Annotated in this window: 46 protein-coding genes, 1 tRNA gene and 2 pseudogenes (1 of these 49 only partly in view); 24 read left to right on the forward strand and 25 right to left on the reverse strand. The window is 72.0% G+C overall.

From position 1 onward, the window contains the following. Positions 1–7: 7 nt before the first annotated feature. Positions 8–84, forward strand: a tRNA-Met gene (locus AC6CKD_RS06085). An 82-nt stretch (positions 85–166) separates the two neighbouring features. Here AC6CKD_RS06085 and AC6CKD_RS06090 read toward each other — a convergent pair. The 4 genes from AC6CKD_RS06090 to AC6CKD_RS06105 form a co-directional block, all read right to left on the reverse strand. Continuing rightward, positions 167–931, reverse strand: coding sequence for an SDR family NAD(P)-dependent oxidoreductase (locus AC6CKD_RS06090; protein WP_498325684.1), 765 nt, complete (start codon positions 929–931; stop codon positions 167–169). A gap of 126 nt (positions 932–1,057) precedes the next feature. Next, a complete protein-coding gene (locus AC6CKD_RS06095; protein ID WP_498325685.1) occupies positions 1,058–2,437 on the reverse strand; it encodes an MFS transporter in 1,380 nt (459 codons plus the stop codon). 118 nt (positions 2,438–2,555) lie between these two features. After that, positions 2,556–3,140: a TetR/AcrR family transcriptional regulator gene (locus AC6CKD_RS06100; RefSeq protein WP_498325686.1), complete on the reverse strand. Its 585-nt coding sequence runs from the start codon at positions 3,138–3,140 to the stop codon at positions 2,556–2,558. A 55-nt stretch (positions 3,141–3,195) separates the two neighbouring features. Next, complete coding sequence (locus tag AC6CKD_RS06105; protein WP_498325687.1) at positions 3,196–3,495, reverse strand: hypothetical protein; 300 nt, start codon at positions 3,493–3,495, stop codon at positions 3,196–3,198. Between the two features lie 364 nt (positions 3,496–3,859). On the opposite strand from AC6CKD_RS06105, the gene AC6CKD_RS06110 reads away from it, so the two are divergent. Then, positions 3,860–5,425 carry an oleate hydratase gene (locus AC6CKD_RS06110; RefSeq protein ID WP_498325688.1) on the forward strand — a complete coding sequence of 522 codons (1,566 nt, stop codon included), beginning with the start codon at positions 3,860–3,862 and terminating at the stop codon, positions 5,423–5,425. Between the two features lie 120 nt (positions 5,426–5,545). Then, positions 5,546–6,031 (forward strand): peroxiredoxin, encoded by a 486-nt coding sequence (locus tag AC6CKD_RS06115; protein WP_498325689.1) that lies wholly within the window; start codon positions 5,546–5,548, stop codon positions 6,029–6,031. A 60-nt stretch (positions 6,032–6,091) separates the two neighbouring features. Here the strand turns inward: AC6CKD_RS06115 and AC6CKD_RS06120 are convergent, their stop codons facing one another. The 7 genes and pseudogenes from AC6CKD_RS06120 to AC6CKD_RS06150 all read right to left on the reverse strand — a co-directional run bounded on the left by AC6CKD_RS06120 (position 6,092) and on the right by AC6CKD_RS06150 (position 17,139). Next, complete coding sequence (locus tag AC6CKD_RS06120) at positions 6,092–6,283, reverse strand: hypothetical protein (RefSeq protein WP_498325690.1); 192 nt, start codon at positions 6,281–6,283, stop codon at positions 6,092–6,094. Between the two features lie 445 nt (positions 6,284–6,728). Then, a complete protein-coding gene (locus AC6CKD_RS06125) occupies positions 6,729–7,646 on the reverse strand; it encodes a MurR/RpiR family transcriptional regulator (protein WP_498325691.1) in 918 nt (305 codons plus the stop codon). Between the two features lie 154 nt (positions 7,647–7,800). Next, complete coding sequence (locus AC6CKD_RS06130) at positions 7,801–9,111, reverse strand: M14 family metallopeptidase (protein ID WP_498326264.1); 1,311 nt, start codon at positions 9,109–9,111, stop codon at positions 7,801–7,803. A gap of 174 nt (positions 9,112–9,285) precedes the next feature. Next, entirely contained in the window at positions 9,286–11,562 is a 2,277-nt protein-coding gene (locus AC6CKD_RS06135) for a HelD family protein (protein ID WP_498325693.1), read from the reverse strand. Between the two features lie 151 nt (positions 11,563–11,713). Then, positions 11,714–12,344, reverse strand: a pseudogene (locus AC6CKD_RS06140) (carbonic anhydrase). Positions 12,345–12,502: 158 nt separating this feature from the next. Next, complete coding sequence (locus AC6CKD_RS06145) at positions 12,503–13,579, reverse strand: DNA polymerase Y family protein (protein ID WP_498325694.1); 1,077 nt, start codon at positions 13,577–13,579, stop codon at positions 12,503–12,505. Continuing rightward, the gene (locus AC6CKD_RS06150; protein WP_498325695.1) at positions 13,576–17,139 is read right to left on the reverse strand and encodes a DNA polymerase III subunit alpha; all 3,564 of its coding nucleotides are present in this window, start codon (positions 17,137–17,139) and stop codon (positions 13,576–13,578) included. The genes AC6CKD_RS06145 and AC6CKD_RS06150 overlap by 4 nt, the downstream gene beginning before the upstream one ends. A 276-nt stretch (positions 17,140–17,415) precedes the next feature. On the opposite strand from AC6CKD_RS06150, the gene AC6CKD_RS06155 reads away from it, so the two are divergent. The 5 genes from AC6CKD_RS06155 (at position 17,416) to AC6CKD_RS06175 (ending at position 24,092) form a co-directional block, all read left to right on the forward strand. After that, positions 17,416–18,819, forward strand: a complete 1,404-nt coding sequence (locus tag AC6CKD_RS06155) for an SMI1/KNR4 family protein (RefSeq protein WP_498325696.1) — start codon at positions 17,416–17,418, stop codon at positions 18,817–18,819. A 247-nt stretch (positions 18,820–19,066) separates the two neighbouring features. Then, complete coding sequence (locus AC6CKD_RS06160; RefSeq protein WP_498325698.1) at positions 19,067–19,510, forward strand: hypothetical protein; 444 nt, start codon at positions 19,067–19,069, stop codon at positions 19,508–19,510. Positions 19,511–20,177: 667 nt separating this feature from the next. Then, complete coding sequence (locus tag AC6CKD_RS06165) at positions 20,178–20,876, forward strand: hypothetical protein (protein WP_498325699.1); 699 nt, start codon at positions 20,178–20,180, stop codon at positions 20,874–20,876. 260 nt (positions 20,877–21,136) lie between these two features. Continuing rightward, the gene (locus tag AC6CKD_RS06170) at positions 21,137–22,150 is read left to right on the forward strand and encodes a hypothetical protein (protein WP_498325701.1); all 1,014 of its coding nucleotides are present in this window, start codon (positions 21,137–21,139) and stop codon (positions 22,148–22,150) included. 427 nt (positions 22,151–22,577) lie between these two features. Then, positions 22,578–24,092, forward strand: a complete 1,515-nt coding sequence (locus AC6CKD_RS06175; RefSeq protein ID WP_498325703.1) for a non-reducing end alpha-L-arabinofuranosidase family hydrolase — start codon at positions 22,578–22,580, stop codon at positions 24,090–24,092. Between the two features lie 394 nt (positions 24,093–24,486). On the opposite strand, the pseudogene AC6CKD_RS06180 reads toward AC6CKD_RS06175, so the two are convergent. Together AC6CKD_RS06180 and rox are read right to left on the reverse strand one after the other, a co-directional pair. Further along, positions 24,487–24,843 (reverse strand): annotated as a pseudogene (locus AC6CKD_RS06180) (pyridoxamine 5'-phosphate oxidase family protein); the annotation flags it as partial. Positions 24,844–25,050: 207 nt separating this feature from the next. Then, complete coding sequence (gene rox, locus AC6CKD_RS06185; protein WP_498326265.1) at positions 25,051–26,478, reverse strand: rifampin monooxygenase; 1,428 nt, start codon at positions 26,476–26,478, stop codon at positions 25,051–25,053. Positions 26,479–26,814: 336 nt separating this feature from the next. Between rox and AC6CKD_RS06190 the strand changes: the two genes are divergently transcribed. From AC6CKD_RS06190 to AC6CKD_RS06210, 5 genes are all read left to right on the forward strand, one after another. Further along, a complete protein-coding gene (locus tag AC6CKD_RS06190) occupies positions 26,815–27,384 on the forward strand; it encodes a DinB family protein (protein WP_498325704.1) in 570 nt (189 codons plus the stop codon). Between the two features lie 119 nt (positions 27,385–27,503). Then, the gene (locus AC6CKD_RS06195) at positions 27,504–28,232 is read left to right on the forward strand and encodes a hypothetical protein (protein ID WP_498325705.1); all 729 of its coding nucleotides are present in this window, start codon (positions 27,504–27,506) and stop codon (positions 28,230–28,232) included. Between the two features lie 230 nt (positions 28,233–28,462). Next, positions 28,463–29,809, forward strand: coding sequence for a discoidin domain-containing protein (locus AC6CKD_RS06200; RefSeq protein ID WP_498325707.1), 1,347 nt, complete (start codon positions 28,463–28,465; stop codon positions 29,807–29,809). After that, entirely contained in the window at positions 29,809–31,134 is a 1,326-nt protein-coding gene (locus tag AC6CKD_RS06205; protein WP_498325708.1) for an MFS transporter, read from the forward strand. Before AC6CKD_RS06200 ends, AC6CKD_RS06205 begins: the two co-directional genes overlap by 1 nt. Positions 31,135–31,146: 12 nt before the next feature. Continuing rightward, positions 31,147–32,229, forward strand: coding sequence for a TolB family protein (locus AC6CKD_RS06210; protein ID WP_498325709.1), 1,083 nt, complete (start codon positions 31,147–31,149; stop codon positions 32,227–32,229). Here AC6CKD_RS06210 and AC6CKD_RS06215 read toward each other — a convergent pair. The 7 genes from AC6CKD_RS06215 to AC6CKD_RS06245 all read right to left on the reverse strand — a co-directional run bounded on the left by AC6CKD_RS06215 (position 32,222) and on the right by AC6CKD_RS06245 (position 40,034). Further along, positions 32,222–33,424 carry an alpha-L-fucosidase gene (locus AC6CKD_RS06215; protein WP_498325710.1) on the reverse strand — a complete coding sequence of 401 codons (1,203 nt, stop codon included), beginning with the start codon at positions 33,422–33,424 and terminating at the stop codon, positions 32,222–32,224. The two genes, AC6CKD_RS06210 and AC6CKD_RS06215, sit on opposite strands and share 8 nt — an antisense overlap. Positions 33,425–33,524: 100 nt before the next feature. Then, entirely contained in the window at positions 33,525–34,502 is a 978-nt protein-coding gene (locus AC6CKD_RS06220) for a hydroxyacid dehydrogenase (RefSeq protein ID WP_498326267.1), read from the reverse strand. A gap of 59 nt (positions 34,503–34,561) precedes the next feature. Continuing rightward, complete coding sequence (locus AC6CKD_RS06225) at positions 34,562–35,332, reverse strand: carbohydrate ABC transporter permease (RefSeq protein WP_498326268.1); 771 nt, start codon at positions 35,330–35,332, stop codon at positions 34,562–34,564. A 221-nt stretch (positions 35,333–35,553) separates the two neighbouring features. After that, positions 35,554–36,414 carry a carbohydrate ABC transporter permease gene (locus AC6CKD_RS06230; protein ID WP_498326269.1) on the reverse strand — a complete coding sequence of 287 codons (861 nt, stop codon included), beginning with the start codon at positions 36,412–36,414 and terminating at the stop codon, positions 35,554–35,556. A 227-nt stretch (positions 36,415–36,641) separates the two neighbouring features. Continuing rightward, positions 36,642–37,949 carry an ABC transporter substrate-binding protein gene (locus tag AC6CKD_RS06235; RefSeq protein WP_498325711.1) on the reverse strand — a complete coding sequence of 436 codons (1,308 nt, stop codon included), beginning with the start codon at positions 37,947–37,949 and terminating at the stop codon, positions 36,642–36,644. A gap of 109 nt (positions 37,950–38,058) precedes the next feature. Next, the gene (locus tag AC6CKD_RS06240) at positions 38,059–39,198 is read right to left on the reverse strand and encodes a substrate-binding domain-containing protein (RefSeq protein ID WP_498325712.1); all 1,140 of its coding nucleotides are present in this window, start codon (positions 39,196–39,198) and stop codon (positions 38,059–38,061) included. 110 nt (positions 39,199–39,308) lie between these two features. After that, positions 39,309–40,034, reverse strand: coding sequence for a ribonuclease H family protein (locus tag AC6CKD_RS06245; RefSeq protein WP_498325713.1), 726 nt, complete (start codon positions 40,032–40,034; stop codon positions 39,309–39,311). Between the two features lie 192 nt (positions 40,035–40,226). Between AC6CKD_RS06245 and AC6CKD_RS06250 the strand changes: the two genes are divergently transcribed. The 9 genes from AC6CKD_RS06250 to AC6CKD_RS06290 all read left to right on the forward strand — a co-directional run bounded on the left by AC6CKD_RS06250 (position 40,227) and on the right by AC6CKD_RS06290 (position 47,271). Beyond that, positions 40,227–40,931, forward strand: a complete 705-nt coding sequence (locus AC6CKD_RS06250) for a TetR/AcrR family transcriptional regulator (protein WP_498325714.1) — start codon at positions 40,227–40,229, stop codon at positions 40,929–40,931. Beyond that, a complete protein-coding gene (locus tag AC6CKD_RS06255; protein WP_498325716.1) occupies positions 40,928–41,668 on the forward strand; it encodes an LmeA family phospholipid-binding protein in 741 nt (246 codons plus the stop codon). Before AC6CKD_RS06250 ends, AC6CKD_RS06255 begins: the two co-directional genes overlap by 4 nt. 113 nt (positions 41,669–41,781) lie before the next feature. Beyond that, the gene (locus AC6CKD_RS06260) at positions 41,782–42,219 is read left to right on the forward strand and encodes a hypothetical protein (RefSeq protein ID WP_498325717.1); all 438 of its coding nucleotides are present in this window, start codon (positions 41,782–41,784) and stop codon (positions 42,217–42,219) included. Between the two features lie 76 nt (positions 42,220–42,295). Continuing rightward, positions 42,296–42,706 carry an SgcJ/EcaC family oxidoreductase gene (locus AC6CKD_RS06265; protein WP_498325718.1) on the forward strand — a complete coding sequence of 137 codons (411 nt, stop codon included), beginning with the start codon at positions 42,296–42,298 and terminating at the stop codon, positions 42,704–42,706. A gap of 68 nt (positions 42,707–42,774) precedes the next feature. Then, entirely contained in the window at positions 42,775–43,734 is a 960-nt protein-coding gene (locus tag AC6CKD_RS06270; RefSeq protein WP_498325719.1) for an ADP-ribosylglycohydrolase family protein, read from the forward strand. A 16-nt stretch (positions 43,735–43,750) separates the two neighbouring features. After that, positions 43,751–44,557, forward strand: a complete 807-nt coding sequence (locus tag AC6CKD_RS06275) for a class I SAM-dependent methyltransferase (protein WP_498325720.1) — start codon at positions 43,751–43,753, stop codon at positions 44,555–44,557. A 77-nt stretch (positions 44,558–44,634) separates the two neighbouring features. Continuing rightward, positions 44,635–45,348 carry a VanZ family protein gene (locus AC6CKD_RS06280; RefSeq protein WP_498325721.1) on the forward strand — a complete coding sequence of 238 codons (714 nt, stop codon included), beginning with the start codon at positions 44,635–44,637 and terminating at the stop codon, positions 45,346–45,348. Between the two features lie 95 nt (positions 45,349–45,443). Beyond that, entirely contained in the window at positions 45,444–46,151 is a 708-nt protein-coding gene (locus AC6CKD_RS06285; RefSeq protein WP_498325722.1) for a response regulator transcription factor, read from the forward strand. Further along, a complete protein-coding gene (locus tag AC6CKD_RS06290) occupies positions 46,144–47,271 on the forward strand; it encodes a sensor histidine kinase (RefSeq protein WP_498325723.1) in 1,128 nt (375 codons plus the stop codon). The genes AC6CKD_RS06285 and AC6CKD_RS06290 overlap by 8 nt, the downstream gene beginning before the upstream one ends. On the opposite strand, the gene AC6CKD_RS06295 is transcribed toward AC6CKD_RS06290, so the two are convergent. Next, positions 47,268–48,785, reverse strand: coding sequence for a D-alanyl-D-alanine carboxypeptidase family protein (locus AC6CKD_RS06295; protein WP_498325725.1), 1,518 nt, complete (start codon positions 48,783–48,785; stop codon positions 47,268–47,270). The genes AC6CKD_RS06290 and AC6CKD_RS06295 overlap by 4 nt on opposite strands. 1,142 nt (positions 48,786–49,927) lie before the next feature. Next, entirely contained in the window at positions 49,928–51,652 is a 1,725-nt protein-coding gene (locus tag AC6CKD_RS06300; RefSeq protein ID WP_498325726.1) for a chloride channel protein, read from the reverse strand. Positions 51,653–51,931: 279 nt separating this feature from the next. On the opposite strand from AC6CKD_RS06300, the gene AC6CKD_RS06305 reads away from it, so the two are divergent. Then, positions 51,932–53,278 (forward strand): cytochrome P450, encoded by a 1,347-nt coding sequence (locus AC6CKD_RS06305; protein WP_498325727.1) that lies wholly within the window; start codon positions 51,932–51,934, stop codon positions 53,276–53,278. A gap of 103 nt (positions 53,279–53,381) precedes the next feature. Here AC6CKD_RS06305 and AC6CKD_RS06310 read toward each other — a convergent pair whose 3' ends face one another. Continuing rightward, complete coding sequence (locus tag AC6CKD_RS06310; protein WP_498325728.1) at positions 53,382–55,847, reverse strand: YfhO family protein; 2,466 nt, start codon at positions 55,845–55,847, stop codon at positions 53,382–53,384. Positions 55,848–56,212: 365 nt separating this feature from the next. On the opposite strand from AC6CKD_RS06310, the gene AC6CKD_RS06315 reads away from it, so the two are divergent. Next, positions 56,213–56,833 carry an L-threonylcarbamoyladenylate synthase gene (locus AC6CKD_RS06315; protein ID WP_498325729.1) on the forward strand — a complete coding sequence of 207 codons (621 nt, stop codon included), beginning with the start codon at positions 56,213–56,215 and terminating at the stop codon, positions 56,831–56,833. Positions 56,834–56,948: 115 nt separating this feature from the next. On the opposite strand, the gene AC6CKD_RS06320 is transcribed toward AC6CKD_RS06315, so the two are convergent. Continuing rightward, a complete protein-coding gene (locus AC6CKD_RS06320) occupies positions 56,949–57,200 on the reverse strand; it encodes a hypothetical protein (RefSeq protein WP_498325730.1) in 252 nt (83 codons plus the stop codon). 72 nt (positions 57,201–57,272) lie between these two features. Further along, positions 57,273–57,671: the 3' portion of a hypothetical protein gene (locus AC6CKD_RS06325; RefSeq protein ID WP_498325731.1), read on the reverse strand. 489 nt of this gene lie beyond the right edge of the window; 399 of the gene's 888 nt are visible here — the last part of the coding sequence; its start codon lies off the right edge, out of view; its stop codon occupies positions 57,273–57,275.

Below are 57,671 nucleotides of genomic sequence, written 5' to 3' on the forward strand. Positions count from 1 at the left end.
ACAACGACGCGGGGTGGAGCAGCTCGGTAGCTCGCTGGGCTCATAACCCAGAGGTCGCAGGTTCAAATCCTGTCCCCGCTACCACAGGTTCGGCCCCCTTGACGCCCAGGCGTCAAGGGGGCCGAAGTCGTTTCCGGCCCGTGCCGGAGCAGGTTCCGGCGGCGGGTCAGGCGGAGACGCCGCCGTCGATCACCAGGTCGGTGCCGACCACGGAACCGGCGTCCGGCGAGGCCAGGTAGAGCACGGCCGCAGCGACCTCGGCGGTGGAGGACACCCGGCCCAGCGGAGATTCGCCCTTCATCCTGGCCGCTCGCTCGGCGTCCCCCTCCCCCGGCCACAGCGACATCGCGGTGGCGGTCGGGCCGGGGCTGACCGCGTTGATGCGGACCCCGTCGGCGATGTGGTCCAGGGCGGCGGCCCGGGTCAGGGCGGAGACGGCCGCCTTGGTGGTGAGGTAGCCGGCGAGCCCCGGGAAGCGGGCGTGCGCGCCGAGGTTCGAGGAGATGTTGACGATCGTCCCGCCGGCGGGCTGGTCGCGCATGGCGGCGACCTCGGCCTGGAGGCTGAGCAGGACCCCGGTGACATTGATGTCCAGCATGCCGCGCCAGTCCTCCTCCGGGAGGTCCGAGACGGGACCGACGCCCCGGAGGACGCCCGCGTTGTTGACCGCGACGTCGAGCCTGCCGAAGTGGTCGACGGTGCTGCGCACCATGGCCCGTACGTCCTCGGAGCGGCTCACGTCCGCCGTCACCGCGACGGCCCTGCCGCCCTCCTTCTCGATCAGCTCGACCGTCGCGTCGAGCGGCGCCGCGGTGCGGCCGGCCACGGCCACCGCGGCCCCTTCGGCGGCGAAGGCGAGGGCGATGGCCCGGCCGATGCCGGAACCGGCACCTGTGACGAGGACGTTCTTGCCGGTGAAACGTGCGGACATGATGGTGATTCCTCTGCTCGGTCGTCTGGTGCCGGGCTGTGGGCTGCCCGGTCGTCGGTCGGGTGGTCGCCGATTGGGTGGTCGTAAGTTGGGCGGTTGCCGGTCGGCCGGTAGCCGGTCGGGCGGCTACTTGACGCGGGTGTTGAGGAAGGCCGCCGCGGCGAAGGCCACCGCCGTGGCGGCGAGTGAGACCGTGTCGGAGCCCAGGGAGAGCACTGCGGCGAAGACGACCGTCGGGCCGAGCTCCATCGCGGTGTTCATGACCCCGCCGGCGAGTCCCGCCTGGTGCGGCGCCACCCCGTCGGTGGCGAGGACCGCGGCCCCGGCGAAGGCGGCCGCCGCACCCGCCGGCAGCAGGAGCAGGCCGGGCAGGAGGCCGTAGGCGTACGGGATCTGCGCGGCCAGGCCGGTGAGGGCGAGGAGCGCGAGTCCGGCCGCCGCGACCACGAGGCCGGCACTGGTGACGCGGGGCGCCCCGTACCGGGCCACGAGGGGGCCCGCCACCCGGCCGGCGACGAGCAGCGCCACCGCGAAGGGAAGGAACGCGGCGGAGGTCCGCAGCGCCGACCAGCCGAGTCCCTGCTGGAGGTGGAGGGAGAGGAGGATGAAGGTCAGGGCCGTGCCGGCGGCGGTGAGGCCGATGGCCGCGAGGGCCAGGGCGCGGCGCCGGTCCCGGAGGAACCCGAGCGGGAGCAGGGGGTCGCGGACCCGGCGTTCGACGAGCGGGAAGGCCACCAGGAGCGCGGCCGCGGTGAGCAGGGGGACCAGGACGCTCGTCGATCCCCAGGACTGGACGTCGGTGAGGACGAAGCCGTAGCTGGCGAGGCTGATTCCGACGGTGGCCAGCAGGGCGCCCGGCAGGTCCAGGGAGCGGCCCTCGCCCGCCGGGGTGGCGGGCAGCAGCCGGGGGGCCAGGAGCAGTGCGGCGCCGGCCACCGCGACCGGGACGGCGAAGGTCAGCCGCCAGGTGGCCAGGGCCGAGATGACCCCCGAGAGCAGGTTCCCGGCGGTCGCGCCGAGCACCGACAGTCCGCCCCAGGTGGCCATCGCCCGTCCGAACGCGGCGGGTTCGGGGAAGACCTCCCGCAGGACTCCCATGGCGGCGGGTGCGGTGAGCGCGGCCCCCACCCCTTGGGCGAAGCGGGCGGCGAGCAGGGTCCCGGATCCCTGGGCGAACGGTGCCGCGAGGGAGGCCGCGGCGAGGAGGAGGAGTCCGGCGGTGAGCACCCGGCGCCCACCGAACCGGTCGGTGAGTCGGCCCCCGAAGAGCAGCAGACCGGCGAAGCTCAGCCCGTAGGCGGCGCTGAGGAGCATCAAGTCATCGCGGCCCAGGGTGAATTCGCGGCCGATCGCGGGCAGCGGCACGACGAGCGAGATGAGCGCGAAGATCAGCGTCATCTGCACGGTGCCGAGCAGTGCGAAGGCCGGTCCGGGCGCCGGACGGGCCGCCCTGGTTCCGGACGCGGTGCGCGCCTTCGTGGTGTGTGCGGTCTGCGTGACGGTCATTTCTCCCCCTTGAACTGGATCGTACATTCCAGAATGAACCCTGAAAAGAACCTCCCCGAAGGGAGGCGCCGTTCACCATGCAGTCGTGCGGTCCTCAGTCATGCCGCCCCCGGACCGCTCAGTCGAGCAGGGTCAGGGCCTGCTCCGCCGCGTCCCGCACCCGGGCCGGGTCCTGCGAGGCCTTGCCCACGACGCGCATGCCCTGCATCAGGACCAGCAGCATCCTGGCGAGCGTGCGCGGATCGCGGTCCGCGGGCAGTTCGCCCTGGGCCTGGGCCCTGGTCAGCGCCGAGTAGAGCAGGGTCTCGATGCGGCTCCAGCTCACCTCGACCTTGTGGGCCGCTGCCGGGTCGTGCGCACCGAGTTCCGCGGCCGTGTTGGTCACGAAGCAGCCGTTCAGCCGCAGGTCACCGTCGCCCGACTCGGCGGCGAAGCGGCGTACCACCGTCCGCACGGCCGGCAGTGCGGGCCCCGGCTGGGACAGCTCGCACAGGAGGCCCGGGTCGCGGTACTCGCCGTAGCGGTCCAGCGCCTTCAGGTAGAGCTCGCGCTTGTTCCCGAAGGTGGCGTACAGGCTGGCCCGCCCGATGCCGAGGTGCTCGACGAGGTCCGCCATCGAGGTCGCCTCGTAGCCGCGCCGCCAGAACAGCTCCAGAGCCGACTGCAGCGCGGCGTCCGGATCGAATTCCTTGGTCCTGGCCACATCCCGCACTCTACGAGATATTGGAACGGTCAGTCAAGTAAGCCGGACGGGGCGTTCAGATCGCGCGGGTCTCCCCCGCAGGGTGGGCGCTCAGCTCGACCACCTCGACGCAGCGCCGGAGCTTGGCCTGGGCGCGGGGCGAGTCGGTGACGGAGACCACGATCGCGCACACCGCGAGCCCGCCGTCGGTGGCGGCCCTGAAGGACAGCGTCCTGACGGACAGGTTGTTGAGGACCGCGGAAATGCGGGTGAGGGCGTGGCCGCCGTCCCGGACGGTGACGGTCAGGGTGTGGCATGCGGTGTCGCCGGTGCGCACGGCGTCGTCGACGGCGGGGAGAACATCGCTGCGGGTCATGAGGGGTGGGCTCCTGTCCTGGGGCGGAGTGCGTGGTCCCGGAAAACAAGAAGACCTCTCGCGGATGCGAGAGGTCTGCGTGCGGGCGGTGGGCTGCTGGGGTGGTCTCAGTTCAGCTCCGGGCCGGCACGCCGGCGCTAATCTTCTGCTGGCGCATGCGGCAGAGTCTGGCATGCCGCCGCCGACATGTGACATCACATCTCACGATGCGGATGCCCCCGCCGCGACCCGCCTTCACCATCCCCCCGGCCCGCCACCCGCCCAATGGCGCACCCGGGTCGCGACCCGCCGTGGGGGGTGGTGGCCTGGGTGGGTGACCGTACGGCCGACCGGGGCCGTGCGGGCCCGGGCGAGGAGAGACATCGTGGCCAAGGCCTATCTGGTGGGTGCCGGCATCGCTTCCCTGTCGGCGGCGGCGCTGCTGATCAGGGAGGGCGGGTTCACGGGCTCGGACATCACGATCCTGGAGGCCCAGAGCCGCACCGGCGGAAGCCTGGACGCGGCCGGTGACCCCGAGAACGGGTACACCATGCGCGGCGGCCGGATGTTCGAGCTGCACTTCGAGTGCACCTACGACCTGCTGCGCTCCATCCCCTCCCTGGACGCGCCGGGCACCTCGGCCACCGAGGACACCTTCGCCTTCCACGAGGACTTCGCCTGGAACGACAAGGCCCGCCTGGTCGACTCCTCCGGCCTGCGGGTCGACACCCGCTCGATGGGGTTCTCCGAGCGCGACCGCCTGGACCTCGTCGCGTGCGTAGCCTCGCCCGAGTCCCGGCTCGACGGCAAGCGCATCTCCGACTGCTTCACCCCGGAGTTCTTCACCACCAACTTCTGGTACATGTGGTGCACGACCTTCGCCTTCGAGCCCTGGCACTCGGCGATCGAGTTCCGGCGCTACCTCAACCGGTTCGTGCACCTCTTCAAGACCTTCGACACCATGTCGGGCATCTACCGCACCCGCTTCAACCAGTACGACTCGATCGTGCGCCCGCTCCAGAGCTGGCTGCGGAGCAACGGCGTCGCGTTCTCGATGAACACCACCGTGACCGACGTCGAGCTGGCCGACGGCGAGGGCACCACCGTCACCGCCCTCGCCGGTACGCGGGAGGGCTCGGCCCTGCGGATCCCGGTCGCCGCCGAGGACCTGGTGTTCGTCACCAACGGATCGATGACCGCGAACTCGACCCTGGGATCCACCGACACCCCCGCCGTCCTGGACACCTCCGCGCCGGACGCCTCGTGGCGGCTGTGGCAGACCCTGGCGGCCAAGCGCCCCCATCTGGGCGACCCTTCGGTGTTCGACTCCTCCGTCTCGGACTCCACCTGGGGCTCCTTCACCGTCACCACTCAGGACCCCACCTTCTTCAAGGCCATGGAGGAGTTCTCCGGCAGCGAGGCCGGCAAGGGCGGCCTGATCACCTTCAAGGACTCGGGCTGGCTGCTGACCATCGTCCTCAACCACCAGCCGCACTTCCACGAGCAGCCCGAGGGCACCTACGTCTGGTGGGGGTACGCCCTGTTCCCGGACAAGGCCGGCGACCACGTGGGCAAGACCATGGCCGAGTGCACGGGCCGCGAGATCCTCACCGAGGTGCTCGGACACCTGCGCCTCGCGCAGAGCGAGCAGATCCTCGAGTCCTCGGTCGTCGTTCCGGCCCTGATGCCCTACATCACCAGCCAGTTCCTGGTGCGCAAGGTCGGCGACCGGCCCGAGGTCGTCCCGGAGGGCTCCACCAACCTGGCCTTCATCGGCCAGTACGCCGAGGTCCCCGACGACGTGGTGTTCACCGTCGAGTACTCGGTGCGCACCGCGTGGACCGCCGTGGCCCGGCTGCTGCGTCTGGACCGGCAGCCGCCGCCGGTCTACAAGGGCGGCCACGACCCCAGGGTGCTGCTCGAAGCCCTGCACACGATGCACCGCCGCTGAGGCTGCGCGGTCGCGCCCGTCCCACCGCCCGGCCCCCGCCCCGGCCCGGCGGCCGGGCGGCGACACGGCGGGCGCGACCGGGTACCGTACGCCCCTCGACGACAGAGAGGTGCGGCCATCGTGACCCGAATCCCGGACGTGGGCGATGTGGTGGGCGATTTCTCGCTCCCCGGCGGCCTGCTCAGCGAGGACGTGTTCGTACACGGGGAGTACGCGCTCGGCGAGCAGCGCGGGAACCCGGTCGTTCTCGCCTTCTACCCCGGCGACAACACCCCGGTCTGCACGACGCAGTTGTGCTCCTACTCCGACGGGCTGGAGGCACTCTCCGCGTGCGGCGCCCAGGTGTGGGGCATCAGTCCGCAGGGCGTCGACAGCCACGAGGCCTTCGCCCGGGCCCGCGGCCTGCGGATGCCGTTGCTCGCCGACACCGACCGCGCCGTGGCCCGCGCCTTCGGCATCGCCGCTCCCGTGATCGGCCTGCGGCGGTCCGTCTTCGTCATCGCGCCGGACGGCACCCTGCACTGGAAGCACGTCGGGGCCCTGGGCCTGAGGTTCCCCTCCGCGGACATCATCGCGGAGCAGCTCGTCGGCGTCGCCACCGGCTGACGCTCCGGGTCCCCCGCCCGTCCGGCGGGGCCGGGCGGGCGGGTACCGCGGAGCACGTGCTCAGTTGTTGGAACCCACCGTGTTGTTGAGGCCCGCGTTGAACACGTCGTCGGCGGCGAACTGGAGCCAGTCGCCGAAGACGATGGTGTACGACTTCTCGGCCGGGGCGTTGACGGTCACATCGGCGGCGGCGGCGGAGGCGCAGCCGAGGACGATGACACCGGCGGCGACCACGGAGCGGACGGAACGCATGGATCCACCTTTCGAAGGGGCTGTGGGCGCCCTCGAACCTAAGGAGGAGCCGTCCTCCTGTCCCGTCACACCGCCGGGCAGGGCCGAGAGCCAGCCGATCGGCCGAACCGGCCGAACGTGGACGGGGAAGGTGCTGGGCGGCCTCGGCCCAGGGGTTGGCCGAGGCCGCAGAGGCGCTGCGGGATCCGAAAGCCGGACGGGACACCTGGCGTCACGTGAGGAGGAGAAACGTCACGCCGGTGTCTGTTCTAGGACGGTGTGGGGACACCTTCCTTGGCATCTTGACGGATGACCGCGCCGCCATCAGTAAACATATATACCGTTGAGTAAGCAAGGGTATGAAAATATTCATGTTTCGGGGTGGCGTGAATATGACGCCTCACGCCACTTCGTCACCCCTCCGGTCGACCCCTCGCGGGACGCGTCGCGAACCCCTGGCCGAGCCCTAGAGGAAGAAGCCGTGCTGGTCCGCGGCCTGCTCGTAGCTTTCGAGCCGTGCCTGCGTCCGCTCGGGGTCCGCGTCGGCCATCGCCTGGAGCACCGCCGCCGACAGGACGCCCGGCGCCGCGTAGGAGTCGAAAACCAGCCGCGAACCGGTGCCGGCCGTGAGAGCCACATCGGCCTCGTCCACCAGCGGCCCCAGCGTTCGGTCCGTGATCAGTGCGATCCGCAGCCCCGCACCGCGGGCCACCCGCAGCGCCGCCAGCGTCTCCTTGGCGTGCCGGGGCATCGCGAAGGCCAGGACCCAGCTGCCGCCCGCGGCCCGTGCCTGCAGCAGCGCGTCGGAGGCGACACTGCCGCCGCCGGTCACCAGGCGCACGTCGGGGTGGATCCGGCGGGCCGCGTACGCGAAGTACTCCGCCAGCGAGACGGAGATCCGCAGCCCCAGGACCGTCAGGGGCACCGACCGGGCCAGCTCCCGTCCGATGTCGAGCACCTGGTCGGTGTCGGCGAGGAGCTGCCGGACGGTGCGCAGGTTCTCGATCTCGGCGTCGACGGCCGCCTGCAGTTCGTTGCGCCGGGTCTGTTCGGGACTTTCCGGGGCGCCGGCCACCGCGCTGAGCGCGATCGGCTGGAGCACGTCGCGCAGGGCCGGGTAGCCGCTGAAGCCGAGGGCGGAGGCGAAGCGGGTCACGGAGGGCTGGCTCACGCCCGCCCGTTCCGCGAGCTCGGTGATCGAGAGGAACGCCGCCTCGGTGAGGTGGTCGACGAGGTACTGGGCGATCCGGCGCTGGCCCGGCGAGAGCGGGTGCCCGTCGAACAGCGCCCGGACCCGGTCGGCCGGAGCCCGCTCGTGGTCGACCGCCTGCCCGCTCGGCGTGATCGCTGCCGCCTGTGCGCGCGCCTGCTGCCCCGATGACACCGGCGGTCCTCCCTCTCGTGCCACTCCGTGATCCCAACATAGCTCACGGCATCCGGCTGACCAGCGCGCTTCCCCCTGCAGCCGGCCGCAGCGAGGGGCTCGACGGGCATGGGTGCGCGCCTGTTCCGTCCCACCCACGCCAGGTGACGGTACGTCAGCAGTGCTGTACGGGCTCCCCCGTTGCGATCCGGTGCGGGGCCCGGCCGTCGAGGAGGAGCGCCGCGAGGGCCCGCAAGGGCTGGCTCAGCGGAACGAACGCGCCGCCGCCGACGGGTACCGCCCGTACGCCGTGCAGGGCGAGACGGCTGCCGGTCGCGGCATACTGGGCCGGGGTCAGCCGGTAGCCGCAGGGCGGGTCGGTGAGGATCGCGTCCCCGGGCGCGGGGGCGTTGTCCGCGCCGCCCAGCGGGATGGGGCCCACCGCGCTCCCCGCCGCCCGGCGAGCCGTCTCCGAGGCGGCCGCCAGGGGGCTCGTACGCGTGGAGACGTAGGCGAACAGACCACGCAGGGCCGCTAGTTGAGAGGCAACTCGGCGGCGGTGGTTGAGGGAGGGGTCGGCCCGCTCAGCCTCCCCGGCCGCGCCCGCCGGTGCTTCGATACGGCTTTCGATCAGGAGCGCGACCGCGTGCTTGACGCCCGCCGTGTTGCGCAGGATCCGCTCCTGGCCGTCACCCGCGGACTGGCCGACGGGCGCACCGGTCACCGGGTCGGTGCGGATGCCGTAGGTCCCGGTGGAGTGGCCGGCCGCGTGCGCCGCCCCGCGTACGTACGCGGCGGACAGGACGCGGGACTGGGCGTACACCGCCGGGTCGGTGTTGAGGTTGCGCGGCCAGAGGTCGAAGAGGTCCTTGTCGTACGTCCCCGGCGTCGCCCGGTACTCGTGCAGGTCGTACACGAGGTGCGGCCGACGGTCGCGCAGCACGGCGGCCACGGCCCGCGCCTCGGCCGAGGTCAGGGCCATGTGGTCGCGGTTGATGTCGGTGCCCTCGGCGTTGGAGCGGGTCCCGGCCGCCCGCCCGTCCGGGTTGGCGGTCGGGAGCACGAGCAGGGTGACGGACTCCAGGAGGTGCAGGGCCGCCGGGTCCCGGGCGTGGGCGAGGTCCCGCACGGTGCTCAGGCACGCCTCGCGCCCCGCCGGTTCGTCGCCGTGCTGGCCGCACACCAGCAGCACGGTGGCGGGGCCCCGGCCCAGGCTCACCAGGCGCAGCGGGCGGCCCCGCACGGTCGTGCCGATCGTCTGGACGGTGGCGCGCTCGCGGCCGACCTCGTGGAGGAGGTCCCGCTCCTGGGACTCACTGGTCCAGTGCGCTCCGTACGCGGCCTCGAAGCCGGTACGGGGGACCCCGTCGGCCGCGCGCGCCGGAGCGGCGGCCAGGGATACGCAGGACAGGAAGGCGGCGAGCAGGGGGGCGGCGAGCAGCGCCGGCACGGTCGTGGCGAGGGCGGACGGACGGCGCGCCGTCATCTTCTTGGTCACGCCCCCGGTTGTAGCGGGCGCCGGCCGGGGGCGGCAGCGCTCCGCCCCGGAACTCACCCGGGTGGCCCGGAGGGTTCCTCCGGTACGGGGCCGGCCGCCGGTCGCGGCCCGGGCCGCTCCGGTCGCCGCGGGCCCGGCCTGATCCGGCAGAGACGACCGGCCCTACCCCTGTTCGTCCAGGCCCTCCGGCAGGCGGCCGGTGTGGAGCACCCCCAGGGTCTGGGTCGCGCGGGTCAGGGCTACGTAGAGGTCGCTGGGTTCGTGGTCCGCCGGTTCCACGACGATCACCGTGTCGAACTCCAGACCCTTGGCCTGCCGCGGCGCGAGCAGGACCACCGGCCGGGTGAGGTCGGGCTCCTCCCCCGCCCGTACGCCGGGCAGCGCGGCGGCCAGCGCCTCGTGCAGCGGGCGCGGGGCGATCACCGCGAGGCGGCCCCCGGCCGGCGCGCCCTCCCGTACCGCGTCGGCCACCGCCGCGGCCAGGTCGTCGGTCCGCGCCACCCAGGGCCGCCGCCCCGTGGAGCGGACCGAGCTCGGCGGTTCGAAGCCCGGGTGGCGGGCCCGGAGCACGGCTGCCGCCAGGTCCATGATCTCGGCGGGCGTCCGGTAGTTGACGACGAGGCGCACGAGCTCCCAGCGGTCTTCCACGTAGGGGGCCAGGATCTGCCGCCAGGAACCGCAGCCGGCCTCGTCGCCGGTCTGGGCGGGATCGCCCACCAGTGTCATGGAACGGGTCGGGCAGCGCCTCATGAGCAGGCGCCAGGCCATGGCGGACAGCTCCTGCGCCTCGTCCACGATGACGTGCCCGAAGGCCCAGGTCCGGTCGGCGGCGGCCCGTTCGGCCGCGCTGCGGTGGTCGGCCTCCTCCTGGCGCTCCGCCATCCGCTCGGCGTCGATGATGTCGTGGGCCGCGAGGAACTCGTTCTCCGTGTCCTCGAACTCGTACGACTCCGACCCGGCGGACAGGTCCAGGACGCCCTGCGCGTACGCGACGCGTTCGAGGCGCTCACGCTCCTCGGCGGCGCGCCGCGCGGTGTCGTCGACTCCGAGCAGTTCGGCGGCCTCGTCGAGCAGCGGGACGTCGGCCGGGGTCCAGTCCGCGTCGCCCGTCGTCGCACGCCGGATCAGCCCGGCCTCCCGCTCGGGGAGGTACGTGGGCTCCGCGAGGTAGTCGGAGATCAGCTGCCGCGGGGTGAGCGGGGGCCACAGCGCGTCGATGGCGGCGTGCACTTCGGCACTGGTCGCGATCTCCTTGCCCAACTGGGCGATGTCGTCGGGCCCGAGCAAGTTGGGGCCGCCGTAGGGATCGGCGCCGAGCCGGTCCGTGAGCTGCTCGGTGAGCGCGTCGATGATCCGGAAGGCGAAGTAGGGGCGCGCCAGGTTGTGCGGCAGTCCGGTGGCGCGGGCCCGGTCCCGGGCCTCGTGGGCCATGGTCCGGTCGAGCAGCAGCGTCCCGTAGTCGTCGTGGTCGATCTCCAGGGCCGGTTCGGGGACCACGTCGGCGTCCTCGCCGCTGCCCGCGGGCACGGTCTCCGGCAGGGCCTGCCGGTCGCTCACGACGCGGGCGAGGATCCCGGCCATCTCAGCGCGTCCCTTGACGGCGGCGGCGCCGGGGCGGTCGGCGGCGCTCGCGCGCACGCCGGGGAACAGCTCGCCCGGGGTGGCGAGCAGCACCCCGGTCTCGCCGAGGGCCGGGAGGACCTCGCCGATGTAGCCGAGGAAGGCCGGGTTCGGCCCGACGATCAGTACGCCGCGCTTGGCGAGCAGTTCGCGGTGCGCGTAGAGCAGGTAGGCCGCCCGGTGCAGGGCCACCGCGGTCTTGCCGGTGCCCGGGCCGCCCTCCACGACCAAGATCCCCCGGTGGGTGGAGCGGATGATGCGGTCCTGCTCGGCCTGGATGGTCTGCACGATGTCGTGCATCCGGCCGGTCCGGGCGGCGTCGAGCGCGGAGAGCAGCACCGCGTCCGCGTCGGCCCCCTCGTGACCGGTGCGCTCGGTGTCGGCGAGGTCGAGGATCTCGTCGTGCAGGGCCGTGACCTCGCGGCCGCGGGTGGTGATGTGACGGCGTCGGCGCAGCCCCATGGGGGAATATCCGGTCGCGAGGTAGAACGGCCGTGCGACATCGGCCCGCCAATCGAGTACGAGAGGGGTGCGCTCCCCGTCGTCCTGCCTGATTCCAATGCGGCCGATGTGGTGGTCCGAGCCGTCGGAGAACTCCAGCCGGCCGAAACACAGGCCGCTTTCGCCCGAGTTCAGAGCGGAAAGCAGACCGGACTGTTCAGCGACCACGACATCCCGCTCCAGCCGGGCCTGGAACCCGCTGCCGGCCTCGCCGAGCGCGCCCTGGACGGCGCGTTCGGCCTGCTCCCGCAGGTCGTCGAGGCGCGCATAGAGATCCGTGATGAATTGCTGCTCATTCCGGAATTCTTCGGTTGACAATTCCACTCCTGACGCGGTACGGTGTCCCCATAAGCTTTTTCACGTCTTAGCTCTACCTCGATGTGAAACATCAAATATACGCAGACAAACACCCCGGCCGTCAATCGGTCCGGGGTGTTTTTGCGTGGCGGCGATGATAGGCGAACGGTATTCACTCGGAGCGCAGCATGCGGACCTTCTGGTCGGTCAGGTCGTAGCGTGCGACCGCCACGGCCAGCCGGCCGGTGGCTATCCTGCGGGCCAGGTCCGGTTCCGCCGCCAGCAGGTCCCGGGTCCGGCGCGCGTGGGCGTCGATGGTGGCCGCACGACTGGTGGGCGAGGACCAGGACCAGGGGGACGTCCAGCTCGAGGACCCCGTACGCGATGCTGCCGAGCACCGCCTCGTCCAGCACCTCCCCCGCCGCGCGGACGGTCAGCAGATCGCCGAGCCCCTGGTCGAAGACGAGCTCCGGCGGCACCCGGGAGTCGACGCAGCCCAGCACGATCGCGAAGGGGTGCTGCTCCCGCGCCACCTGGAGGCGTACGGACCGCGACTCGTGCGGGTGTTGCCGGCGGTACGCCGCCCAGCGCCGGTTGCCGGCCGCCAGGCGGCGCAGCGCCTCCTCCGGGGTACGGGGACGGGCCCCCTCCACGGCTTCGGCGGAGGCATCGGAGGCGGAGGCCGGGAAGACGGAACCGAGGCCGAGGACGGACCCGGCCGCCGCGGTGCCGGCCAGGGCGGTGCGCAGGAGGACGCGACGGCTGGGTGAACTGGCGGAAGGCGCCTGTGTGTTCGAGGACATTCGGGGACGTTAACCGCGCACCGGCCGGCCGGGGCCGCCCCCGGACGGAAATGGCGGGTTCCTCCCGGAGCCCGGCTCGATCGGGGCGACGGAGTTGTAGGGAACGCCGGCCGGCCGCCGTGCCGAGCGGCGCTTGCTCCAAGCCGACGGGCGCGGGGCTACGGCTCGCGGGCGGCGAGGGTCGCCGGTTTGACCGCATCGGGTCCGTAGCGGGCTCGGGCGCGGTCGGCGGCCGCCTCGACGGCCAGGGCGCGGTCGTCGGCCGGATCGAGGCTGAGCTGGCGCAGGGCCTCGGAGGCGGGGCGCAGGGCTTCGGCACGGAGGTCGAGGGAGCGTACGCGGGCCCGTTGGAGGCCGAGGAGACCGTAGAGCTCGTAGGCGGCGCCGGTGAGGGGGCCGGTGTGGTGGGTGGGTTCGGCCAGGGTGCGGGTGCGGGTGGTCGTGGTGCGGTCGGCGTAGCGGACGGTGAGGGTGAGGCCGGCGGCCACCTGTTCCTCGTCGCGGAGCCGGGCACCGAGCCGGTGGGCCAGGCCGAGGAGGGCCCCGCGGTGCCGGTCCGTGTCCAGGCAGTCGGCCTCGAAGGAGTGGTGGGTGGCCAGGGACTTGGGGACGGGACGGGCCTCGACCGGACGGAGGTCCTCGCCCTGGGCGTGGGCGTGCAGCGCCCGGCCCATGGCCGAGCCGAAGATCCTGGTCAGGGTGGGCAGGGGCGCGTCGGCGAGGTCCCCGATCGTGTGCAGCCCGTACGCGGCCAGGGTGGCGGCGGTGGCGGGGCCGACTCCGTAGAGCGCGGCGACGGGCCGGGGGCGCAGCCAGGCGGTGACCTCCCCCTCGGTGAGCACGGTGGTGGCGCCGAGGGGGGTGAGGGCGGCCGTCATGGTGGCGAGCATGCGGTTGGGCGCGATGGCGCAGGTCGTCCGCACACCGTGGAGTCCGACGGTCCGCATCCGCAGGACGGCCGCCACGGCCTCGGCGTCGCGCTGCCAGTAGCGCAGGGCTCCGGTGATGTCGAGGTGGGCGGCGTCGGGCGGGACCGGCTGGACCCGGGGGGTGATGTCGGCGGCCATGTCGAGGAGTTGGGCGTAGAGGCTGGTGGCGGTGGCGGTCGCGGAGTCCGGGCCGGCGCCGGGACCCGTACCGGGGCCCGCGCTGGTGTCCGTACCCGGTACCGTGCCGGGGCCGTCCCCGTGGGGGAAGTGGAACTGGGCGTGGAGGATCTGCTGCGTGGTGATCACCCCGCCGAGCCGGGGCTGATGTAGCCGAGGGACTTGAGGTCGGCGGCGCGGGTGCCCGCGGGCTGGAGGTCCGCGTACGGGTGGAGGCGCGCTCCGCTGGTGCCGTTGGCGAGGGTTCGCGCCGGGGTGGCGCCCTGGGCCGGCGTGGGGGCCGGATCGGCGCGGCCGAGCAGGGCGAGGGCGGCTTCGGGGCCTTGGTCGCGGCGGGCGGCCGCGATCTCCTCGAGGTTCCAGACCATCTGGCCGACCACGGTGCGGCGCGGCCCGCGGGCCTCGACGGTGCCGCGGACTAGGAGCAGCCCGGAGTGGAAGACCGTGTGGGCGCAGGCGTCGTGGCTGTCCTCGAAGAACGCGATGTCCACGAATCCCCGGCCGTCTTCCAGGGTCACGAAGATGACCCTCTTGCCCGACGGGATCGGCGGTGTCTGCGTCGAGGCGCGGACTCCGGCGACCAGGACCCGCTGCCCGGGGCGCATCGCGCCCAGGTGCGCGGAGTCGACGGCGCCGATCTCGCGGAGCAGCCGGTGGTGGTGCTCCATCAGGTGCTGGGAGACGTCGATGGACAGGATCTGGATCTCCGCGTCGAGCGCTTCGCGGCTGGTCATCTCCGGCAGCCCCGACGCTGCGGCGGTGACGAGTGCGCCGCCGAGGGCGAGCTGCCCGTCGACCGCGCGCCCCCGGGTGTGGCGGTGGAGCTCGGAGACCTGGAGGAGGAGGTCGCGGCGGGTGAGGCGGCCGCGCAGGGAGTCGAGGGCGCCGATCCGGATCAGGCGCTCGGCGGTCGGGAGCGCGGGGCGGGCCCGCTCCCAGAACTCCTGCAGCGAGGCGTAGGGCCGGCCGGCGTCGATGCGGGCCACTTCCTCGGCGCCGATTCCCTTCACCGTCGACAGCGAGAGCCGTACCGCCCAGGCCCCGTCCGCCGTCCGCTCGACGCGGTGGTCGGGCGCGGAGCGGTTGATGTCCACGGGAAGCACGGGCACGCCGTGGCGGCGGGCGTCGGAGACGATCACCCGGGCGGGCCACATCCCGGGATCGTGCTCCAGCAGCCCGGCGTAGAGGGCAGCGGGGTGATGGGCCTTGAGCCAGGCCGACTGGAGGGCGGGCACGGCGAAGGCGACGGCGTGCGCGCGGCAGAATCCGTACGCCCCGAACGCGGCGACGATCTCCCACACCTCGTCGAGCACCTCCCGGCCGTAGCCGCGGGCGCCCGCCCGCTGCCTGAACCACGCCTCCACCCGGGGCAGCCGGTCGCGGTCGGCGAGGGCGCGGCGCGCGATCTCGCCCAGCGCCCGGTCGCAGCCGGTCATCACGGCGAAGATGTCGATGATCTGCTCGTGCCAGATCGTCACGCCGTAGGTGTCGGCGAGGACGGGTTCGAGGTCGGGGTGGGGGTAGTGGGGGGCGGCCCCGTGGCGGGCGGCGATGTAGAGGGCGGGCATGCCGCCCTTGACCGGGCCCGGGCGGAACAGGCTGATGTCGGCGATGACGTCCTGGACCCCGCGCGGCTGGAGGCGGCCGACGAGGTCCTGCTGGCCCGGCGACTCCAGCTGGAACATCCCCACGGTGGCAGAGTTCCGGATCAGCTCGAACGCGTCCGGGTCGCCGAGGGGAACGTGGTCGGGGTTGTCGAGGTCGAGCTGCCGGCCGGTGGTGCGGCGGATCTCCGCGACGGCGTGCGCCATCGCCGACTGCATCCGCACCCCCAGCACGTCGAGCTTCACGAGCCCGAGGTCTTCCACGTCTTCCTTGTCGGCCTGGACCATCGGGTACCGCCCGCCCGGGGTGGGCTGCACCGGCAGCCGGTCCAGGAGGGCGGCGTCGGAGAGGATCACTCCGCACGGGTGCATGGCGTACCCGCGCGGCAGGGCGTCCAGCCCCTCGGCGAGTTCCCACAGCGGGCCGTACGAGGCGGCCTCGGCGGCGAGTTCCTTGAGCTCGGGGAGCTCGGCGAGGGCGTCGCGGATGTCGCAGGCCCGGATGTGCGGGAAGGACTTCGCGATCCGGTCCACGGTCTGCGGGGGCAGGCCGAGGGCGAGGCCCGTGTCGCGCAGGGCATGGCGGGCCCGGTAGGTCTCCGGCATCGCGGCGACGGCCACGCGCTCCGTGCCGAACCGGTCGATGATCCGGTCGTAGACCTCCAGACGGCGGGCCGACTCCACGTCGAGGTCGATGTCGGGGAGCGAGCGGCGGCGGACGCTGAGGAAGCGCTCGAAGAGCAGGTGGTGTTCGAGGGGGTTGGCGGTGGCGATGAAGAGGGCGTGGTTGACCATGCTGCCCGCGCCGGAGCCGCGGGCGGCGACCCGGATGCCCATGGCCCGGATGTCCGTGACGACCTGGGCGACCGCCAGGAAGTAGGACTCGAACCCCATCTTCCCGATCACGCCGAGCTCGTACTCCAGCCGCCGGACCGCCTGCGGGTCACGGTCCAGGCCGCGCGCGAACATCCCCTCCGCGCAGCGCCGGCGCAGCAGGGCCGTGGCCTCGTCCGGTCCGGGTCCGGCGCCCACCGATTCCGGCTCGGGGAAACTGGGCCGCGCGGGGGTGGAGCCGATGCCGATGCCGAGGTCGGCCACCGGGTCGACGGCGCACAGCTCCGCCGTACGCATGGTCTCCGCGAGCAGCTCCGCCGCCCGGGCGGGGTCCGAGGCGACGCCCGAGCCGGCGCCCGGGCCGGTGGCCGCGGCGATCCGCCCGGCGGCGTACGCCATCTCCTCCGGCCCCTTCAGCCAGCGCTCGCCGCAGTCCAGGCGGCGGCGGTCGATGGGGCGCAGCAGCCGGGCGGAGTCCAGTACGTCGGCGATGCGGTGCTGGGCGGGGTCGGCGTAGCGGACGGCGTTGGTGAGGACCGCGGGGATGCCGAGCCGGTCGGCCAGCCCCAGGGTGCGGGCGGCCAGGCGCAGCGAGCCCGGCCCGGTGCCGGGGAGCCCGTACCAGAGCACTTCCAGCCGCAGGCCCGGGCCTACGATCTCCCGCCACGGGGCGAGGAGCCGCTCGGCCAGATCGGGCCGGCCGGCCGCGAGGGCCCGCACGGGCTCGGACACCGGGCCGAGCATGACCACCAGTCCCTGGTCCGCGTAGCGCTCCAGGACGGGCCAGGACACTACGGGCGGGGCGGGTGCGGGTGCGGCGTGGGCTGCGGCCGCTTCGGCTGCGGCCGCCGCACCCCCCTCGGCGCCACCCGCATGCGCGGCGGAGACCAGGCGGCACAGCCGGGCCCATCCGTCCGCGTCCCGCGCGAGGAGGGTGACCCGCAGGGCCGGCTCGGAGACGTACGCACCACCCCGCACGGGCGTCCGCGGCCGGACCCCGGCGGGGGCGACGCGGCCGCCGCCGGGTCCGGGGGCGGGGGCGACGGCGACGTCGACCCCGAAGACCGGACGGACCCCCGCCCCGGCAGCCGCCTTCGCGAAGCGGACCACTCCCGCGACAGTGTCGCGGTCAGTGAGCGCGAGCGTCCCGACACCCCGCTCCGCAGCCCGTTTCACCAGGTCAGAGGGGTCCGAGGCGCCGTACCGGGCCGAGTAGCCACTCGCGGCATGGAGGTGCGCACCGACGCCCATGGGCCACCTCCGATCGACCGACCACCCCTTTCCAGCCACCCTGACCAGATACAGCCAGCGTATCGAACGTAATTCGAACAACGCGACTCCCCCGAACACCCCGGCCGTGACGAGGCTCCTGTGACCGAGCGCTCTGGTTGGCCTTTGAGAGCCATAGTTGGCCCGACGTGTGCACGCTGGTTGGCACGGACTGCTCGGTGACGTTCAGTGGCCTGCCTGTCCCGGCATGTGGGGCCGGTGCCTTCTGATGTCAGCGGTCCCGCATACGGTCTGCGCATGGTTGATCAGAGGCTCTCCACGGCATCGATAGGCGACTTTGCGACCTGGGAGCCGGTGCTGCGGCTCCTTCTGGCCGAACAGGCGCGGGGGCACGTTGCCAGGTCCGTTCGAGTGGCAGGGCGTATAGGGCGAGGGGGCTGGAGTCCGGCTCTCACGCGACGGATGCCGCCGCCCGGCCGGGCCGCTCAAGTGGAGGACATGCGGGAGGAGCTCGACGCGGTGGAGCGGGTGCAGAGCGCGCTTGCGGCCGCTGGGGTCGACGACGTCTCGTTCACGGCGGAGATACATCCGACCGGGAAGACCGTGCTCCGCCTGCTGGGTCCCAGCCCCGCCGTCGAACCCGGCATAGGTACCCCGCACCCTGGGGCGCTCATCCTGGTCGAGGGCTCTCTCCCCGAGCCCTGGCGCCGTCTCCCTGAACCGGCTCCCAGGGCAGCGCCGGCCCCTTCGGCGGACCTGGAGTTGCTGGAGCGGACGCTGCGTGAACGTTTGCCGCACGCCATCGGTGCGACGGAGGAAGAGATCTCCGCCGCCGAATCGCGCCTGGGTGTCGTGCTGCCCGACGAGCTCAAGGTCCTCTACCGGGTAACACGGGCACGGTGGGAGGACCTGGGTGACGACTACGAGGCAGCGATAAGCGAGTGCGCAGCGGTCGGGTGCGAGCTGTTCGATCTCGAAAGCTTGTACGTCGCCGACGCGGCATCGCGTCACTGTCGCTGGGAGTTCGCGGCGATGGAGGCGGTAGTCACCCGGCCCGACTCCATGGTGCAGGGCCTCGTCGGCTCGCCCGGCTGGATCGCCTTCGGCGACAACGGCGGCGGAGACCGGTTGGCCGTCGATCTGACACCCGGCCCCCGCGGACACACGGGCCAAGTCATCATGCTTTCCCACGAGGAGAGTGTCGGCGCCGCGCTCGTTGCCGACTCCCTCACCGACCTGGTGCTTGGCCGGCTCGGCGCGGAGCCCAGCGAACCCCGAGAGCAGCGGCCACCTGCCGTGGCCAGGGTCAACATCGCAAGCCTGCCCAGCATCCAGGCCGCCGCGCACCCTGGCCTGGAGGCCCTGTCCATCGGCGTGTGGGACGATGCGCCACTCAGCCTCGCCCCCGTCACCGGGCTGCCCCGCCTGCGCACCCTCGCCGCTTACCCCGGCACCCTGGCCGACCCGTTGGAGATCACCAAGCTCACCGGGTTGGAGTTTCTGGAGCTTGGCCCAGAAGAGTGGAGGGTCCTCCTGGACGCCGGCGCTGTACCGCGCAGCCTGTCGGCCGCAGCAATCGAGGTGCATGGCAATCAGGACCCCCTGCCGATCGTGGCCATCGCGAACGAGATCCTGGCCCTTTGGGACCGGCCTCAGATCATCCAGACGGTCCTCGACGGAGATCTCGGACCGTTGGCGTAGTCGGCGAGGGCAAGCGACTCGTCGCAAGGACGTACCTCGGCCGCCGGCCATCCGACCAGGGGACCGCTGTCAGCCCCGAACGGGGTCTTCCCGCTGTGCACCGTAGTTGGCCGGAGGGGCCGGAGGCAGCTGTTGGGGCCAACGCCAGGACGGGCCTGGTCGAGGCCTGGGTGTGGCGGAAAATGGATCGACGTCCTTGCGTTCCACGGGCGAGCATGTGGGGCTACGTCACACTGCCGGAGGTTCCGTGGGATCCAGAGACGCCGACATCGACTTCACGTTCTCTCGTCCGACCACCGTCCGCGCGGTTCTGGATGCTTTGACCGGGGTGGGCTGGTCCGTGGAGGTTCCCGTCGGAAGCGTCACCTACATGATCAACGACGCGGATGACGTGTACGAGTGGTCCGCCAGCTCCCCCGAAGACATCGACGAGGTGCTGGCGCGTCTGGACGCGCCCGGCAACCTGCCGTACACCGTGGCAGTCGACGTCTACCATCCGGAGGCCGGGACGGGCGGGATGCTCATGCTCATGCCCGGTCGCGTTGAGGTCTCCTTCGTGCCCACGATCGACCGTCGACGCATCCCGGCGGCACCGGAGTTCACCGACCTCGCCTGGTACCTGCACGCCCTCGTACCCGCCCTCGTCACGACGGGGCTTGAAGGGTACGAAGCCAAAGAGATCAAGTACTGAGGATCCTGCACCGCCGCGGCCGAGCATCGGTCACACCGCCTGCAACTGAGCGTCGCACCGGCGGCCGCCAGGGCGCACGCCTCTGCGCAAAGTTGCGGCTCTCCGGCCGGCGGACATCCATCCTGGGAGAGTTGACCGCTCCGCCCGTACCAGGCATTTGCCCAGGCCATCAGATAGGCCGCCCCGGAGGCGCTGGAGGTGGCAGATCGCCGGCACCTCCTCCAGAACCTCTCCACGGCGGTGGAGAAGACCTGCCACCGGCACCGCGTCTGCCTCCGACGGCCAGTTGAAACTGATGCGAGCCCACCGTTGGCCACACCGGAGACTCCGCTCCTTGACCGGATCCGACAGCGCCACGCGGAGGTCAATGAGCTTGCCACCACCAGCCTGCCGCTCAACGCCATCGTCCGCCGACTGCGGCTGGACCGCCAGACGGTCCGGCGCTACCGCAACAAGGAACTGGCAGGACTTCTCGCCTCGGCGCAGGATCGAGGCCACGGTGTCCTGGACCCATTCATGGAGCACGTGCAGCGCGGCTTCCATACGGGCTGCACCAGCTCGATGCAGCTCTACCGCGAGGTGCTCGCCTCGGCTACACCCCTCATTCGCTCTGCTCAGAGCCCTCATCTTCCTCGGTCGCCTCCGAGCATCGAGGATCATGGGGGCTATGGAACAGTTTTCGCCGGTGAGTGTGCTCGCCCTTCGTCCTGCCCTTCCGCATCCGAAGGCGATCAAGAAGGGGGCGGGCATACGCCCGTTCATCGACGGCCGCGACGTGCTGGAGGAGATCCACCCGGACGGCGATTCGAGCTGCTACCAGGAGAAGTGGCTCGGCGCACCAGCAACGTGGCCACTGTGGGCCGCCGACGACCCTCACCGGGTCGAGTTGTCGAACAACGACTGCGACACCGGTTGCTGCGGTGGAGTATTCGTCACCATCCAACGCCGCGGTGGCCTTGTCGAGTGGACGAACTGGGAGAACACCAACGACAACCGGGTCCCGGTCCCACCCGAGATCCACTTCGACACCGCGCAGTACGACGCCGAACTGGCCCGGCTCGTGGCGGACCACAGCTGGGAGGAGCCCGTGGACACCGCCGCCCGCCTGCTGGCCCAGCGGATCGCCGACGCCGACTGGTACGAGCGGTGGGACTGCCAGCCGCTTCCACACGGCATCGGAGTTCGACAGCGGGATCCGTTTGCGCAAGTGGTCATGCACTTCATGACCGACCGGTCTGGGAAGGGCACGGCGTTCCGCTGGCACAATATGCAGGTATCCGCGCAGGAACCCGTCGAGGACCAAGTGGGGCGCTTCGTCGAGCAGATCTCGGCCAGCGACCCCCGCAAGGATGCAAAGGGCCTTTGACAAGGCGTCCGGGATTCGCTCGCGGGAAACTTCAGACACGTCCCAGCACCTACTACTGGTGCGCGACTGGGGGATTAGCGCGCACGGTCGATGTTGCTCCTGGTGTAGCCATCACGGAAGAGCCGTCGGGACCTTCTGCTTGGCCCTTCAGCGTCGTAGGTGGCACCTGAGCGTTGCAGCTAGCCGGCCCGCGCGCACCCTGCTCTGGCGCACACCGCCCCGGATCTTGAGCGGCCTCACCTGGGCGTTAGCCTCGGCGGATGATTCCTGAGCCGCCACCGAAGGTCATCACGCGTCTCCGCGACGGGCGGATCCACGCCTACGTCGTGGACGTCGGCGTCTACGGGACGCTGGAGCCCGCAGCGGTGTTCCAGCCGCGGGATGACGACGAGGTCGTAGTGTCGGTGGTCCGGCATGATCTGGAGCGGGTCGTGTACACGACGCTGAACAGCGTCGTCTGCCTCACGCGTGCCGGTGACCTCATCTGGACCTCGGCCTTCGAGCCGCATTCCGACGTACGCCATGGCCACCGACCTGACTGTGCGCTGTCTCTGGACGGCCGCACGGTCTGGGTCTACCGGCCGGATGCGATGGCGGGACGCGGGGGCGGGGACCAGTGGGTCGTGCACGACGCCGACAGCGGTGTGGTTCTCGCCCGCCGGGAGCTGGAGACGGTCGGGCACGGCGCCTTCCACCACGTGCATCCCGTGGACGGCAGCATCTACCTCAACATCGGTGAGGGCCAGGACGGCTCCGTCATTCTCCGGGGTATCGCCGGGGCGGACAGCGAGCCGGAGTTCGTGACGTACCCGTGGCCGGACCGCTGCCTGATCGACCTCGCTCCGTCCGGGCAGCAGTTCATGACCGTAGACCACGGACAGGCGGACGTCGCCTTCCACGACCACCCCCACGGGGACGTGCTCTTCACCCTCCCCGTCGAAGCCTTCGGGTACGACCCCGAGGAGTCCTTCGTGGAATGGAGCGGCGGCTACCTGACCGAGGACACGGCCATCGTCACCCTGGGCGGTGAGAGCCAGGACGAGGAGGAGTGGTTCCGCCACCACTTGGTCGACGTTCGCACGGGCACGCTCAGCGGCGAACTCGCCGTCGAGGTGGGCAACCCGTACGAGCTGGTGCTCCTGGGCGACGGTTCCTGGCTCACCGGCGGCCCCGACGGCGACCCCGTCCGTTGGTCCCGCGCTCCGCAGCCGTCCACACCAACGCGCCCCGCCGTACCGACCCCTCCCCACGAGAGGCGGCAACCGTGCCGCTGATCCCTCGGACACCTGAAGGCCTGAGCCCACGCTGACCAAGCCTCAGGCTTTGGCAGCTCGCCTTCATCGACAAGTCGATCCGGGTCTCGGCCGGCTCGTCCACCACCGCCGCCCGCTCCAAAGCGATGTGAGCGCTCACATCAGAATCTTGTCAACAACTCGGACAGGACGGGATTCTGATGATGTCTCAGTAACAGACGGGTTACGGCACGACACTTGACGACCTCTCGTGTCCCGTGGTCTTCTCCCTGCGACACATCGGATGTTCGACTTTCAAGTTGTTAGCGCTAACAACATGTCGGAAGCCCGGTACCCCCACACCGCAGGGGTCGCGTCTTGCCGCCGCCTCGGACGTGCCGTGCCGTGCCCGGTCCGCACGCACCGAGAAGGACCGGCCCCCACCCAAGTCGCCCCCAGGAGGGTGCAGATGAACGTTCTCGGTACAGCTCCACGAACCTCGACACGGCGGGGATGGCGGTCACGGGTGGCCGCCCTGCTCTCGATGGTCTTCGTGGCCGGCTTCCTGACGATGGTGAACCCGTCGGTGGCCTCGGCCGCCTCGGTCGACACCGGCAAGTGGTACGTGCTGGTGAACCGCAACAGCGGCAAGGCGCTGGACGACTACAACTTCGCCACGGCCGACGGCTCGCCCGTCGTCCAGTGGGCCCGGTCCGGCAACGAAGCCCAGCAGTGGCGCTTCCTGGACTCCGGCAGCGGCTACTACCGGCTGCAGAACCGCAACTCCGGCAAGGTCCTGGACGACTACGGCTGGTCCTCGGCCGACGGCGCCGACGTCGTCCAGTGGAGCGACCTCAACGCGACCAACCAGCAGTTCCGTCTCGCCGACTCCGCCGACGGCTACGTCCGCCTCCTGAACCGCCACAGCGGCAAGGCCCTTGAGGTCCAGGGCGCCTCCACCGCCGACGGCGGCAAGATCGTCCAGTACGCCGACTGGGGCGGCAGCAACCAGCAGTGGCAACTCGTTCCCGTCGCCGACGTCGGCGGCGGCACGTGCGCTCTTCCGTCGACGTACCGCTGGACATCGACCGGCCCGCTGGCGAACCCGAAGCCGGGGTGGGTCGCGCTCAAGGACTTCACCGCCGTGAAGCACAACGGCCAGCACCTCGTCTACGCCACGACGCACAACACCCTCGCCGGTAAGGAGGGGCGTTGGGGATTGACGAGCTTCAGCCCCTTCACGAACTGGTCCGACATGGCCACCGCCACCCAGAACACGCTGCCCTTCGACGGCATCGCGCCGACGCTGTTCTACTTCGCCCCGAAGAACCTCTGGGTGCTCGCCTACAACGGGGGCTGGCCGTACACCTTCTCCTACCGCACCTCGAGCGACCCCACCAACCCCAACGGCTGGTCCGCGCAGCAGGAGCTGTTCACGGGCACCCTCCCGCTCCCGGACGGAGGCCCCCTCGACGTGACCCTCGTCGGCGACGACACGAACATGTACATGTTCTTCGCCGACGACCACGGCGGCATCTACCGCGCCGGCATGCCCATCGGCAACTTCCCGAGCAGCTTCGGTTCGTCATCCACGAAGATCATGAGCGACACGGCGGCCAACCTGTTCGAGGCGCCGGAGGTCTACAAGGTCCAGGGCCAGAACCGCTACCTCATGATCGTCGAGGCACAGGGGGGCAGCAACGGCCGCTTCTTCCGTTCGTTCACCGCCACCAGCCTGGACGGCACGTGGACACCGCAGGCCGACACCGTGAGCAACCCCTTCGCCGGCATGGCCAACAGTGGCGCCACCACCTGGACCAGGGACATCAGCCACGGCGACGTGGTTCGCACCAACCCCGACCAGACCAAGACCATTGACCCTTGCAATCTGCAGTTCCTCTACCAGGGGCGCGACCCCAGCACCGACGGCATGGACTACGGCCTCCTGCCGTACCGGCCGGGGGTACTGACACTGCAGCGCTAGCCGGTGGCGCGACGCAGGCCCCGGTGTTCCTGAGGTTCGCGGGCATCGACGTACGCCGAACCGGGTGCGCGTCACAGCGAGCGGTCAGGAAGAGGTGGAGTCGGACGGGCGGGCTCGGTACAAGGCCGAGCCCGCCCGTGCACGCGGAGGACCCGGATGGTGGCGGCCTCGTGGTACGCCGGGGCCGAGCCGGCGAAGTCGCCGGTGTTGAGCGGCGACCGCACGGTCGGCCCGCCTCCGGGTCGACAGGGCGCGTGGCTGCGGTCGTGCGGCGGGCGCGGCTTGGCCGAGGCGCACCACTCCGAATCCGCGCAGCGGCGCTCGGTGAGCGCGTAGGTGGCCGTACCGGCCGACCAGGGGGTCCACGCGATCAGGCTGCCGGGCGGCCGGCGGCCTGCGGCTTCGCGGCCCCCGGCACCATCGCGAGCAGTTCTCGCCCGGTCGCGTCCCCCGGCGTGGTCGTGACCTCTGAGACCTCGGCCTCCCCCTCCACCACGGCGAACGACCACACGTCGCCGCCCGGAACGTGTACGGCCGCGCGTGGGTCCTGCCGGAGTTGCCGGACCTTGACGCGGTCGGCGGTGGTGGAGAACCGCACGATCCGCGCTTCAGCGTCCCAGCTGTACAGCATGGTGGTGAGATGGGGATGGCCACTGCTCTTGTTGGTGGCGAGAGTGCCGAACTGCTGAGTGCTCAGCAGTTCGGAGAGGGCTTCGTCGGACAGGGAGCGGGGGCCTGCATTCTGGGTCATGCCGTGGTCAACTCCCTTATGCGGCTGGGCATTCCAGAGCCTGGGCGTCGATGTGTCCGGTCTCGCCCGGCCTCCGATCCTCCGGACCGTCCTCGAGGGAGACCTCGGCCCGATCGCGTAGCCGGCCGCCGGGCGGGAGCGGCCTCGCGCGCAGCGAGGCCGTCCTCACCCGACCGGCGCCGTCACCCGCCCTCGCCCGGGTCGCGCTCAGGCCGTGGCGGCGCCGAACCACCTCGGCAGGTGGGCGTCGAGGTCGTGCTGGTCCTCGCCCGCCCAGGCCACGTGGCCGTCCGGGCGCAGCAGCACGGCGGGCGCTTCCAGCTCCTCGCTGACGTCGACGACGTGGTCGATCCGGTCGGCCCACCCGGAGACGGACAGCCGGCCGGTCTGGTCGATCAGGAGTCCGCGGCCGGTGTGCATCAGCGTGTAGAGGCGCCCCTGCTTCAGCTCCACGTCCCGCAGCCTGCGGCCGAGCAGTTCGTGGCCTTCTCCGAAGTCGTAGCCGACGTCGACCGCGGTGATCATCCCGGTCACGTACCGGTTCACCTCCTCGAAGTCCATCAGCTTCGCGAACAGTTCCCGCAGCGCGGTGGGACCGGCGTCGGTCCCCAACAGCGTGATCTGTGCCCGGGTGTTGTCCAGTACGGCGGCGCCCACCGGGTGGCGTTCGGCGTGGTAGGTGTCGAGGAGGTCTTCGGGCGCCCAGCCGTTGACAGCGGCGGCTAGCTTCCAGCCGAGGTTGAAGGCGTCCTGCACACCGAGGTTGAGCCCCTGTCCGCCGGTCGGCGGGTGGATGTGCGCCGCGTCGCCGGCCAGCAGCACCCGGCCGACCCGGTAGCGCTCGGCCTGCCGGGTGGCGTCGCCGAAGCGGGACAGCCAGCGCGGCGAGTGCACGCCGAAGTCGGTACCGGCGAAGGTCCGCAGCTGCTGCTTGAACTCCTCCAGGGTCGGCGCGGCCGTACGGTCCTCGGACACGCCGTCGGCGGGTACGACGATGCGGCACGACCCGTTCTCGCCCGCGCTGACGCCGAAGCGGAGCTGGGTCCTGCGCACCTCCGCGACGACGGCGGCGATCGTCGCCGGATCCTCGGTCACCTCCATGTCGCCCAGCAAGGTCTCGACCGTGGCGGGCTCGCCGGGGAAGCCGACGCCGATCAGTTTGCGCACGGCGCTGCGGCCGCCGTCGCATCCGACGAGGTAGCGCGAACGCAGGCGCGTTCCGTCCGCCAGCTCGACGGTCACCCCGTCCGCGTCCTGGCTCAGGCCGACCGCTTCGCAGCCGCGCCGGATCTCGGTGCCGACTTCAAGGGCGTGCTCGCCCAGCAGTCGCTCGGTGAGCGGCTGCGGGATGGCGAGGCCGTACGGGTGCGCCGTGTCGAGCCGCTCCGGCCACGGCTTCATGATGCCGCCGAACAGGCCGCCGACCTGGAACTTCTCGCTGGCGGCGAGGAATCGGTCGAGCAGGCCGCGCTGATCCATCAGCTCGACGCTGCGCGTGTGCAGGCCCTGACCGCGGGACTCTCCGGTCGGCTCGGTCAGCTTCTCCACCACGACCACGCGGACGCCGTGCAGGCGCAACTCGGCGGCCAGCATCAAACCGGTCGGTCCGCCGCCGACGACGACCACGTCGACCACGTCGGTCACGTCGGTCACGTCGGTCACGTCGGTCATCTCCGTCACGGCTGCCCCATCCCTCAGGTCCGTCACGGCCGTCACGGCCGCGAGGTCGGTCGCGTCAGTCGGGCCGGTCACTTCAACCACCTCGGTCGCTTTGGGCACTTCAGTCGTCACGCAATCACCATCTCCGCAGGTTCTGCCTTCGGCCAGTGATTCTGCGTCACCACCGGGGTCTTGCCGCAAGCCCCCCGGTGCGCTATAAGTTGAGAGTGGCAAGGAGTGCGGACGACACCTCCTTGCCTTTGTGCATTCCGGAAGAAACCTGCTGGCGAGCCCGGCCCTCCACGGCCGATCATGGAACGCATGAGTGATCAGGGCGAGCGCTGGACCCAGTCGACGGTGTACCCGGACATGTGGGCGGACCCGGACGACGACCCCCGTAACAGCGGAGAGAGCACCGCCGAGGGCGAGCTCGCGACGCTGCGGGAATTCCTCGCGGACTACCGCCTGACCCTGCGGATGAAGTGCGAGGGCCTGGATCCTGAGCAGCTCGCCCGCCGTTCGGTCCCTCCCTCGACGATGTCGTTGCTCGGTCTGGTGCGGCACCTCGCCGAGGTGGAACGGGACTGGCACAACTGGATCACCGACGGTGATCCGCTGCCGAAGCTGTACGGCAAGCGCGACGGGGACTTCGACGGAGCCGTCGCCGAGCAGGCCGTCGTCGACGACGCGTACGCCGATCTGGAGCGCGAGCAGGGTGCGACCGACGCCGCGCTGGCCCTGCATCCGGATCTGGGCGAGCGGCTGGGGAAGGACCGGATCGCGGTGCGCGAGCTGATGGTGCACCGGATCGAGGAGTACGCGCGTCACTGCGGGCACGCCGACCTGTTGCGCGAATGCGTCGACGGGAGGGTGGGGCAGTGAGGGTGGGGCAGTGACAGGGCGCCGGGGAGCGGAGGGAAGCGGAAGGGGCCCCTTACCGGAGCGGGCGCAGCCCGTGTGACCATGGCTTCCTTCGCACATCAGCACCTCATGGGGGGACCATGCGCACCCGTACCACCACCGCCTCGGCCGGCCTCGCCGCCATGCTCGCGGCGGCCCTCGTCCTGTCCGGCTGCTCGGCGTCCGGTGGGGGCGCGTCCGGCAAGGGGGCAGGGGCCGGCGCCTCCCTGTCGGCACCGGCATCCGCCGCGCCGGTGCCGGGCGGCGCCGGGCACGACGAGCCCCGGCCGCAGGACCAGAACCTGCTGGCCTGGACCGGGGATCCGAACGACGCCGGGCACGTCACCGCCCAGTCCGCGGCCGGGGTCGGCGGGCGGGTCACCCTGGTCCGGATGGTGCTGCGCGAGCAGCTCACCTGGTCCAACATCTGGCTGGGGCTGGCCGGTATCGACCCGAACGCCCAACTGTCCAACTGCTACCTCGGCGTGTACGACGCCAAGGGCACCCTGGTCGCGTCCACCACGGACGTCTCCCCGCAGCTGATGACCGAGGCGATAGCCAAGCCGTTCCCCCTCGCCAAGCCCTTCACCGCCGCCCCCGGCACCTACTTCGTCGCCCTCCTCCTCAACGGCAGCTGGGCCACGAACGCCCTCACCCTCAAGGCCACGGGCGCCGGGATCTCGGTGAACGCGGGTCTGAACCCGCCGAGCCTCCGCTACAGCACCATCCTGACCGGTCAGACCTCGCTCCCGGCCACCGTGAACCTCGCCGAGCAGTCCACCAGCACGATCAACACCGGCTGGGCCAGCCAGTGGTACGCGATTTCGTGAGCGCCCGTGCCGGCGAATGACTGGTAGGAAAGTTTCCTGTTTGCTAGCATCCCGCTTCGGCGGCTCGGCGCGGTGCCCGTTCCCGTTCCCCTTTCGGGCATGACGCGCTCAGCGAGAGCTCTGACCCGGCCGCTGTGACCACGCCCGCCCCTGCCCGCACCCGGGTGGGGGCAGGGGGTCGTCTCGTACCGGTGCCAGCTCTCGCCACCCACCAGGCCAGGGAGTCAGGAATGCGCCTGAACACCCCAAGCACGCCTCATGCTTCCGCATCACGCCGGACGGTCGGCGTGGTCATCGCCGCCGTACTCCTCCTCGTAGGCGGCCTGTTGCTCGCCTATCCCGAGCGGGCCGGCGCCGCCGCCGACCCGCTCATCTCGCGCGGCAAGCCCGCCACGTCTTCCTCCAACGAGACGTCGGGGCTCGGTCCGCAGAACGCCTTCGACGGCAACTCCGCCACCCGGTGGGCCAGCGTCGAGGGGAAGGACCCGCAGTGGATCCGCGTCGACCTCGGCGCGAACGCCAACGTCACGCGGGTGCTGCTGAGGTGGGAGGTCGCGTACGCCAAGGCGTACCGGGTCGAGATCTCCCCCGACGGCACCACCTGGACCCGGCTCGCCAACGAGACGGCCGGCAACGGCGGTAGCGACGAATGGACCGGCCTCTCCGGCAAGGGGCGCTACCTGCGCGTCTACGGAACCGCCCGCGGCACCTCCTACGGGTACTCCCTGTACGAGGTCGAGGTGTACGGCACCCTCGACGGGACGCCCCCGCCGACCGGCGCCTTCACCGTGGTCGCCGCGGGTGACATCGCCGCCCAGTGCACCGCCTCGGACAGCGACTGCGTCCACCCCAAGACCGCCGCTCAGGCCCAGAAGATCAACCCGAAGTTCTATCTGACGATGGGCGACAACCAGTACGACGACGCCCGGCTCTCCGACTACCGGTCCTACTACGACACTTCCTGGGGCGCGTTCAAGGACAAGACCCGCCCGGTGCCCGGCAACCACGAGACCTACGACCCGGCCGGCCCCCTCGCCGGCTACAAGGCGTACTTCGGGGCCGTCGCCTACCCCCAGGGCAAGAGCTACTACAGCTTCAACGAGGGCAATTGGCACTTCATCGCCCTCGACTCCAACTCCTTCGACCAGCAGGCCCAGATCGACTGGCTCAAGGCCGACCTCGCAGCGAACACCAAGGGCTGCATCGCCGCCTACTGGCACCACCCGCTCTACTCCTCCGGCGGGCACGGCAACGACCCTGTGAGCAAGCCGGTCTGGAACATCCTGTACGGCGCCAAGGCCGACCTCGTACTGGGCGGACACGACCACCACTACGAGCGGTTCGCCCCGCAGGACCCGAGCGGGAGGGCCACCGCCGACGGGATCACCGAGATCGTGGGCGGCACGGGCGGTGCCGAGCCCTACGCCATCGAGGACGTCCAGCCCAACAGCCAGAAGCGGATCAGCGGTGAATACGGGGTCCTGAAGCTGGACTTCAACGATTCCGGCTACAGCTGGAGCTACGTCGGCACCGACGGGACGACCAAGGACACCAGCCCGAAGTACACCTGCCACTGATGTACCTGGCCACCACAGGCCGCCGGGCCGCTCCGGCCCCGCCCCCCACCACGGGGGCGGGCCGGCGCGTCCCCGCCGCCGTCCTGGCGCTCGGTACGGTCAGCCTCGTCACCGATGTCTCCTCCGAGATGGTCAGCGCGGTCCTGCCGCTCTACCTGGTTCTCGGACTCGGCCTCTCGCCTCTCCAGTTCGGCTTCCTGGACGGGCTGATGGGGGCGGCCGGCGCCGTCGTACGGCTGCTCGGCGGGCACGTCGCCGACCGCGGCCACCGGTACAAGCACGTCGCGGGGATCGGCTACGCCATCTCGGCCTGCTCCCGGCTCGGCCTGCTGCTCGCGGGCGGAGCCACCGGCGGGATCGCGGCGGCCCTGGCCGCCGACCGGGTCGGCAAGGGCATCCGTACGGCCCCCCGCGACGCCCTGATCACCCTCAACAGCCGTCCCGAAGAGCTCGGCCGGTCCTTCGGCGTCCACCGGGCCATGGACACCACCGGCGCCCTGCTCGGCCCGCTCGCCGCCTTCGCCCTGCTCTGGGCGACCGCCGGCGCGTACGACGCGGTGTTCGTCGCCAGCTTCTGCACCGGTCTGCTCGGCGTGCTGATCCTGGTCCTCTACGTTCCCGGCCGGCACCGCCCGGCAACGACGCCCGGGCCGGCTCCGCCCCGGGGGAAGGCCTTCGGGGCGCTGCGCGACCCCGCCTTCCGGCGGATCCTCTGGGCCGCCGCCCTGCTCGGCGGCGCCACCATCGGCGACGCCTTCGTCTACCTCCTGCTCCAGCGCCGACTGGGTCTGGACCCGGGCTGGTTCCCGCTGCTGCCGCTCGGCGCGGCCGCGGGCTACCTGCTCCTGGCCGTCCCGGTGGGCCGGATCGCCGACCGGGTGGGGCGCCGGCTGCCGTTCCTGTACGGACACCTCGCCCTGCTCGGCGCCTACCTCGTCCTGCTCGTCCCGGCCGGCGGGCCGGCCCCGCTCCTCGTCGCGGCCGTCCTCGCCCTGCTCGGGGTGTTCTACGCGGCGACCGACGGGGTGTTGATGGCCCTCGCCGGGCCGGTGCTGCCCGCCGGAGGCCGAGCGGGCGGCCTGGCCGTGCTCCAGACCGGCCAGGCCCTGGCCCGGATGCTCGCCACGGCGGGCTTCGGCGCCGCGTGGACGGTGTGGGGGGCGCAGCCCGCGCTGTGGGGGGCCACCGCGGTGCTGCTCGCCGCGCTGGCGGGCGGCTGGGCGCTGCTGCCGCGTGATCCGGATGCGCCGGGCGCACCGGGCGCGCCGAGCGATCCGCCCGCCCCGGCCGCCCCCCGCGGAGCCGGCGCAATCCCCCACCAGTGAGAGGAGCCCCTCATGACCACGCAGCCCACCGGGCCGGCGCCCGCACGCCGGCTCGGCACCCGGGCCCGTACCGCCGTCACGGCCGCCGCGGTCATCCTCCTGGCGGGCTCCGCCGCCGGGTACGCCCTGCACGCGGGACAGCGGCCGGCCGGCCAGCGGGGCGGCGCCGAGGCCTCCTTCACCCTCGGCGGTCCCGCCCTGTACTTCCGGGACACGGCCACGGGACGGGTGGCGCACCAGCCCCTGGCCGCCACGGCGGGCGGCGTCGCCCGCACCGCGGGCGGTCCCGTCTGCGACCGGTTCCACACCGCCGGGGGAACCGCCCTCTGCCTGCGCGCCGAGCCGGGGGTGCCGGCGAAGACGTACGCCGTCGTCCTGGACCGGCAACTGCGCGAAGTGAGCCGGACGACGGTGCCGGGGGTTCCGACCCGGGCCCGGGTGTCCGCGTCCGGACAGATGCTCGCCTGGACGGTGTTCGCCGCCGGGGACTCGTACTCCACCACCGGCTTCTCCACCCGGACGGCCGTCCTCGACCTGCGCACGGGGTACCTGGTGAAGTCCCTGGAGGAGATCCCCCTCACCATGGGCGGAGTCCGCTACCACTCCCCCGACGTCAACTACTGGGGCGTGAGCTTCGCCCGGGACGACAGCCGCTTCTACGCGACCGTCTCCACCAAGGGGCGTACGCACCTCGTCGAGGGGAACATGACCGATTGGTCGGCGCGGACGCTGCGGGAGAACGTCGAATGCCCCTCCCTGTCTCCCGACAACACCCGGATCGCCTTCAAGAAGAAGGTGTCCGACGACCCCGCCGCACCCTGGCGGCTGTACGTCCTCGACCTGCGGACGATGGCCGAGACCCCGCTCGCCGAGACCCGCGGCGTGGACGACCAGGCGGCCTGGACGGACGACGGGACGATCGCCTACGCCCTGCCGGGCGCGGACGGACGCGCGAGCGACGTCTGGACCGTCCCCGCGGACGGCACCGGAGCACCCCGGTTGTCCGTCGCGGGCGGGTCGTCACCGGTGGCGGTGGCGGACGGTCCGGCGTCGGCGGCGGGCGCGGCCGACAGCCGGAGCCGGCCGATCAGCTGACATCCGGCCGCGGTCCGGCCGCCGTCACCGAGGCCAGCCGGGCACCCGCCCCGGTCAGCCGGATCCGCAGTTCCCGCACGGTGAGGGGCTCCACACGGTGGACGCGCCGGACCCCCACCGAGTGGCCGGAGGCGATCAACCGTCCGTCCGCCCAGACCTCGTGGCCCTCCACGCGCTGGCCCCGGGTGAGGTCCTCGCGCAGTTGCACGTGGTCCACGCGGACCGGCCCGCCGAAGTCCGCGAGGAGATCGTGCCCGTCGGCCGCGAGGACGGCCGGGTGCGGATCGCCGAGTCGCCGCTCCAACTCCGCGGTGAACGCGAGGAGTCGGTCTCGGTCAGCGTCGTCGATCAGACCGCGCCGGTCGGGCGGGACGCCCAGGAGCAGGCCAGCGCCCAGCCCCACCGAGGAGTACCAGATCTCCAGCAGGTCCTCGCGGCTCTTGAGGGTCCCGAGGTTCCCGGGCTGCCAGAACCAGTCGGCGCGGAGGGGGACATCGCATTCGGGCGGCAGGTAGGCGGCCGAGTCGAGCTCGGCCTGCCCGTCGTCGTACAGGCTGATGCCCGTGGAGTGCGTGACGTAGCGGCAGGGATCGGCGGCGAGCCCCTCCTCGTTTCCGACCCAGCGGATCGTCGGGCGGCCCATGTTGAAGACCATGGCGTCCGGCTGGTGCCGGTCGATGACGGCCATGACCGCGTCCCAGTCGTACGTGCGCCCCTCGGAGCCCGCCCCGTCGAACCACAGCTCGCACAACGGACCGTACAGGGTGCAGAGTTCGGTGAGCTGGCGGAGGTAGAAGGAGTCGTACTCGGCGGGCTCCCCGTAGCAGTCCGCGTTGCGGTCCCAGGGCGAGAGATAGAGCCCGAGGCCGAGGCCCGCCTCCCCGCAGGCCCCGGCCAGTTCGGCGACCACATCGCCCGCTCCGTCCTTCCAGGGCGAAGACGCCACGGAGTAGGCGGTGGTTTCGGTCGGCCAGAGGCAGAAGCCGTCGTGGTGCTTGGCGGTCAGCACGACGTACTTCGCTCCGGCCTCGACGGCGGTACGGACCCACTGGCGCGCGTCGAGCCGCGCGGGCCGGAAGGTGGCCGGGTCCAGGGTCCCGTCGCTCCACTCGACGCCGTTGAAGGTGTTGATGCCGAAGTGCAGGAAGATCCCGAATCCGGCTTCCTGCCAGGCGAGTTGCCCCGGCGTGGGCACGAGCGGGGTCGTGGCCGGGCCGGCGGGCCGGGCGGGACCGGCGAGGGGACTTGAGGGACCGGGTGTCATGGGCGGGCTTTCGGGATCGGGCGGCGGGCGCTCAGGCCGAGTGGGCCAGGCTCGCCGGGTGGACGGCGTAGGCGAAGGGGAGTCCTCGGGCGTACCGCTCCAACTCCTCGGCGGCGCAGGCCGCGAGACGTCCGAGTTCGTTGCCCAGGGATCCGGCGATGTGCGGGGTGAGCAGCACGTTCGGGAGGTCGTAGAGCGGCGATCCGGCCGGCAGTACGTCGGGGTGGGTGACGTCGAGTACGGCGTGCAGGCGGCCGGAGACCAGCTCCGCGGTGAGCGCCTCGGTGTCGACCAGTGTCCCGCGCGCCGTGTTCACGAGCGTCGCCCCGTCGCGCATGAGGGCGAGGCGGCGGGCGTCGAGCAGGTGACGGGTCTCGGGGGTCTGCGGCGCGTGCACGGTCACCACGTCGCTGCGGCCCATCAGTTCGTCCAGGTGGACGGGCTCGACCCCCAGGGTCCTCGCTTCGTCCCCGTCCAGGTACGGGTCGTGGACCAGCACGTGGGCATCGTAGGAGCGCAGCAGTTCGATGACCCGGCGGCCGATGCGCGAGGCGCCGACGATGCCGACGGTCCTGCCGTAGTTGCCGATTCCGGGGTACAGCGTGAGCGGGTTGAGCTGCGTGCGGGCCTCCCGGTAGGCCCGGGCGGTGGTGAGGACGCGCTTGTTGGCGAAGACGATCGCGGCGACGGTGAACTCGGCGACGGGCTGGGCGTTGGCCTCGGCCGCGCTGGTGACGGACAGCCCGCGCCGCCAGGCCGCTTCCGTCATCAGCCCCTTCACGGTGCCGGCGGTGTGCACCACCGCGCGCAGGGACGGGAGGAGGTCGAGGGCCTGCTCGGTGAGGGGCGGGCAGCCCCAGCCGGTGAGCAGGACCTCGGCTTCGCGCAGCCGCGCGGGGTCGGCCGCGGCGAAGTCGGTCACCAGGAGGCCGGGGTCCAGGAGCGCGGTGGCGCCGAGCCGGGCCAGGGCGGGCCCGTCCAGCAGGGCCGCCATCGTCTCCCGGTCCATGGCGAGGAGGGTCCGGGGCTTGCGGGGCCCGGCGGGCTGGCGCGTCGGGTCGGGATCCGTCACTTGACCGCTCCCGCCGAGAGGCCGGAGCGCCAGAACCGCTGGAGACCGAGGAAGGCGAGGGCGAGCGGGACGACGGCCACCAGGGATCCGGTGATCGCAAGTGAATACAACTCCGGGTTCTGCACGACGAGTTGGTTCCAGTTGTAGATGCCGAGCACCGCGGGGTACAGGTGGTGGTCGTTGAGCATGACCAGCGGGCCGAAGAAGTTGTTCCAGCTCGCGGTGAAGGAGAAGAGGAAGAGGGTCATGAAGCCGGGCATGAGCATCGGCAGGGAGACCGACCGGAACACGCGCATCTCGCTCGCCCCGTCGATGCGGGCGGCCTCGATGACCTCACCGGGTACGTAGCCCTCGGAGAAGACCCGGGCCAGGTACACGCCGAAGGGGTTCACGAGCGCGGGGATGAGGATCGCCCAGTACGTGTTGACGATTCCCGTCTCGGAGGCGAGCAGGTACTGCGGGAGCGTGATGACGACGCCCGGGACCAGGGTGCCGATCAGGATGAGGCCGAAGAGCGGGCCCTTGCCCCGGAACTCGTACTTGTCGAAGCAGTATCCGGCCGCGACGCTGATCAGCGAGGAGGCCAGCGATCCGATGACGGAGTAGAGGAGGCTGTTGAACAGCCAGCGGCCGAAGATGCCGTCGTCGTACGTGAAGACGGCCCGGAGATTGTCGAGGAGGTGGAACTCGCCGAAGCCGAAGCCGGCCGTCCCGAAGAGGTCGGCGTGGTTCTTCGTCGCGGCGATCAGCAGCCAGGTCAGCGGCATCAAGGTGTAGAGGACCGCCACCAGGAGCACGCCGTTGACGGCCACCTTGGAGGCCGTCGCGGCACCCCGGCGCGGCCGCTTGGCCTGCTTTCCGGCGTCCTTCCGGACGGGTGCGGATCCGGTTTCGGATCGGGTTGCGGATCCGGGGGCCGTTCCGTGCGCGGCCGCCGGCTCGCTGCCGGGGGCGGCCCCGGACGGGGCCGAGGGGACCGTACGGATGCTCATGACGAGCCACCTCGCTTTGCGATCCGGGTGACGACGTAGGAGAGGGTGCCGGCCACGAGGGCCATCAGGAGCGAGGCGGAGGAGGCGAGACCGTAGTCGTGCCGCTCGAAGGCCGCCTTGTAGATGAACATCATCGGAGACCAGTCGGAGCCCATCGAGCCGGACCGCTGCGAGAGGAGCATCGGCTCGCTGAAGATCTGGACGACGCCGACACAGGTGAAGAGGAGGGTGAGGAAGACGGCCGAGCGGATCATCGGCAGCTTGATCTGCAGGGCGATGCGCAGTTCACCGGCACCGTCCATGACGCCCGCTTCGATGACCTCGCGGGGCACGGCCTGCAGTGCGGCGAAGAAGATGATCATGTTGTAGCCGATCCACTGCCAGGCGGCGATGTTCACCATCGAGGGCAGGACGCTGCCGGGAGCGAAGAAGTCCCACTGCCCGCCCGCCGCTTCGATCCACTCCAGGACCGGGCTCAGGCCGGGGGTGTACAGGTAGATCCAGATGATCGCCGCGATCAGTCCGGGCACCGCGTGCGGCATGAAAACGGCGAACTGGACGAGGCGCTTGGCCTTGGCCGCGGCCGAATCGACGAGCAGCGCCAGGGCGAGCGCCGCGCCGATCATCACGGGGATGTAGATGGCGCAGTACGCGGCCACGTGCAGGAAGGAGGAGGTGAAGCCGTGGTCGCCGAGCGCCTTGGCGTAGTTCCCGAAGCCGCTGAAGACCCGTTCGGTGCCGCCGAATCCGAGACCGGAGGAGCGCTCGGTGAAGAAGCTCATCCAGAGCGCGTAGACGACGGGCAGGATCAGGACCGCGGCGAAGAGCAGGAAGAACGGGCCGAGGAAGACGAGCACCGCCCTGCCCTGGCCTGGCCGGCGTACGGGCGCGGCGCCGCGCGCTGGACGAGTGAGTGGTGCTGCCACCGGATCTCCTTGGTGGTGCGCTACGGAGGAAGGACGGGGGGCTGAGGGGCGAGGGAGGCGAGGAGGAAGGGGCCGGGCGAGGGGGGACGGGGAGCGGGGCCCGGGTGCCGGGGAGCGGGTGCCCGGGTGCCGGGAGGGCTTCGGGCCCCGCGCGGCGCCTACTTCGCGAGGTTGAGCCCCCGGCCCTTGATGGCCTCCTCGGCGGCCGTCTGACCGGCGGCGAGTCCGTCGGTCAGGGTGCCCTTGTTCCCGGCGTCCTGGATGGCGGTGTTGGTCGCGGTCTGCACCGGGCCCCAGACCCAGCCCGGGACGATGGTGTCGACCTGCGCGCCGGCGATCTTGTAGACGTCGTCGCCGCCGAAGAAGCCCTTGTCGTCGAAGGCCGCGGCGGCGATCGTGCGCAGTTCGGGGTTGGCGGGCAGGCTGCTGCTCGGCGCCTTCAGGCTGCTGAGGCGGGCCTTGACCCCTTCGGGGCTGGTGGCCGCCCAGGTGGCGAACTCGGCCGCCTCCTTGACGTGCTTGCTGCCCTTGGTGACGGCGTAGCTGGTGCCGCCGAACATGCCGGTGGCCGGGGTGCCCCAGTGCGGCAGCGGGGCGACGCCCCACTTGCCCGAGTCCTTGGCCAGGGACGTCATCGTGCCGCCGGCGCTCCACGAGGCGCCGATGAAGCTGGCCAAGACTCCGTCGGCCTTGGCCTTCGCGAACTCCGGGCCGTTGATCTTCAGGTTCATCACCAGGTCGTCCTTGACCAGGCCCTGCCAGTACGAGGCCACCTTCTGCGAGGACGCGTCGTTGATGTTGACCTTCCAGGCACCACCCTCGGTGCCGTACCACTTGGCACCGGCCTGCCAGGAGAGCGCCGCCAGCAGGGGCGCGTCGTCGTTGCCCCAGCCGCCTATGCGCACGTTCTTGTCGGCGGCCTTGATCTTCTCGGCGGCCGTCTTGTACTCGTCCCAGGTCTTGGGGACTTCGACGCCCGCGTTCTTGAAGAGGTCCTTGCGGTAGTAGAGGAGGTTGGGCGTGGCGTCGTACGGCACGGCCCAGGTCTTGCCGCCGAGGGTCACCCGGTCCTGGACGCCCTGGGGGAACTTCTCCTTCACCGCGGCGCCGGCCGGGCCGGTGATGTCCGCCAGGAAGCCCTGGCTGACGAACTCCGGCAGGGTCGGGTACTCGATGCCCGCGACGTCGGGAGCGTTCCCGGCCTTGATCGCGTTGCTGATCTTGGCGTACCCGTCCGGTCCGCCGGTGATGGCCGAGAACGTGACCTTGATGTTCGGGTGGGACGCGTTGAAGGCGTCCACCACCTGCTGGGCACCGCCGGTCCAGCCCCAGTAGGTCAGGTTGACCGGCTCTTTGGGGGCGTCGGCCTTCGGCGCGGTGCCCTCGCTCCCACCACAGGCAGTGGCGAACAAGGCCAGCGAGAGCGTGGCGAGGGCGGCGCGGGAGGTACGGGAAGTGAGCTTCACTGCTCTGCTCCTCAGATGCGAGCCGTCGATGCGGCGAGGTGATGCACATCATTCGGCCAGAGAAGAAGAGAGTCAATAGAAAAAGAAAGTTTGAGAAAGAAAAGCCAAGCTACGGTGAGGACTCACTGGAGGCGCGCACCCGCAGCTCTGGGAGGATGGCGATCCGCCGGCGGGGCCGGCCCGGCTCGCGCAGTCGCCGTACGAGCAACTCCACGCCCGTGACCCCAACTTCGTGCTTCGAGGGCGCCACCGCACTCAACGGCAGGTCCGCCAGGGAGGCCACCTCGTCGTCGTACGAGACCAGCGCGACATCGCCGGGCACGGCCAGCGAGGCACTGCGCAGCCGCTGCATCAACACCATGGCCTCGTGGTCGGGGTGCACCAGGGCGGCGTCGACGCGCCCCTCGCGCACCGCCTCCACGAAGGCTGCCATCGCTTCTTCGTAGGCGGCGTCACCACCCCCGAACTGCGCGAGGTCGAGGAAGAGCGCGTGCTCGGCGGCCTCGGAGCCGGCCTCGTCCATGGCCGCGTAGTAGCCCTTCTTGATCCAGGGCGCGGTGGGGGTCCCACCCCGCACCACCAGGGCGATCTTGCGGCGCCCCGTGTCCAGGAGGTGGCGCACCGCCAGTCTGGCCCCGTACCCGTGGTCCGTTCCGACGTGCTCGGCGGCGGAGGCCTGCTGTTCGGGGCGGCGCTCGATGAGCACGACGGGCACGCCGAGTTCCTCGTACCACTGGCCGCCCGGTTTCCCGTCGGCGGCGGAGGGCGCGAGCAGCAGCCCGTCGACGCCGTCCGCGACCATGCGCGCGGCCTGCGCCTTCTCGGTGTCCACGTCGTACGTGGACACCGCGAGGGTCAGCCGCACCCCGAGGGCGTCCGCCGCTTCCCGGGCCCCCTTGATCACGTCGGGGTAGTAGTAGTCGGAGGAGGGCACGATCAGCCCGAGGACCAGCGGCCGGCCGGACCCCGGGCCCGCTCCGGGTCCAGATCCTGGTCCGGCTCCGGGAGCGGCCGAGGTCGCGCGGACAGCTGCCGGGGCGGCGGCCGCGGAAGCCGTCTCCGCCCAGTCCTCGGGCAGCATCGCACCGCCGTGCACCCGGGCCAACAGGCCGCGCTCCGCGAGGACTTCGACGTCCTTGCGGACCGTCACCACGGACACGCCGAGCTCCGCCGCGAAGTCCGAGACGCGCATCGATCCCGCTTCGCGGACCCGGCGCAGGATCGCCTGCTGTCGTTCCTCTGCGTGCACGGTGGAGCTCCCCTCGACTGCATCCCTGGTCGAGGTCAGCGTAGCGCGCGAAAGTAAAAACTTCCGTTTTCTTTCGAACGAAAGCATTGCATAGTGAGCCTGGCTGAAAGCTACCCTGCGTCCGCGTCGGCGCAGCCGGGGTGACCCCAGCGCGAACCGAGCTTGCTGATCTTCTCCCCCGCCGCGTACTGCTTCCCGCAGGGGCAGGTGCCGGGGAACTTGGCCTTGATGGTCACCCCGGCCCGGCCGGCGGTCGCGGTCCTGGCCGACGTGGCGCTCTTGGCCGACGTCGCCCCGGTCGTACGGCGGGCGGAGGTGCTGCGGGCCGGGGTGCTGCGGGCCGGCGCCGGGACGGGCATGGAAGCGTGCCCCAGCGCGGTACCGGCCGGCTCCTGGCTGACGGCAGCCTCGCTGGCCGCCTGGTCGGCGATCGCATTCAGGTGGTCGCCGTCCTCGCGGTGCGCGGGGACGTAGCGGAACTCCACGTCCCGGTCGGTCAGCAGGGCGTCGATGCTCTCGACGAGCTCGCGGTTGGCCACCGGCTTGCCCGCGGCCGTCTTCCAGCCGTTGCGCTTCCAGGCCGGGAGCCACTGGGTGACGGCCTTCATGGCGTACTGGGAGTCCATCCGCACCTGCACGGCCGTACCGGGGGCCACGGCCTCCAGCAGACGCTGCAGGGCGGTGAGTTCACCCACGTTGTTGGTGGCCCGGCCCAGCGGTCCGGCCTCCCAGCGCTCGGGGTGCCCGTGGACGTCGGCGATGACCCAGGCCCATGCGGCCGGCCCGGGATTTCCCTTGGCCGCCCCGTCGCAGGCGGCGATGATGCGATCAGACATCCCCCGATCATGCCTCACCGCGACCGCCGCCCGCGCCGGTGGCCGTTGCTGCTGGTGTCACTGCCACTGCCGCTGTGACCGCACCGCGCCCGGCTCGGGCGACGGCGGCGCGGCCACCGCGCGAAACGACGCCTCCACAAAGTGTCAGAGACTGACAATTGACATGGGTGACGCCATTGCTAGGCTTCGGACGTGATCCAAGATCCGGGCGCCCCCTCCCCCGCGCCACCGCCCGTGCCCGTTCCCGGGACCGCACCCGCGCCGAACTCCGCGACGGAGTCGGAGGCCGGCCTGCGCGAGCGGAAGAAGGGGCGGACCCGCAAGCTGCTGCGCGAGGGCGCCGCCGCGCTGTTCGCGGAGCACGGTTTCGCGGGCACCACGGTCGCGGACATCGCCGCCTGCGCGAACGTGTCCGAGCGGACCTTCTTCCGCTACTTCGAGAGCAAGGAAGCCCTGCTCCTGCCCGACAGCGTCGACCTGTTCGCGTACGTCGAGGCCGAACTGGCCCGGCGCCCGCCGCAGGAGGATCCGCTCGACGCCGTCTGCAACGCCCTGTTCTCCGCGGTGGCCCCCTTCGCGACGTCCAGCCTCACCGCTCTCACCCACTCCGCGGCGATCGCGGGTGACGAGCGCGTGGTGGCCGCCCAACTCGTCCAGCTCTTCGCCGATTTCGAGAACCGGCTCACGCTCCTGGTGCGGAACCGGTTCCCCGCCGACGCCCCGGACGCCGACCTGCGCGCCGGGGTGATCGCGGGCGCCGCCCTGTCCGCCGTCCGTGCCGTCCTGCGCACCCAGCGCCGGCGCCGCGCGAACGGCACCCCCACCGACACCCCACCCTCCTCGCTTCTGCTGGAGGCCTTCGGAATGCTGAAGCAGATCGGATCCGCCGCACAATGAAGCTCCGACGCACCCCCGTACTCGTCACCGCCGGGATGGCCGTCGCCCTCGCCGGCGTCTGCGTGGCCGACGTCGTGGTCGAACACACCGCCCAGAACCGCATCGCACGGGCGGCCGGCTGCCGCCTCCAGGCCCGCGGGCCGGTCACCGCCGAGCTCTCCGGCGCCTTCGCCGGACTCCGCGCGCTGACCGGCCAGGTGGGCTCCGTACACCTGGCGGCCGAGGGCGTGCGCCGCGCCGACACCGACATGGACATCGAGGCCGACCTGTACGACGTCACGCGCGACGGCGGCATGAGCGGCGGCCGGGCGACGGCCACCATCCCCTACGAGGCCCTGCAGGAGCGCCTCGCCGACTCGGCGGAAGCCGCCGCGGGCGCCGACGGGCTGAAGGTGGGCGGCGACGCGAAGGGACTCACCCTCACCGGAACCGTGGGCGGCCTCGGCCTCCCGGTCACCGTCCACGCGAGCACCAGCGCCACGGCTACCGGCCTCACGATCACCCCGACGACGGTCACCGTACTGGGCCGCGAACTGCCGATAGCCACCGTGAGCCGGCTGCCGGGCGCGGCCGGCCTGGCGGAGCGGCTCGCACCCCGGACCGTCGACGTCGGCGAGCTGCCCGACGGGGTCAGCCTCACCGGAGCCCGGACCACCGGGGCGGGCCTCACCCTGGACGCGTCCCTGGCGAAGTCCTCCGCGTCGGATCCTGCCGGAAACGGCTGCACGTCGACATAGAGCACTCTCACCTTCCTTTTCGCAAACACAACCCTTGAGGCAAATCCTCCATGTCATCGCTGCACACATCCACAGAATTGACTTTACAGATTCTTTAAATTTACCCTCCAGCCATGCGCAAATCATCCGCCGTCACGCTCTCCGCCCTCGCCCTGGCCGGCCTGGCTCTCGCCGCCGCCGGCTGCTCCGCCGGTACGGCCGACCAGGCCGTGGACCAGGTCGTCGACCAGGCCGTCGACCAGGCCGTGAACGAGACCTACGAGGTCACCTACGAGGTCACCGGCAAGTCCGTCGACTCGGTCTCCTTCCACGACGGAGGGGGCACGCCCACCGCGCCGAACCTCGCGATCGCCGAGCAGCCGGGCACCCCGTGGACGAAGACGGTCACCCTGCGCGGCATCATGCCCGCGGCCGTCTCCCCCAGCTCGATCGACAACCCCGCCGACCTCACGTGCAAGGTCATCTACAAGGGCGAGGTCATCAAGGAGGCCACGGGCGAAGCGGCCACGGCCGGCGGCTGCGTCGCGGTGTCGCCCGTCACCTCCCCGTAGCCCGTCCGGCCACTCGGGCAACCCGTACCGCAACGGGCTTGACCTCGACCGGGCTTGAGGTGTGATCGTGGTCCGCATGACCACGGAACTCCCGTCCCGCGCGGCGGACATCGAAGCGATCGGCCGGCTCGTCGCCACCGTCGAGCACTCCCAGCAGAACAAGGACCCCGAGGAGTTCCTCGGCCTCTTCCACCCGGACGCGATCTGGACGACGGCCCACGGCAAGGTCCTCCTGGGCCTCGACGCGATCTCGGAATTCACCCGCAAGGTCCTGCCCGCGGCGAGCTGGGACGGCCAGGTCACCTACGAGGTGGTCCACGTGCTCTTCATCCGCCCGGACGTCGCGGCCGTCAAGGTCCGCCAGCGCTACCTGTCCCCGGGCGAGGAGAGCGAGGGCGCTCCGCTGTACGTGATCTCGAAGCAGCCGGACGGCCGCTGGCTGCTGACCGCCTGCCAGAACACCGGGGTCGTCGTGGACGAGCCGTAATCGGCTCGCGCGCCGCATCCGCGGACGGACAGGATGGCTCGACCAGTCCGCCGTTCGAAGGACCTCCGATGAGCAGCCCGCCGTACGCCCGATCCGCCCGTGCCTCCCTGGACGGGCTGGTGATGGGCGATGCCTTCGGCGACAGCTGGTTCACGCTCTCCGGCGAGGACGTCGAGGGGCAGTGGGCGGCCCGCGGGCTCCGGCCCGCTCCGTGGCGGTGGACGGACGACTCCGCCATGGCGTTCGTGCTCTTCGCCCACCTGACGGCCCACGGGGAAGTCCGGCCCGGCGCTCTGGCGCGGGAGTTCGCCGCCGAGTACGCCCGGGATCCGGGGCGCAAGTACGGGGCGTCCATGCACGAGGTGCTGGAGCGGATAGGCGCGGGCGAGGGCTGGCGGGGTGTCACCGCCGAGCAGTTCGGCGGGCAGGGTTCCTACGGCAACGGCGCCGCGATGCGGGTCGCCCCGCTCGGTGCCTGGTTCCGGGGCGACCCGAAGGAGGCCGCCGGGCAGGCCCGGCTGTCCGCGCTGGCCACGCACGCCCACCCGGAGGCGGTCGCGGGCGCCGTCGCCGTGGCGGTGGCCGCCGCGCTGGCGGCGGCGAGCGCCGGCCGGGACGCCCCGGTCCGCGCCGAGTTCCTCCGGGAGATCGCCGGGTACGTACCGGGGAGCGAGGTCGGATCCGGGCTGCGGACGGCCGCGGGCCTCCCCGCGGGGACATCGGTGCGCCGCGCCGCGTCCGTACTGGGTTCGGGGTGGCGGATCTCGGCCCCGGACACCGTGCCGTTCGCCCTGTGGTCCGCCGCGGGGCACGTGGACGACCTGCCGGAGGCCCTGTGGCAGACCGTCGGCGGCTGGGGCGACCGCGACACCACGTGCGCGATCGCGGGCGGGGTCGTCGCGGCCCGCACCGGCACCGGCGACGTTCCGGCCGACTGGCTCGCGGCTCGAGAGGCCGTTCCCGCGTGGAGCGGGTGGACGCCCGAGCAGCCGGCTCCGCGGCCGAGCACTGTCCCGAAGATCATGTGACTACTAGGCTGCGGCGATGGAACGCGAACACGCGGCCGACGCGCCCGGAAGCCCCTCCCGGGACCGGGACCGGGAAACGGACCAGGGCCAGGGCGCTCAGGCCCTGGACCGGGCGAATCACTACGACGGTTTCGCCGAGGCGTACTCGGCGGCGTGCGAGGACAACCTCGTGAACGCACTCTACGAGCGGCCCGCGATGCTGGCCCTCGCCGGAGATGTGGCCGGCCGCCGCATCCTGGACGCGGGGTGCGGTTCGGGCCCCCTCTCCGCCGCCCTGCGCGGCCGCGGTGCGGTCGTCACGGGCATCGACTCCAGCCCCGGAATGCTGGCGCTGGCAAGGCGGCGACTGGGTGACGACGCGGCCCTGCGCCTGGCCGACCTGCGGGAGCGACTGCCGTTCGCCGACGGCGCGTTCGACGACGTGGTCGCTTCGCTGGTGCTGCACTACCTGGAGGACTGGGGACCGGCGCTGGCCGAGTTGCGGCGCGTGCTCAGGCCCGGCGGCCGGCTGATCGCGTCGGTGGACCACCCCTTCGTCGCCTACACGATCCAGGAGCCCCGGCCCGACTACTTCGCCAACAGCAGCTACACCTTCGACTGGACGTTCAACGGAACGTCCGTCCCGATGAAGTTCTGGCGCAAGCCACTGCACGCGATGACGGACGCCTTCACCACCGCCGGTTTCCGGCTTTCCGTCATCAGCGAACCGCAGCCCGACCCGGCGGCCCGTGAGCGGTTCCCCGACGGCTTCCACGACCTGTCGCGCAAGGCCTGTTTCCTCTTCTTCGTCGTCGAGGTACCGCTGCCGGCCGCGGTTCGCTGATGCCGGGACCGCGTGTATCGCGGGCGTATGGAAAAGCGCATACGCCACCGCAACGCCCCGCCGTCTCCCATGGGGACATGAACCACAACGCCTCCCCGTCGGCACCACCCCGCCTCCGCACGCGCAGGGTCGTCCTGTTCGGCCTCGCGGCCCTCGGCGTGGCGAGCGTCCTGTACGTCGTACGGCGACCGCTCATGATGTCCGCTCCGAGGTGCACGGCCGGGCAGTGGCACGGCTGCCTCGACACGTTCAACGGCGTGGTGCTCATGACCCTCGCCACCCTGCCCCTGGCCGTGCTCGTCGCGTGGGTCCTGGCCCGCCGTCGGCGGGCCGCCGGAGCCGACGGCGGGTCCGCGTGGCGGATGTCGCTGGCCGAGGTCGGCATGGTGCACGGGACGCTGCCGTTCGTGTGGATGACCATGATGCCGGGCTCCGGAGCCGGGATCGTCCCCGGCCGCTTCAGCCTGGTACCGGTACGGGACCTGCTGACGATGGGGCCGCTCGGGATCGGCGGCAATCTGCTGGTCTTCGCCTCGCTCGGCTTCTTCGCCCCGATGCGGTGGACGGCTCTGGCTTCCGTCCCACGGGTCCTGGCCCTCGGGGCGGGCTGCTCGGTCCTGGTCGAAACCGCGCAGTACGTCTTCCGGCTCGACCGGGTGTCCTCCGTGGACGACGTCCTGGTCAACGCATCCGGCGCCGCCCTGGCCGCGCTCGCGTCGCGCCGCTGGTGGCGCACCAGGGCGCCGGCACCGTCGGAGCGGCCCAGCCCCGCGCCGGCACTGGCAGGCTGATTCCCTCGGCCGGTGCGCCCAGGGTCCGCACGTACGGGCTCGTGACACACACCGTGCATACGTCGGCGATATGTCCTGGTGCTTAGGCTTCCGGCATGCGCGTACTGATCGTCGAGGACGAGCCCTACCTGGCCGAGGCCGTCCGTGACGGCCTGCGGCTGGAGGCGATCGCCTCGGACATCGCCGGCGACGGCGACTCCGCCCTGGAACTGCTCGGCGTCAACTCCTACGACCTCGCGATCCTCGACCGCGACATCCCCGGCCCCTCCGGCGACGAGGTCGCCCGCCGCATCGTCGCCTCCGGCAGCGGCATCCCGATCCTCATGCTCACCGCCGCCGACCGGATCGACGACAAGGCCTCAGGTTTCGGGCTCGGCGCCGACGACTACCTCACCAAGCCGTTCGAACTGCGGGAGCTCGTCCTGCGGCTGCGGGCGCTCGACCGCAGGCGCGCGTACGCCCGGCCCCCGGTCCGCGAGATCGAGGGCCTGCGGCTCGACCCCTTCCGCCGGGAGGTGTTCCGCGACGGCCGCTACGTCGCGCTCACCCGCAAACAGTTCGCCGTACTGGAGGTCCTCGTCGCCGCCGAGGGCGGCGTCGTCAGCGCCGAAGAGCTGCTGGAGCGGGCCTGGGACGAGAACGCCGACCCCCTCACCAACGCCGTGCGGATCACCGTCTCCGCCCTGCGCAAACGGCTCGGCGAGCCGTGGATCATCGCCACGGTGCCGGGCGTCGGCTACCGCATCGACACCCAGCCGCAGGCCGGACACGAGGGAGCGAACCGGGGATCCGACCGTGGATAGAGCACCCGGGCTGAGCGTTCGCGCCAAACTCACCCTCAGCTACGCCGGATTCCTCATGGTCGCCGGCGTCCTGCTGCTCGCCGCGGTGTGGCTGTTCCTCCTGCGGTACGTCCCCGATCGGGCGCTCATGGTCTCCGTCGACACCTCCACCGACGGCGTCTTTCCCATCCGGTCCAACCTCCTGCGCGTCTTCGCTCCGAGGGCGGCCGCGGTACTGGCGTTCCTGCTGGTCCTCGGCCTCGTCGGAGGGTGGATCCTCGCCGGCCGGATGCTCGCACCCCTCACCCGGATCACGGATGCGGCGCGGACGGCCGGGAACCGGTCGCTGTCCCACCGGATCCGCATGAAGGGCCGCCAGGACGAGTTCCGTGAACTCTCCGACACGTTCGACTCGATGCTCGAACGACTCGAGTCCCACGTGGCCGAGCAGCAGAGGTTCGCCGCGAACGCCTCCCACGAGCTGCGCACCCCCCTGGCCATCTCGCGGACGCTCCTCGACGTGGCCCGCAGGGATCCGACGCGGGACCCGGGCGAACTCGTCGAACGGCTGCACGCCGTCAATGCGCGGGCGATCGACCTCACCGAGGCCCTCCTGCTGCTCAGCCACGGCGACCGCGCCGACTTCGCCCGCGAGGGCGTCGACCTCTCCCTCCTCGCCGAGGAAGCCGCCGAAACCCTGCTTCCCCTCGCCGAACAGCGCCGGATCACGCTGGAGGTCACCGGTGGGACGGCCCGGACCGACGGCTCGGCGGAGCTCCTCCTGCGGATGGTGACGAACCTCGTCCAGAACGCCGTGGTCCACAACCTCCCCACCGGCGGGACCGTGACGGTCCACACGGAGGAGCACGGTGACACGAGCGTGCTACGGGTCGAGAACACCGGCCCTCCGCTCCCACCGGAACTGGTCCCGACCCTCACCGAACCCTTCCGCCGCGCAACGGAACGCGTACGCACCGACGAGCACGCCGGTGTCGGCCTCGGCCTGGCGATCGTGCACAGCATCGTCCGTGCCCACGCCGGAACCCTCGAGCTCCTCCCCCGCCCCGACGGCGGGCTCCTCGTCACGGTCCGGCTCCCCGGCACGCGGTGGGCATCGCCCGTACGGGGCAACGCCGGCTAGCGCAGGCGTACGAGTTTCGCGCCGAGGGACGGTGCGGACAGGTCCGTCCGGAGTGCCACGGGGACCGTCTGGGCCCCCGGCCCGGTGCCGATGGTCAGGACCCCGATCTCGGTCCCGGCCGGCGCCTCCTCGGGGAGTCCCTTCTCGCCGACGGCCAGGCTCAGGTCGAGCCGCTGGCCCGGGACGGCGACGACGGCCGTGTCCCGGGTGGCCACCACCGGGGTCCGGGTGCCGAGCCCGTCGTCGACGTAGCCGACGACCTGGCCCTTCTTGACCGCGCCGGCCGAGGTCAGCGCCGCGCGGACGGCCTCGATGACCTTCTTGCTGTTCTGCTTGACCAGGATCAGGCTGTTGGAGCCGCTGGGGTCGGCGCCGGTGACGCGCTGGTCGAGCATCGTCCCGAGGATCAGCGGGGTCTTGTCGCCCACCGTCTTGTACGCCGCCCACATCAGCGCGCCGCCGGCCGCGGAACTGGAACCGGTCTTGATGCCCTTGATGCTGAGCCCGGCGATGAGCAGGTCGTCGTTGTTGTTGTTGAGCTTCTCCGGCAGGCCCGGGACGGCGGCGTTGGGAAGCTGGACGATCGCCCGGAACGCGTCGGACTTCATGACCTCCTCGGCCAGTTTCAGCTGATCGACGGCGGTGCTCACGGTCTTGGCGTCGAGCCCGCTCGGATCGGTGTACGTCGTGGAGGTCATGCCGAGCGCTGTGGCCTCGGCGTTCATCTTCTCCACGAAAGCGGTCTCGGAGTCGCTTCCGGTGTCCCAACGAGCCAGCAGACGGGCGATGTTGTTGCCCGAGGGGATCATCAGCATCTTCAGCATGTCCTGCTGGGAGAAGCGGGTGCCGGCCGTCAGACCCGGTATGCGCGATTCGCTCTCCGAGGTGCCGTCCGCGACGGCCTTGGCGTCGACCTCGATCTGCGGGCCGCCCTCGTCCTTCTTCAGCGGGTGGTTCTTGAGGATCACGTAGGCCGTCATGACCTTGGCGACGCTGGCCGTCGGCACGGGCTTCTGCTCCCCGAACGTCCCCACGTCGCCGGCGCCGCCGATCCGTACGGCGGCCTGGCCCTTCTCCGGCCAGGGCACGTCGAACCGGCCGTCGAGGGTGACGGAGGAGGCGGTGTCCCCGCTGGTGAGGACGGCGTCGGGCAGCGGCCGCAACGCCTGTACGACGGCCAGTACGGCCACCAGCAGGAGCAGTGGCGGCACCCAGATCCGCACCCGCCGGGCCACGGTGCGGCCGGGTGTCGCGGGCGGCGGCGGGGTGTTGGTGAGCCGCGCGAGCAGATCGAGCGCGGGCAACGGCTGCTCGGCGGTCCCCTCGGGGGTGGCGGCGAGCCCCGGAGCGGGGGCGGTACCGGGAGCGGGGGACGTCCCCGCAAGCGGGGCGGGTCCCGAGGCCCGGACGGGTACGGGGCCCGGAGCCGACGCGGCTGCCGGAACCTGGACCGGTCCCGTCGGCGCGGCCGAGTCGGGCCGTACGGTTCCCTGCGCCGACGCCCATGCGGGCACCGACGCCGACGGGGCCCCTTCCAGTGGCTTGAGGGCGAGGAACGTGCTCGTCCTCTCGGCGTCCGACTCAGGACGGAGGCCGGGACCGCCTGCCGCCATCGGCTCCGAACCGGGGTCGGTACCCGGACCCGACTCCCGGCCCGGCCACGCGTCCGGCCGCGGCACCGGGTCCGGCGCGGGCGAGACCCTGGCGGCCGCCTCCGGGACGGCTTGCGCCTCCGTTACGGACTCCCGCTCCGGCCACGACACGGGACCCGGGGCAGTCGCCGCCGCGGCCCCGACCCCGGAGACAGGCACGGACTCGGCTCCGGGCACGGGCCCTGGTTCTGGTGCGGGCGCTGTCTCAGGTGCGGGAGCAGACGCACCCTCAGGCCCGGCGCGAGGCGCAGGCTCAGCGCGAGGCGCAGGCTCAGCGCCAAGCTCAAGCTCGGCGCCAGGCGCAGGCTCGGCGCCAGGCGCGGACACGGGCACGGCCTCGACCACAGCCTCTTCCTCGGCCTCGGCCTCAGCCTCAGCCTCGGATGAAGGCGCAGGCACGGGCACGGGCACGGGCACGGGCACGGGCAAAGCATCGTCCGCAGGCGCCGCCTCGGAACCCGCCCTCGGAGCCGGAACCGGGCTCGGGTGGGGAACCGGCGCGGGCGACCTCGTCTCGGGGCCGTCCTTCTTCGCGTCGGGCGTATCGCCCTCCACCGGTACCGCCGTCATGCCGTACACCGCCTTGCTCGTGCCGTTCTGGATCAGCCGCCAGTCTCCGTGGCCCATATGCGCGGGTGATGCGCACTTGATGACCAATCGGTCACAATCCGTTCAGCCCAGCCCAACCGGGGCCTGGATCCGTCATCAAACGATCACCAAACGATCACGACTCCCTCATGGGCGCCCCGAAGAATCACCCTCTCCCCCACGCACGGCACCACCAGGAACCGGACACCGCTCATGAGTCCCGGCCACCCCGACCCCCGGCTGAGGCTGAGCCGATATGCCGGTCGGCGAGGGCCGACCCGGCGTCGGGCACGGGCACCCGGGCGCCCCGGGAGACACCCGGGAGGGCAGGCCAGAGAGAGCAGACCGGCGCTGAAGTCGGTAGCGGCAGCGAGGAGTTCGTGCGCGCGCGAGGCCGCCGGGCCTTGACCACGGGTCTAGCCCGACGGGTGCAGGGCCAGCAGGGCCGAGCGGTGGGAGACCCAGCCCAGGAGACGGAGCCGTTCCTCGTCGAGGACCGGGAGGCCGTCGCCCTCGCTCTCGGCGAGCAGCGGGAGGGCCTCCTGCAGGGACTGGCCGGCGAGCAGGGTCGGCGGGTGGTCCCGTACCGCCTCGACGGGCGTGGTCTCGGGCAGTCCTTCGTGCAGGGCCCGGGAGAGGGCGAGGGCGCCCACCGAGCCCGCGTAGTGACCGTGCCGGTCGACGACGGGGAGGCGGCCGGCGTCCGCTTCGATCATCGCCGTGACCGCCTCGCGCAGGCCGGTGCCGGGCGCGAGCGCGCGCGGCGGTGGTCCCATGGCGATCCGGACCTCGATCGCGGCCGGGCCGCTGAGGTCCAAGTCGACTCCGCGGCGGCGGAGTTTGGCCGTGTAGACCGTGTCCCGGCTGAGTGCGTGGCTGACCCCGGTGGCGACGGCGACGGCGGCCATCAGCGGCAGGATGATGCCGTACTCGCCGGTCAGCTCGTAGATGATGACGACGGCGGTGATCGGCGCGCGGGCCGATCCGGCGAAGACCGCGCCCATGCCGATGACGGCGTAGGTCGTGGCCGAGCCGGTCACCCCGGGGGCGAGGTGGTCCATCGTCTGTCCGAAGGCGCTGCCGAGCATGGCACCGACGAAGAGGCTGGGGGCGAAGACGCCTCCCGAGCCCCCGATCCCGATGGTGACGCTGCACGCGATGATCTTGCCGACGAGCAGGACGAGCAGGAATCCGATCGCGTACCCGCCCACCGCGGCCTTGCCGAGGACCGGGTAGCCGACCCCGTACATCTCGGGCAGGGCCAGCAGGATCGCGCCCAGGACGATGCCGCCGGCCGCCGGGCGGAGCCATTCCGGGCCGTGCCAGACGGAGTCGCAGAGGTCTTCCACCCCGTACAGCACCTTGGTGAAGAGCACCCCGACGGCCCCGGCCACCGCGCCGAGCAGTACGTACAGGGCGTACGCGGCCAGGTGGCCCGCGCTGATCGGCGCCAGGGCCAGGAACCGTTCGTCGCCGAGGGCCGCGCGTCCGATCACACTGGCGGTGACCGCGGAGACGGCCACCAGGCCGAAGGCGCGGGCCGTGAAATCGCGCAGGATCAGTTCCATCGCGAAGAAGACCCCGGCCAGGGGCGCGTTGAAGGTGGCGGCGATGCCACCGGCCGCGCCGCAGGAGACCAGCAGCTTCATCCGTTCCTCGCGCACGCGCAGGAGGGATCCGGCGGTGGAGCCGAGGGCGGCGCCGATCTGGACGATGGGGCCTTCGCGGCCCACGGAACCGCCGCCGCCGATGCACAGCGCGGACGCGAGCGATTTCACCACCGCGACCCGGGGTGGGATCCGGCCACCCTGGCGGGCGACCGCGTACATCACCTCGGGGACTCCGTGGCCGCGCGCCTCCTTGGCGTAGCGGTAGACGAGCGGCCCGTAGAGCGCGCCCGCGACGACGGGCGCGAGGAGGACGAAGTACGGTCCGAGCCAGGGCACGTACGGGTTGTCGGCGTGGCCGGCGGCGGAGTAGTCGTCGTGGCCGGACAGCGCCCGGGTGAAAACCTCGATCAGCCAGCGGAAGCCCACCGCGCCGAGTCCCGCGCCGGCGCCCACGAGCACCGCGGGCAGCAGCATCGCGGCCTGGGTGCGGTTCAGCGCGTCCCGCGCCCCCTCCGCCGAGAACGGACCCATCTCCACTCCTCAGGAACCGATCCACAGCCGATCGCGCGCCCCGGCCCCTGACCACGATCCCCCGGAACCCCCCATCCAACGGGCCGGCTCCCGCCAGGGCCCGGAGGCGGGCCGGAGGTACACCCGCCCGGCGTAGGGCCGATCGCGGGTCCGTCCGGGACGGTGTGCCGCCTGGCCGAAGGGCGCCCCCCGCCCGTTCCCCGTCCCGTACAGTCCGTGCTGCCTCCGCCCCGGCGGGGGCGGAGCCCAGCCGGCGAACGGACGAACAGGGGAACACCGATGGCCATCGAAGCCGGTCCCGTGGGCCGCGTCGCTCCCCCGGTCCCCGAGCTGGACCCTTCCGTCGTGGAACGGTGGAGCGCGGGAGGAGGCGAGCTCGTCGAGCTGCTGGCCGAGGTGAGCGAACGGCTCGGCGGGGTCGGCGCGTTCCGGCTCGGGGACGGTCCGGGAGGCGGGTCGAGCAGCGGGTCGGAGGGCCGGCCGACGGTGCTGGTGACCGGTCCGGGGGCGATCCAGCACGTACTGGCCCTGCATCCGCAGCTCTACGTGAAGCGCTCGCACCGCGCCCGGCTGCTGGTCGGCGACGGCGTGCTCTCCGCGACCGGCGAGGCGTGGAAGCGCCAACGGCGGCTCCTGCAGTCCCAGTTCACGGGGACCGGGATGCGCCGCTACGAGCAGCGGATCGCCCAGGCCGCGCGGACCGCCGCCGGGCGCTGGGCCGCGTACGCCCGTACCGGGCAGGTCTTCGACGTCGGCGAGGAGATGCGGCGCTTCGCCCTCGACACCATCTGGCGCTCCCTGACCGGCAACCCGCTGGACGCGGACACCGACCGCGAACTGGGCTCCGTCGCGGCCGTGGTGGCGGCGCTGCCGACGCTGCCCTCCGGTTCCGCCGGCGCCGGGGAGGCGGTCGCCGCCGATCTGGCCAGGATCGACGCCGTGGCCCACCACGCCATCGCCGCCGCCCGCCGTGGCTCCGCGGGTCCCGACGGGCCGGGGCTGCTGCACCTGCTCGTGGAGGCGTCCGCCGAGCGGCCCGAGTACACCGACCGGCTGATCCGCGACGAGCTGGTCACGCTGCTCGTCGCCGGGCACGAGACCACGGCCACCACGCTGACCTGGCTGTACCTGCTGCTCCACCGTCATCCCGAGGCCCGCGAGTGGGCCCTCGCGGCGGGCGGCGAGGGCTCGGTCGAGCGCCGCGAGGCGATCCAGGCCCTGGTCCACGAGACGCTGCGGCTGTACCCCTCCGCCTGGATCCTGCCCCGGCACGCCGTGGAGGACGACGTCCTGGCGGGCTACGCCGTCGAGGCGGGCACCGATGTGGTCGTCTGCCCCTATCTCGCGCACCGCGACCCGGCGCTGTGGCCCGATCCCGAGCGCTTCGACCCGCTGCGCTTCATCGCGCCGGGCGGCCGGCCGTCCGTCCCGGGCGGGTACGTGCCCTTCGGCATCGGCCCCCGGGCCTGCCTCGGGCTGCAGTTCGCGCTGCGCGAGTCGACGGTGTTGCTGGAACACCTGCTGCCGGCCCACGTGCCGGCCTTCCGGTCCGTCCCGGACAAGGCGGCCTACAGCATCACGGTGCGTCCGGACGGTCCGACGCCGGCCACGCTCGCGGCACGCTGAGCCCGAGGGCGGTGCGGCATTCCGCGGCCGGGGACGAGCGGTGCGCCGGTCCGGGAGCCGGGTGCCGGACCGCCCCCGCGTCCCGCACCCGGCTGCGAACGGCTCACCTCCTGCGGGCCCGCCACCGCGTGCCAACCAGAACGCCCGCGATGAGCAGCAGGCCCGCGCCGGTGCCGGCCAGGCCCGCGCGGAGCCCCTCGGGGACGTACGAGCACTCCACCCGATCGGCGCCGCCGGATCCCAGGGGGACGCCGAGCAGGCCCTGGTACGAGACCGGGGCGCGGGCCGGTCCTCCGTCGACCGAGCAGCTCCAGCCGGGGGACGCCGTGGTGGCGAGCACCGCCGTACCGGTCGAGCCCTTGGGGAGCCGGGCCTCGATGCCGTGTCCGCCGACCGTGACAGCGGTGGCCCCGCCCGCCTTCAGCCCGGCCACGGCCGCGTCGAAGGCGGCCTGGTCCAGGCAGCCGAGCGCGTCGGGCGGCAGGACCTGGCCGTCCTGCGGGGTGCGCACGGAGAAGGTGAAACGGCCGTCGGCCGGCACGGTGCCCAGTTCCCTGACCGGGGCGCTGACCACGGGCGGCCTGCCGGCGAAGCTCTCGAGCCGGCCGGTTGCCTCGGCCCGGGCGGTAGCGAACAGGTCGGGCGCGTGGAGGAAGGCCCGGGCCCCCGGGGCGCACCGCCCCGTGAACACGGTCCAGCCCTCGGGGCCCTCGCCCTCCGTCCTGGTCAGGGCGAAGCCCGGGCCGGCCGCCGGTGCGGGTGCGGCCGGGCCGCCGATGCGGGCGAGGGCGGGCACGGTGTAGATCCTGGCGCCGAGGGCGGCCTGGCGCCGTGCCCAGACGGAGCCCTCGGGAGCCCCGTAGGCCTGGTCGCCGCCCGGTGCGCGGAGGGTGACCAGGGGCGGGGCGGGGAGCGTGCGGACGGTGACGCCGTCCTCGCCGACCCGTTCGAGGACGGTGCCGATGCCGAGCAGGGCCCGCAGCACCGGATCGCCCGCGGGCCACAGGTGGCGGCCGCCCATGGCCTGGCCGAGGCCGAGGCCGCGCAGTGCGCGCGCGGTCTCCACGCTCACGTAGCTGCTGTAGTAGGCGCCGCCCTGGCCGCCGACGAGCATCGCGTCGTTGTTGGTGACGAAGAGGCCGGACCCGGCGTCGGCTCGGGTGGCGGGCCAGTTCTTGTGCGCGTCGAGGGCCTGGTGCGCGCCCTTGCCGAGCTCGGTCATGGTCTGGGCGCGTGCGGGGCCGCGCCGGAGGGGGTCGTTGGCGACGGAGTCGCCGTAGACGGAGTACATGGTGCCGGCGAAGACCGAGACGGCCAGCAGCAGCATGACGCAGATGCGGGCGGGGCGGCGCAGCCCACGCGCGTAGAACAACAGCAGGGCGGTGGTGACGGCGCCGCCGGTCAGGACGCCGGTGAGGGCCTGCCCGTTGACCGGCGGGAGGTCGTGGGTGGCCGCGACGAGCAGGGCCAGTAGGCCGGCGCCGCCGAGCACGGCCCGGGGCCGGGGCATGTGGGCCAGGCAGATCCAGGCGGCCATCGCCAGCATGCCGCTGAGCACGAAGGACTCGCGGAAGGGTGCGCCGTGCGGGAGGGCCCCGCCCTGCCAGAGCTTGGCGGTGGGGGTGCAGACGAAGGAGGCCCCGGTCAGCAGCATGAGCGAGAACCAGGCGACACGTTCGCGGACGCGGACCTTCGACTGGAAGGGCAGGGTCAGAACGAGGAGGAGGACGAGCACCCCGGCGTAGACGTTCGGCGTGGCGACGCGGACGGGATGGGTGCCCGGTATGAGCATCGAGAGGAAGGCCAGCGCATCGATGTCCACGCTGACCACGTACAGCTCGGTGGGCTGCGCCCGGCGGTTGGCGAAGGCGCACACCAGGATGGCCGGAGCGGCGAGGAGCAGCCCGGCACCGGTCATGGTGGCGGCCCGCCACAGCGCCCGGCCGCGGGTGCGCCGGTCGGTTTCGGCGAGCAGGAGCCGTACGAGGAAGACAAGCGCGGTGGCCGCGGTGGCCATGGCGGCGGTGTAGAAGTTGGCGTACCAGCACAGGGCGACGAGGAGGCTCCCGAGGACCCAGCGGCGGCCGGTCAGACACCAGTCGGCGGCTATCCCGAGCAGGGGTATCGCGACCAGGCCCCAGGTCCACATGGGGACGATGGTGCCCTCGGCGACCCCCCAGCCGCAGACGGCGTAGCCGACGGAGAGCAGGGCGCGCAGCCAGGGCGAGCCGGGGCGCAGGCGCCCGAGGTACACGGTCATCAGCGCGGCGGCGAGGCCCATGCTGCAGAGGCTGACGAGGTAGACGGAGAGCTCTGCGTGCTGGCGCGGCAGGAGGCCGGCCAGCAGGGAGAACGGATTGCCGAGATAGGTGAAGAAGTCACCGAGGAATCCGACGCCGTAGCCGCTCTGCCAGTTGAACAGCAGATCGCCCTCGGCCCGGCCGTGCAGAAGGTCCCAGAGGCGGGTGTGGAACGGAACGTATTGGTGGCGCAGGTCGTTGGTGGCGCGCGGGACGGACCCGAAAGGGTAAACGCCTCGCGCGGCGAGACCGGCGCTGTAAGCCGCCATGGATATGAGCGCGGCCGCGAGAGCGGAAAGGAATGCGATATTCCGCTTAACCCCGCCGACCTGGGACGCGACCCTTCCGCGACCTCCCGTGAAGAGGTGCTTTCCGGCAGGCTGGAGTGAAGTGGCGGTCATATGTGGCAAACCCTCGTGCGTGACTAATCGGCCACGGACAGGCCGCCGATTCCCGCACCCTATGTACACCGCCGAAGAATTTACGCACGCGACGCAACGAATATGATCGCAATCACGGGATGGTCCGGTCCGAGCAGCATAAAAAATGGACAATCGGCTGGTTTCCGCTCGGCCCGTCCTCGAGCAGCGCCCGGCCCGAGTGCCGGAACCACCGGATCCCGTAGGCTCGACGGATGGCAAAGTACTTCGACGTACACCCCGATAACCCCCAGCCCCGCGCCATCGGCAGCATCGCCGACGGCATCCGCGCCGGAGGACTCGTCGCCTACCCGACGGACTCCTGCTACGCGCTGGGCGCCCAACTGGGCAACCGCGACGGTGTGGACCGGATCCGGTCCATCCGGCAGCTCGACGACCGCCACCACTTCACCCTGGTGTGCGAGAACTTCGCGCAGCTCGGACAGTTCGTCATCATCGACAACGACGTCTTCCGCGCGATCAAGGCATCCACCCCCGGCAGCTACACCTTCATCCTCCCGGCGACGAAGGAGGTGCCGCGCCAGCTCCAGCACCCGAAGAAGAAGACGGTGGGCGTGCGCATCCCCGACCACGTCGTGGTCCAGGCCCTGCTGGCCGAACTCGGCGAGCCGCTGCTGTCGAGCACGCTGCTCCTGCCCGACGAGGCGGAGCCGATGACGCAGGGCTGGGAGATCAAGGACCGGCTCGACCACGTCGTGGACATGGTGGTCGACTCCGGCGACTGCGGGACGCTGCCGACGACGGTCATCGACTTCTCCAGCGGCGAGGCCGAGATCGTCCGGCGGGGCGCGGGCGACACCGCGCGCTTCGAGTAGCGGTTCGGCCGACGTTCGGACCCGTTCGGCCGGCGGGCAGGCCGGGCCTGCCCGCCGGGAGGGATGCGAGCCGGGCCGGACGCGAGCCGGGCCGGATGGCCGCCGGGACGGCCTGTCAGGTGGGCGGGTACAGGACGGGCTTGAGGCCGTAGTCGAGCTCGGAGCCGTCCACGAGGAGCGCTTCGACCGTTCGGGTGCGCGGATCGATGTCGGCCACCATCCCGTCACCCGAGTAGCGGGGGTAGCCGGAGGCGCCGTTCTGGCCGGTCGGTACGACGACGGCCGAACGGACGGCGTCGTCGGGCGACCCCTCCACCACGTGCTCGGGCACCAACAGGATCTCGAAGGTCTGCGGTTCGGTACTCATCCCCCGACGCTAACCGGCTCCCGCCGATCATGCCGCCCGGCGCGGGCCGGGCGCGCGGCGGGTGCCGTCGCCCTACGAGCGCCGCGCGCCCTCCCCCGGCCCGGCCGGCTCCGCCCCGGCCGCCGAGGGGGAGCGCAGCAGACCGCGCGCCCACCGCTCGTTCAGGCCCGCGAGGAAGCCGACGGCTCCCCAGAAGAACCAGGTCGTGACCAGGGCCCCGTGCTCGGCGCCGGAGAGCGGGCCGGGACCGCACAGTTCGGCGGGGGTGGCCGGCGGGGTGAGGACGGTGAGGATCCCGCCGGCCACGAGCAGGTAGAGCGCGGTGGCCAGGAACCACCCCACCACCACCCGGTACCAGCCCTCTTGGCGCAGCGCCCGGCACAGCTGGACCGGATCCGCGTCCGGGCCGGCCCCGCCCGGACTGTCCCGGATGAGCTGCCGGGGATCGCGCAGCCGGACGATCACGCTGAA

This window comes from Streptomyces sp. GQ60 (assembly GCF_059758875.1).

Bases quoted from the DNA above. Each gene is read 5' to 3' on its own strand.
- AC6CKD_RS06190 (WP_498325704.1), top strand. From the start codon at position 26,815: ATGGAACGCATGAGTGATCAGGGCGAGCGCTGGACCCAGTCGACGGTG.
- AC6CKD_RS06225 (WP_498326268.1), bottom strand. From the start codon at position 35,332: ATGCCGCTGACCTGGCTGCTGATCGCCGCGACGAAGAACCACGCCGAC.
- AC6CKD_RS06105 (WP_498325687.1), bottom strand. From the start codon at position 3,495: ATGACCCGCAGCGATGTTCTCCCCGCCGTCGACGACGCCGTGCGCACC.
- AC6CKD_RS06205 (WP_498325708.1), top strand. From the start codon at position 29,809: ATGTACCTGGCCACCACAGGCCGCCGGGCCGCTCCGGCCCCGCCCCCC.
- AC6CKD_RS06275 (WP_498325720.1), top strand. From the start codon at position 43,751: ATGGAACGCGAACACGCGGCCGACGCGCCCGGAAGCCCCTCCCGGGAC.
- AC6CKD_RS06090 (WP_498325684.1), bottom strand. From the start codon at position 931: ATGTCCGCACGTTTCACCGGCAAGAACGTCCTCGTCACAGGTGCCGGT.
- AC6CKD_RS06220 (WP_498326267.1), bottom strand. From the start codon at position 34,502: ATGGACCGGGAGACGATGGCGGCCCTGCTGGACGGGCCCGCCCTGGCC.
- AC6CKD_RS06300 (WP_498325726.1), bottom strand. From the start codon at position 51,652: ATGGGTCCGTTCTCGGCGGAGGGGGCGCGGGACGCGCTGAACCGCACC.
- AC6CKD_RS06165 (WP_498325699.1), top strand. From the start codon at position 20,178: ATGGAACAGTTTTCGCCGGTGAGTGTGCTCGCCCTTCGTCCTGCCCTT.
- AC6CKD_RS06260 (WP_498325717.1), top strand. From the start codon at position 41,782: ATGCGCAAATCATCCGCCGTCACGCTCTCCGCCCTCGCCCTGGCCGGC.
- AC6CKD_RS06210 (WP_498325709.1), top strand. From the start codon at position 31,147: ATGACCACGCAGCCCACCGGGCCGGCGCCCGCACGCCGGCTCGGCACC.
- AC6CKD_RS06255 (WP_498325716.1), top strand. From the start codon at position 40,928: ATGAAGCTCCGACGCACCCCCGTACTCGTCACCGCCGGGATGGCCGTC.
- AC6CKD_RS06195 (WP_498325705.1), top strand. From the start codon at position 27,504: ATGCGCACCCGTACCACCACCGCCTCGGCCGGCCTCGCCGCCATGCTC.
- AC6CKD_RS06320 (WP_498325730.1), bottom strand. From the start codon at position 57,200: ATGAGTACCGAACCGCAGACCTTCGAGATCCTGTTGGTGCCCGAGCAC.
- AC6CKD_RS06280 (WP_498325721.1), top strand. From the start codon at position 44,635: ATGAACCACAACGCCTCCCCGTCGGCACCACCCCGCCTCCGCACGCGC.
- AC6CKD_RS06200 (WP_498325707.1), top strand. From the start codon at position 28,463: ATGCGCCTGAACACCCCAAGCACGCCTCATGCTTCCGCATCACGCCGG.
- AC6CKD_RS06270 (WP_498325719.1), top strand. From the start codon at position 42,775: ATGAGCAGCCCGCCGTACGCCCGATCCGCCCGTGCCTCCCTGGACGGG.
- AC6CKD_RS06150 (WP_498325695.1), bottom strand. From the start codon at position 17,139: ATGGGCGTCGGTGCGCACCTCCATGCCGCGAGTGGCTACTCGGCCCGG.
- AC6CKD_RS06305 (WP_498325727.1), top strand. From the start codon at position 51,932: ATGGCCATCGAAGCCGGTCCCGTGGGCCGCGTCGCTCCCCCGGTCCCC.
- AC6CKD_RS06130 (WP_498326264.1), bottom strand. From the start codon at position 9,111: ATGACGGCGCGCCGTCCGTCCGCCCTCGCCACGACCGTGCCGGCGCTG.
- AC6CKD_RS06155 (WP_498325696.1), top strand. From the start codon at position 17,416: ATGGTTGATCAGAGGCTCTCCACGGCATCGATAGGCGACTTTGCGACC.
- AC6CKD_RS06315 (WP_498325729.1), top strand. From the start codon at position 56,213: ATGGCAAAGTACTTCGACGTACACCCCGATAACCCCCAGCCCCGCGCC.
- AC6CKD_RS06175 (WP_498325703.1), top strand. From the start codon at position 22,578: ATGAACGTTCTCGGTACAGCTCCACGAACCTCGACACGGCGGGGATGG.
- AC6CKD_RS06265 (WP_498325718.1), top strand. From the start codon at position 42,296: ATGACCACGGAACTCCCGTCCCGCGCGGCGGACATCGAAGCGATCGGC.
- AC6CKD_RS06310 (WP_498325728.1), bottom strand. From the start codon at position 55,847: ATGGCGGCTTACAGCGCCGGTCTCGCCGCGCGAGGCGTTTACCCTTTC.
- AC6CKD_RS06095 (WP_498325685.1), bottom strand. From the start codon at position 2,437: ATGACCGTCACGCAGACCGCACACACCACGAAGGCGCGCACCGCGTCC.
- AC6CKD_RS06120 (WP_498325690.1), bottom strand. From the start codon at position 6,283: ATGCGTTCCGTCCGCTCCGTGGTCGCCGCCGGTGTCATCGTCCTCGGC.
- AC6CKD_RS06170 (WP_498325701.1), top strand. From the start codon at position 21,137: ATGATTCCTGAGCCGCCACCGAAGGTCATCACGCGTCTCCGCGACGGG.
- AC6CKD_RS06285 (WP_498325722.1), top strand. From the start codon at position 45,444: ATGCGCGTACTGATCGTCGAGGACGAGCCCTACCTGGCCGAGGCCGTC.
- AC6CKD_RS06245 (WP_498325713.1), bottom strand. From the start codon at position 40,034: ATGTCTGATCGCATCATCGCCGCCTGCGACGGGGCGGCCAAGGGAAAT.